The 56,442-nt window shown below is 60.3% G+C and carries 51 protein-coding genes (1 of these 51 only partly in view); 27 read left to right on the top strand and 24 right to left on the bottom strand.

Translation table 11 applies throughout. The features are described from left to right. Positions 1–256 precede the first annotated feature (256 nt). Together ACVWYU_RS28500 and ACVWYU_RS28505 are read left to right on the top strand one after the other, a co-directional pair. Positions 257–499 (top strand): AbrB/MazE/SpoVT family DNA-binding domain-containing protein, encoded by a 243-nt coding sequence (locus ACVWYU_RS28500; protein ID WP_248914456.1) that lies wholly within the window; start codon positions 257–259, stop codon positions 497–499. After that, positions 499–900 (top strand): type II toxin-antitoxin system VapC family toxin, encoded by a 402-nt coding sequence (locus ACVWYU_RS28505; RefSeq protein ID WP_248914457.1) that lies wholly within the window; start codon positions 499–501, stop codon positions 898–900. The genes ACVWYU_RS28500 and ACVWYU_RS28505 overlap by 1 nt, the downstream gene beginning before the upstream one ends. A 213-nt stretch (positions 901–1,113) precedes the next feature. Here the strand turns inward: ACVWYU_RS28505 and ACVWYU_RS28510 are convergent, their stop codons facing one another. From ACVWYU_RS28510 to ACVWYU_RS28545, 8 genes are all read right to left on the bottom strand, one after another. After that, positions 1,114–2,598 (bottom strand): APC family permease, encoded by a 1,485-nt coding sequence (locus ACVWYU_RS28510; protein ID WP_247257951.1) that lies wholly within the window; start codon positions 2,596–2,598, stop codon positions 1,114–1,116. Between the two features lie 230 nt (positions 2,599–2,828). After that, the gene (locus tag ACVWYU_RS28515; protein ID WP_090316780.1) at positions 2,829–4,253 is read right to left on the bottom strand and encodes a gamma-aminobutyraldehyde dehydrogenase; all 1,425 of its coding nucleotides are present in this window, start codon (positions 4,251–4,253) and stop codon (positions 2,829–2,831) included. 87 nt (positions 4,254–4,340) lie between these two features. Beyond that, on the bottom strand, positions 4,341–5,150 hold the full coding sequence (locus ACVWYU_RS28520) for an ABC transporter permease (RefSeq protein ID WP_090316783.1): 810 nt from the start codon (positions 5,148–5,150) through the stop codon (positions 4,341–4,343). Next, positions 5,140–6,087 (bottom strand): ABC transporter permease, encoded by a 948-nt coding sequence (locus ACVWYU_RS28525; RefSeq protein ID WP_247257947.1) that lies wholly within the window; start codon positions 6,085–6,087, stop codon positions 5,140–5,142. The genes ACVWYU_RS28520 and ACVWYU_RS28525 overlap by 11 nt, the downstream gene beginning before the upstream one ends. Position 6,088: 1 nt before the next feature. Beyond that, a complete protein-coding gene (locus tag ACVWYU_RS28530) occupies positions 6,089–7,126 on the bottom strand; it encodes an ABC transporter ATP-binding protein (protein WP_247257946.1) in 1,038 nt (345 codons plus the stop codon). Between the two features lie 232 nt (positions 7,127–7,358). Next, a complete protein-coding gene (ydcS, locus tag ACVWYU_RS28535; protein WP_090316792.1) occupies positions 7,359–8,510 on the bottom strand; it encodes a putative ABC transporter substrate-binding protein YdcS in 1,152 nt (383 codons plus the stop codon). 84 nt (positions 8,511–8,594) lie between these two features. Further along, on the bottom strand, positions 8,595–10,082 hold the full coding sequence (locus ACVWYU_RS28540) for a gamma-aminobutyraldehyde dehydrogenase (RefSeq protein WP_090316795.1): 1,488 nt from the start codon (positions 10,080–10,082) through the stop codon (positions 8,595–8,597). 99 nt (positions 10,083–10,181) lie between these two features. Then, positions 10,182–11,096 carry a LysR family transcriptional regulator gene (locus ACVWYU_RS28545; protein WP_090316798.1) on the bottom strand — a complete coding sequence of 305 codons (915 nt, stop codon included), beginning with the start codon at positions 11,094–11,096 and terminating at the stop codon, positions 10,182–10,184. A gap of 188 nt (positions 11,097–11,284) precedes the next feature. Between ACVWYU_RS28545 and ACVWYU_RS28550 the strand changes: the two genes are divergently transcribed. The 8 genes from ACVWYU_RS28550 (at position 11,285) to ACVWYU_RS28585 (ending at position 20,737) form a co-directional block, all read left to right on the top strand. Then, complete coding sequence (locus tag ACVWYU_RS28550; RefSeq protein WP_457374275.1) at positions 11,285–12,007, top strand: tellurite resistance TerB family protein; 723 nt, start codon at positions 11,285–11,287, stop codon at positions 12,005–12,007. Positions 12,008–12,291: 284 nt separating this feature from the next. Then, positions 12,292–13,914, top strand: a complete 1,623-nt coding sequence (locus ACVWYU_RS28555; RefSeq protein ID WP_457374276.1) for a methyl-accepting chemotaxis protein — start codon at positions 12,292–12,294, stop codon at positions 13,912–13,914. Then, entirely contained in the window at positions 13,914–14,450 is a 537-nt protein-coding gene (locus tag ACVWYU_RS28560; protein WP_457374277.1) for a chemotaxis protein CheW, read from the top strand. Before ACVWYU_RS28555 ends, ACVWYU_RS28560 begins: the two co-directional genes overlap by 1 nt. Continuing rightward, positions 14,447–15,718, top strand: coding sequence for a CheR family methyltransferase (locus tag ACVWYU_RS28565; protein ID WP_457374278.1), 1,272 nt, complete (start codon positions 14,447–14,449; stop codon positions 15,716–15,718). The genes ACVWYU_RS28560 and ACVWYU_RS28565 overlap by 4 nt, the downstream gene beginning before the upstream one ends. Then, entirely contained in the window at positions 15,715–16,398 is a 684-nt protein-coding gene (locus ACVWYU_RS28570; RefSeq protein WP_248914462.1) for a chemotaxis protein CheW, read from the top strand. Before ACVWYU_RS28565 ends, ACVWYU_RS28570 begins: the two co-directional genes overlap by 4 nt. After that, on the top strand, positions 16,395–18,680 hold the full coding sequence (locus ACVWYU_RS28575; RefSeq protein WP_457374279.1) for a response regulator: 2,286 nt from the start codon (positions 16,395–16,397) through the stop codon (positions 18,678–18,680). The genes ACVWYU_RS28570 and ACVWYU_RS28575 overlap by 4 nt, the downstream gene beginning before the upstream one ends. Beyond that, positions 18,677–19,687 (top strand): chemotaxis-specific protein-glutamate methyltransferase CheB, encoded by a 1,011-nt coding sequence (cheB, locus tag ACVWYU_RS28580; RefSeq protein WP_457374280.1) that lies wholly within the window; start codon positions 18,677–18,679, stop codon positions 19,685–19,687. The genes ACVWYU_RS28575 and cheB overlap by 4 nt, the downstream gene beginning before the upstream one ends. Positions 19,688–19,735: 48 nt before the next feature. Beyond that, positions 19,736–20,737, top strand: a complete 1,002-nt coding sequence (locus ACVWYU_RS28585) for a response regulator (RefSeq protein WP_248914464.1) — start codon at positions 19,736–19,738, stop codon at positions 20,735–20,737. Between the two features lie 194 nt (positions 20,738–20,931). Here ACVWYU_RS28585 and ACVWYU_RS28590 read toward each other — a convergent pair whose 3' ends face one another. From ACVWYU_RS28590 to ACVWYU_RS28610, 5 genes are read right to left on the bottom strand one after another with little or no spacing between them, the layout of a single operon-like run. Then, entirely contained in the window at positions 20,932–21,996 is a 1,065-nt protein-coding gene (locus ACVWYU_RS28590; RefSeq protein WP_457374281.1) for a hypothetical protein, read from the bottom strand. 3 nt (positions 21,997–21,999) lie between these two features. After that, positions 22,000–22,497 (bottom strand): hypothetical protein, encoded by a 498-nt coding sequence (locus ACVWYU_RS28595; RefSeq protein ID WP_457374282.1) that lies wholly within the window; start codon positions 22,495–22,497, stop codon positions 22,000–22,002. A 27-nt stretch (positions 22,498–22,524) separates the two neighbouring features. Then, the gene (locus ACVWYU_RS28600; protein ID WP_457374283.1) at positions 22,525–23,589 is read right to left on the bottom strand and encodes a hypothetical protein; all 1,065 of its coding nucleotides are present in this window, start codon (positions 23,587–23,589) and stop codon (positions 22,525–22,527) included. A 3-nt stretch (positions 23,590–23,592) separates the two neighbouring features. After that, entirely contained in the window at positions 23,593–27,321 is a 3,729-nt protein-coding gene (locus ACVWYU_RS28605) for a hypothetical protein (RefSeq protein ID WP_457374284.1), read from the bottom strand. After that, complete coding sequence (locus ACVWYU_RS28610; RefSeq protein WP_457374285.1) at positions 27,318–27,473, bottom strand: hypothetical protein; 156 nt, start codon at positions 27,471–27,473, stop codon at positions 27,318–27,320. The genes ACVWYU_RS28605 and ACVWYU_RS28610 overlap by 4 nt, the downstream gene beginning before the upstream one ends. Positions 27,474–27,725: 252 nt before the next feature. On the opposite strand from ACVWYU_RS28610, the gene prfB reads away from it, so the two are divergent. The 7 genes from prfB (at position 27,726) to ACVWYU_RS28645 (ending at position 34,530) form a co-directional block, all read left to right on the top strand. After that, a protein-coding gene (gene prfB / locus ACVWYU_RS28615; RefSeq protein WP_103403637.1) for a peptide chain release factor 2 occupies positions 27,726–28,821 on the top strand; the annotation gives its coding sequence in 2 pieces (ribosomal slippage) (positions 27,726–27,797 and positions 27,799–28,821; 1,095 coding nt in all). Between the two features lie 78 nt (positions 28,822–28,899). After that, entirely contained in the window at positions 28,900–30,402 is a 1,503-nt protein-coding gene (gene lysS, locus ACVWYU_RS28620; protein WP_247258299.1) for a lysine--tRNA ligase, read from the top strand. 112 nt (positions 30,403–30,514) lie between these two features. Continuing rightward, positions 30,515–31,219, top strand: coding sequence for a TetR/AcrR family transcriptional regulator (locus tag ACVWYU_RS28625; RefSeq protein WP_090318336.1), 705 nt, complete (start codon positions 30,515–30,517; stop codon positions 31,217–31,219). A 53-nt stretch (positions 31,220–31,272) separates the two neighbouring features. Continuing rightward, the gene (locus tag ACVWYU_RS28630) at positions 31,273–31,827 is read left to right on the top strand and encodes a hypothetical protein (RefSeq protein ID WP_457374286.1); all 555 of its coding nucleotides are present in this window, start codon (positions 31,273–31,275) and stop codon (positions 31,825–31,827) included. A 31-nt stretch (positions 31,828–31,858) separates the two neighbouring features. After that, the gene (locus ACVWYU_RS28635) at positions 31,859–33,136 is read left to right on the top strand and encodes a flavohemoglobin expression-modulating QEGLA motif protein (protein WP_090316839.1); all 1,278 of its coding nucleotides are present in this window, start codon (positions 31,859–31,861) and stop codon (positions 33,134–33,136) included. Positions 33,137–33,289: 153 nt separating this feature from the next. Then, a complete protein-coding gene (locus tag ACVWYU_RS28640; RefSeq protein ID WP_247258301.1) occupies positions 33,290–34,204 on the top strand; it encodes an alpha/beta hydrolase in 915 nt (304 codons plus the stop codon). Next, positions 34,201–34,530, top strand: coding sequence for a hypothetical protein (locus ACVWYU_RS28645; protein WP_090316845.1), 330 nt, complete (start codon positions 34,201–34,203; stop codon positions 34,528–34,530). The genes ACVWYU_RS28640 and ACVWYU_RS28645 overlap by 4 nt, the downstream gene beginning before the upstream one ends. Before the next feature lie 109 nt (positions 34,531–34,639). Here ACVWYU_RS28645 and ACVWYU_RS28650 read toward each other — a convergent pair whose 3' ends face one another. The 3 genes from ACVWYU_RS28650 to ACVWYU_RS28660 form a co-directional block, all read right to left on the bottom strand. Further along, positions 34,640–35,437, bottom strand: coding sequence for an OmpA family protein (locus ACVWYU_RS28650; protein ID WP_090318342.1), 798 nt, complete (start codon positions 35,435–35,437; stop codon positions 34,640–34,642). A 60-nt stretch (positions 35,438–35,497) separates the two neighbouring features. Then, positions 35,498–35,911 carry a DUF4398 domain-containing protein gene (locus ACVWYU_RS28655; protein WP_457374287.1) on the bottom strand — a complete coding sequence of 138 codons (414 nt, stop codon included), beginning with the start codon at positions 35,909–35,911 and terminating at the stop codon, positions 35,498–35,500. A gap of 311 nt (positions 35,912–36,222) precedes the next feature. Further along, a complete protein-coding gene (locus ACVWYU_RS28660; protein ID WP_090316851.1) occupies positions 36,223–36,567 on the bottom strand; it encodes a pilin assembly protein in 345 nt (114 codons plus the stop codon). Between the two features lie 202 nt (positions 36,568–36,769). On the opposite strand from ACVWYU_RS28660, the gene ppc reads away from it, so the two are divergent. From ppc to ACVWYU_RS28690, 6 genes are all read left to right on the top strand, one after another. Next, positions 36,770–39,400, top strand: a complete 2,631-nt coding sequence (gene ppc, locus ACVWYU_RS28665; protein WP_457374288.1) for a phosphoenolpyruvate carboxylase — start codon at positions 36,770–36,772, stop codon at positions 39,398–39,400. Positions 39,401–39,689: 289 nt separating this feature from the next. Beyond that, the gene (gene adk / locus ACVWYU_RS28670) at positions 39,690–40,337 is read left to right on the top strand and encodes an adenylate kinase (protein ID WP_090316858.1); all 648 of its coding nucleotides are present in this window, start codon (positions 39,690–39,692) and stop codon (positions 40,335–40,337) included. Positions 40,338–40,431: 94 nt separating this feature from the next. Next, entirely contained in the window at positions 40,432–41,106 is a 675-nt protein-coding gene (gene tsaB / locus ACVWYU_RS28675; protein WP_390959008.1) for a tRNA (adenosine(37)-N6)-threonylcarbamoyltransferase complex dimerization subunit type 1 TsaB, read from the top strand. 291 nt (positions 41,107–41,397) lie between these two features. After that, positions 41,398–41,703, top strand: a complete 306-nt coding sequence (locus ACVWYU_RS28680) for a hypothetical protein (protein ID WP_247254903.1) — start codon at positions 41,398–41,400, stop codon at positions 41,701–41,703. Beyond that, on the top strand, positions 41,703–42,563 hold the full coding sequence (locus tag ACVWYU_RS28685) for a DUF72 domain-containing protein (protein ID WP_457374289.1): 861 nt from the start codon (positions 41,703–41,705) through the stop codon (positions 42,561–42,563). Before ACVWYU_RS28680 ends, ACVWYU_RS28685 begins: the two co-directional genes overlap by 1 nt. 33 nt (positions 42,564–42,596) lie before the next feature. Continuing rightward, positions 42,597–43,418: an isocitrate lyase/PEP mutase family protein gene (locus ACVWYU_RS28690; RefSeq protein ID WP_457374290.1), complete on the top strand. Its 822-nt coding sequence runs from the start codon at positions 42,597–42,599 to the stop codon at positions 43,416–43,418. Between the two features lie 22 nt (positions 43,419–43,440). Here ACVWYU_RS28690 and ACVWYU_RS28695 read toward each other — a convergent pair whose 3' ends face one another. Further along, entirely contained in the window at positions 43,441–44,061 is a 621-nt protein-coding gene (locus ACVWYU_RS28695) for an energy transducer TonB (RefSeq protein ID WP_457374291.1), read from the bottom strand. 93 nt (positions 44,062–44,154) lie between these two features. On the opposite strand from ACVWYU_RS28695, the gene ACVWYU_RS28700 reads away from it, so the two are divergent. After that, complete coding sequence (locus ACVWYU_RS28700; protein WP_281439139.1) at positions 44,155–44,937, top strand: class I SAM-dependent methyltransferase; 783 nt, start codon at positions 44,155–44,157, stop codon at positions 44,935–44,937. 98 nt (positions 44,938–45,035) lie between these two features. Here ACVWYU_RS28700 and ACVWYU_RS28705 read toward each other — a convergent pair whose 3' ends face one another. Continuing rightward, positions 45,036–45,680 carry a TetR/AcrR family transcriptional regulator gene (locus tag ACVWYU_RS28705; protein ID WP_090316879.1) on the bottom strand — a complete coding sequence of 215 codons (645 nt, stop codon included), beginning with the start codon at positions 45,678–45,680 and terminating at the stop codon, positions 45,036–45,038. A gap of 93 nt (positions 45,681–45,773) precedes the next feature. On the opposite strand from ACVWYU_RS28705, the gene ACVWYU_RS28710 reads away from it, so the two are divergent. Continuing rightward, complete coding sequence (locus ACVWYU_RS28710) at positions 45,774–46,874, top strand: efflux RND transporter periplasmic adaptor subunit (protein WP_090316882.1); 1,101 nt, start codon at positions 45,774–45,776, stop codon at positions 46,872–46,874. A gap of 6 nt (positions 46,875–46,880) precedes the next feature. After that, complete coding sequence (locus ACVWYU_RS28715) at positions 46,881–49,946, top strand: efflux RND transporter permease subunit (protein ID WP_457374292.1); 3,066 nt, start codon at positions 46,881–46,883, stop codon at positions 49,944–49,946. 520 nt (positions 49,947–50,466) lie between these two features. Here the strand turns inward: ACVWYU_RS28715 and ACVWYU_RS28720 are convergent. The 4 genes from ACVWYU_RS28720 to plsB form a co-directional block, all read right to left on the bottom strand. Continuing rightward, entirely contained in the window at positions 50,467–51,156 is a 690-nt protein-coding gene (locus tag ACVWYU_RS28720) for a DUF4197 domain-containing protein (RefSeq protein WP_457374293.1), read from the bottom strand. 27 nt (positions 51,157–51,183) lie between these two features. After that, positions 51,184–51,582, bottom strand: a complete 399-nt coding sequence (locus ACVWYU_RS28725; RefSeq protein WP_247254898.1) for a YbaY family lipoprotein — start codon at positions 51,580–51,582, stop codon at positions 51,184–51,186. 130 nt (positions 51,583–51,712) lie between these two features. Further along, complete coding sequence (locus tag ACVWYU_RS28730) at positions 51,713–52,078, bottom strand: YbaY family lipoprotein (RefSeq protein ID WP_457374294.1); 366 nt, start codon at positions 52,076–52,078, stop codon at positions 51,713–51,715. 146 nt (positions 52,079–52,224) lie between these two features. After that, positions 52,225–54,717, bottom strand: a complete 2,493-nt coding sequence (plsB, locus tag ACVWYU_RS28735; RefSeq protein WP_457374295.1) for a glycerol-3-phosphate 1-O-acyltransferase PlsB — start codon at positions 54,715–54,717, stop codon at positions 52,225–52,227. Between the two features lie 233 nt (positions 54,718–54,950). On the opposite strand from plsB, the gene ACVWYU_RS28740 reads away from it, so the two are divergent. Beyond that, positions 54,951–55,160 carry a cold shock domain-containing protein gene (locus tag ACVWYU_RS28740; RefSeq protein ID WP_019647794.1) on the top strand — a complete coding sequence of 70 codons (210 nt, stop codon included), beginning with the start codon at positions 54,951–54,953 and terminating at the stop codon, positions 55,158–55,160. 143 nt (positions 55,161–55,303) lie between these two features. Here the strand turns inward: ACVWYU_RS28740 and ACVWYU_RS28745 are convergent, their stop codons facing one another. Both ACVWYU_RS28745 and ACVWYU_RS28750 read right to left on the bottom strand, forming a co-directional pair. After that, positions 55,304–55,681, bottom strand: a complete 378-nt coding sequence (locus tag ACVWYU_RS28745; RefSeq protein ID WP_020799880.1) for a hypothetical protein — start codon at positions 55,679–55,681, stop codon at positions 55,304–55,306. 80 nt (positions 55,682–55,761) lie between these two features. Then, on the bottom strand, positions 55,762–56,442 hold the 3' portion of the coding sequence (locus ACVWYU_RS28750) for a putative RNA methyltransferase (protein ID WP_457374296.1). The gene runs 129 nt beyond the window's last position; 681 of the gene's 810 nt are visible here — the last part of the coding sequence; the start codon falls outside the window, past its right edge — the gene reads right to left on this strand; the stop codon is at positions 55,762–55,764.

The following is a 56,442-nucleotide window of genomic DNA, read 5'->3' on the forward strand; positions in this document are numbered from 1 at the left end:
CAGGAGCCGTCGGCCTCCCCCAGAAACACATCGTTTTGACGACACCGACGAGCTTAGCTGCTCTCGCCGAGTGTTTGGCCAACATACAAGGAGCCTTCTGTTTTTACGCAGGACGCGGGAACACGGCACCCAAAGGGCAATTTATTCGTTATTTATTGGCGTCTGGGAACAGAGCAACCCTTCGATAAGTGGCGGTTGCAGAGGCTCAGGTCAGGTATTACTTTGTTCTGATTGGTAATACTCAAAGGAGAGTGGTATGTCGACCATGACCAGCAAAGGCCAGGTAACCATTCCTAAGCCCATTCGGGATGCATTGCATCTGACGCCGGGGGCGGCCGTAGAATTCAGTGTCAACGAACAGGGCGAAGTGGTGTTGCACAGTGCCAGGATCAAATCAGGCAAGGCCAATGCGCCTGATCGATTCGATGCTGTGCGAGGCAAGGCGGATATCAAATGGCGAACAGATGAACTGATGGCTTTACTTCGTGGGGACGATTGATGGTCTTGGTCGATACAAATGTACTTATCGATGTTCTGGAAGACGATCCCACGTGGGCTGATTGGTCTATCCAGCAGATGCGCGCTCAATCCCGGGTGCATGAACTGGTGATAAACCCGATTATCTACGCCGAGCTGTCTCAGGCGTTCTCAACATTTGAAGCGCTGGATGATGTGGTGAATCAACTCGGGTTGGTGATGCAGGAAGTTCCCCGACCAGCGTTGTTTCTGGCTGGTAAAGCATTCGTTCGATATCGGAAAGTGGGTGGCAGCAAGCACAATGTGTTGGCAGATTTTTTCATTGGTGCCCATGCAGCCGTGAAAAGGCTGCCGTTGCTGACACGAGATGCCAGGCGATATCGGAGCTATTTCCCATCGGTCAATTTGATTGTTCCCGGCTGAGCTGAATCTAGCGCTCTTTTGTTTTACAGGGTCTGGCAAAGAGAGCAGAACGTTGTCCAGGCAACAGGGTTAAGGCCGCCTTCTGTAACAGCAAAACCGCCTCAAAGGGCGGTTTTTTGTTCATCGAAACGCTCATCCAGCCACAACCGCTTTAGCCACTCGAACCCCACCCGCATCACTGCGGGCAGGGTCTTCGATCAAAGGCAAATACCGTTACCGGCTCACCTTCCAGGCATCCCCGGCAGGCGCGGTACCGTGGTCGTACGGCTTGGCGATCCACATGTACAGCAGGCCCAGGCCAATGACGATGGCGGTGCTCAGGACCATGGCGTAGTTGATGTACCACGCAGCGTCCGGGGTACGTGGCCAGGCCATGTTGACGATGGCGCCGAGGCCATAGGCCAGTGCACCGATGTTCACCAGCCAGCCCCAGGCACCGAGGGTGAATTTGCCGCTCGGTTTCCAGCCTTTGAGTCGGGCAAACAGCGCCGCGAGCACGATCATCTGGAACGCCAGGTAGATGCCGATGGCGGCGAAGCTGACGATGGTGGCCACGGCATCCTGCAGGAAGAAGCCGAGGATGATGATGAGGGCCGGCAGGACACCGGACACGAACAGCGCAGAAACGGGAACTTGAGTCGTAGGAGAAATCTTTTTCAGCAGTCGGCTGCCGATCACCATCTCGTCACGCGCGTAGGAATACAGCAGTCGGCTCGCCGCCGCTTGCAGGCTGATGACGCAGGAGATGAAGGAAATCATGACCACGCCCATCACCACTTTCGAACCCACCGGGCCGAAGGCGTTGTTGAGGATGGTGGTGACCGGGTCCTTGTCGGTGCCGTTGATCACTGCTTGCATGTCTGGCACGGCGAGGATCAGCGCCAGGCAGGCGAACATCGCCGCGATGCCGCCGATGTAGATGGTCATGCGCATGGCCACCGGGATTTTTGCACTCGGGTTCGGCGTTTCTTCGGCGACGTCACCGCAGGCCTCGAAGCCGTAGTACAGGAACATCCCTGCCAGCGAGGCGGTGAGGAAGGCCGGCAGGTACGAGCCGTCGACGCTGATGTCGAAGGTGTTGAGCAGCACGCTGAGCGGCTGATGACGTTCGAAAACCAACAGGTAGACACCGACGATCACCGCGCCGATCAGTTCGCAGAGGAAGCCGAACATGGCAATGCGCGCCAGCACTTTGGTGCCGCTGAGGTTGATCAGCGTGGCGAACAGCGTCAGGAACAGGGCGATGACGATGTTGGTGTTGTTGTTCGGTTCAAAACCCATCATGGCGGCGAGGTAAGGACCTGCACCCACGGCAACGGCGGCGATGGTCACGCACAGGGCGATGGAGTAGATCCAGCCGACCATCCACGCCCAGCGTTTGCCCACCAATCGACGGGCCCATGGGTACACCCCACCGGAAATCGGGAATTGCGACACCACTTCACCGAAGATCAGGCACACAAGCAGTTGGCCGCAACCGACCAGCAGGTAAGCCCAGAACATCGGTGGCCCGCCAGCAGCGAGGCACAGGCCGAAGAGGGTATAAACCCCTACGACCGGGGACAGATAAGTGAAGCCCAGGGCGAAGTTTTCCCACAGGCTCATGCTGCGATTGAAATTGGACGTATAACCCAGTTTACGTAGCTGCTCGGCGTCGCTATCGACCACGCCGGCAGAGAGTTCGGGTGTTGCACTCATAGTGGTTGCTCCGGAAAATCGGCAGATTTCGGATGTCCGAAACCGTGGCAGAGCCTTGGCGGCGCTGCCCGGATCGGTGGTTATTGTTTTGGCTTCTTTGGTTGGAACCTGGTGGTGCGTACTGCCGGTTTCTGCCTTGAAACCGAGGTGACACCATCGCTGGCAAGCCAGCTCCCACAGGGATTGCGGAGATCATGTGGGAGCTGGCTTGCCAGCGATGCTTTTGTTTTTTAATGCTTGAACATCACATGCCGCACGACGGTGTAATCCTCCAGGCCATACATGGACATGTCCTTGCCGTAGCCGGAGAGTTTCTGACCGCCGTGAGGCATTTCACTGACCAGCATGAAGTGGGTGTTCACCCAGGTGCAGCCGTACTGCAAGCGCGCCGACAGGCGATGGGCACGACCGACGTCGGCGGTCCACACCGACGAGGCCAGGCCGTAGTCCGAATCGTTGGCCCAGCCCAATACCTGCGCTTCATCGGTGAATTTGGTCACCGACACCACCGGCCCGAACACTTCGCGACGGACGATTTCGTCGTCCTGCTGGGCATCGGCCAGCACCGTCGGTTCGAAGAAGAAACCGTTGCCTTCCACCGCTTTGCCGCCGGTGATCAACCGGATGTGCGGTTGCGCCACGGCGCGCTCGACGAACCCGGCCACGCGGTCGCGATGTTGCGCGGTGATCAGTGGGCCGAGCTCGGTCGACGGGTCGTCCTGCAAGCCGTACTTGATGCTGCTGACGGCCGCGCCGAGCTTCTCGACGAACTTGTCGTAGATGCCTTCCTGCGCGTAGATGCGGCAGGCAGCAGTGCAGTCCTGCCCGGCGTTGTAGAAGCCGAAGGTACGAATGCCTTCCACGGCGGCGTCGATATCGGCGTCGTCGAAGATGATCACCGGGGCCTTGCCGCCCAGTTCCATGTGCATGCGTTTGACGCTGTCGGCGGTGCTGGAAATGATGTTCGAACCGGTGGCGATCGAACCGGTCAGCGACACCATGCGCACTTTCGGATGGGTGACCAGCGGGCTACCCACGGTAGGGCCACGGCCGAACACCAGATTGAGCACGCCGGCCGGGAAAATTTCCGACGCCAGTTGTGCCAGGCGCAGTGCGGTCAGCGGCGTTTGTTCCGACGGCTTGAGCACCACGGTATTACCGGCGGCGAGGGCCGGGGCGATTTTCCAGGCGACCATCATCAGCGGGTAGTTCCACGGCGCGATGGAGGCGATCACGCCCACCGGGTCGCGGCGGATCATCGAGGTGTGGCCCGGCAGGTATTCACCCCCGGCCGAACCGCTCATGCAGCGGCTGGCACCGGCGAAGAAACGGAACACGTCGGCAATCGCCGGGATCTCGTCGTTCAGCGCAGCGCTGTAGGGTTTGCCGCAGTTGTCCGATTCCAGTTTGGCCAGCTCTTCGCCATGGGCTTCGATGGCGTCGGCCAGTTTGAGCAGCAGCAGCGAGCGTTCTTTCGGCGGGGTGTGTGACCAGCTGTCAAACGCGGCATCGGCGGCGCGCACGGCAGCATCGACCTGGACTTCGCTGGCTTCGTTGATTTCCACCAGCACGCGGCCCAGCGCCGGGTTGAACACGGGTTGGGCAGGGCCTTCGCCATTGACGAGCTGGCCGTTGATCAAGAGTTGGGTTTGCATGTTCTTCTCCTCTTCGAATCCATTGTTTTGTTCTGTGGAACCCGGCTCCCACAGGAGCCGGTTTCCACATCGGGAATTGGGTTTCGGTTATTTGCCGCCACTGCCCGCAACGCTTTCACCGCCACGGGTCAGGTAATAAGCGCCGAGGATCGGCAGCATGGTCACCATCATCACCAGCATCGCGACGACGTTGGTTACCGGCACGTCCCGTGGGCGGCTCAGCTGATTGAGCAGCCACAGCGGCAGGGTGCGTTCATGGCCGGCGGTGAAGGTGGTCACGATGATTTCGTCGAACGACAGCGCGAAAGCGAGCATGCCGCCGGCCAGCAGCGCCGAGCCGAGGTTCGGCAGGACGATGTAGCGGAAGGTCTGCCAGCCGTCGGCGCCGAGGTCCATCGAGGCCTCGATCAAACTGTGCGAGGTGCGGCGCAAGCGGGCGATGACGTTGTTGTAGACGATCACCACACAGAAGGTCGCGTGACCGACGATGATGGTGAACATTCCCGGCTCGATGCCCAGGGTCTTGAAGGTCGCCAGCAGCGCGATACCGGTGATGATCCCTGGCAGGGCGATCGGCAGGATCAGCATCAGCGAAATGCCTTGCTTGCCGAAGAAGTCCCGGCGGTACAGCGCCGCCGATGCCAGCGTGCCAAGGACCAGGGCGATCAGCGTGGCAATCGAGGCAATCTGCAGCGACAGCTTGATCGCTTCCAGCACGTCAGGCCGCGAGAACGCCACGCCTATCCACTTCAGGGTGAAGCCCTTGGGCGGAAAGCTGAACGCCGCGTCTTCGGTGTTGAAGGCGTACATGAAGATGATCAGGATCGGGAAGTGCAAGAACACCAACCCGCCCCAGGCCGCGATTTTCAGACCGATTGAAGCCTTTTCAGAGTGCATCGAAGGCCCCCAGGCGTTTGACGATGGACAGGTAAATGGCGATCAGCACGATCGGCACCAGGGTGAAGGCAGCGGCCATCGGCATGTTGCCGATCGCGCCTTGTTGGGCGTACACCATGCTGCCGACGAAGTAACCCGGCGGACCGATCAGTTGCGGCACGATGAAGTCGCCGAGGGTCAGCGAGAACGTGAAGATCGAACCGGCGGCAATGCCCGGAATCGACAGCGGCAGAATCACTTGCATGAACGTCTGGCGCGGCTTGGCGCCGAGGTCGGCGGACGCTTGCAGCAGCGACGGCGGCAGGCGTTCCAGCGACGCCTGGATCGGCAGGATCATGAACGGCAGCCAGATATAGACAAACACCATGAAGCGCCCCAGGTGCGAGGTCGACAAGGTGCTGCCGCCCACACCGGGAATGCCCAGCACGAACTGTAAAACCGGCTCCAGGCCCAGGTGCTGCACGAACCACTGCGCCACGCCGCCCTTGGCCAGCAGCAAAGTCCAGGCATAGGCCTTGACGATGTAACTGGCCCACATCGGCATCATCACCGCGATGTAGAAAAACGCCTTGGTCTTGCCGGTGGTGTAGCGCGCCATGTAGTAGGCGATCGGAAACGCAACGATGGCGCTGGCGATCGAGACCACGATGGCCATGCTCAGGGTGCGCAGGATGATGTCGAAGTTCGATGGCTGGAACAGCGCGGCGAAGTTCGCCAGGGTCAGTTCCGGCGTGACCGCCATGGTGAAGTCATCGAAGGTGTAGAAACCCTGCCACAACAAGGTCAGCAACGAGCCCAGGTAGATCGCGCCGAACCACAGTAGCGGCGGCACCAGCAATAGCGACAGGTACAGGTTTGGCCGGCGATACAGCAGATTGGAAAACCTGTGCAACGGCGAGCCGCCCGACCGGGTTTGAGAGAGTGCCACGGTGTTCATGTCACACCCCGCCTGCAACGGTGTCGAACAGCGGCACCATGGCTTCGCGAGCCCAGCGTGCGCTGATGCGTTGCCCGGTCTGGTGCTGGGCGCTGACATCCAGCCACTGGTTGTTGGCCTGGCTGATGTTCAGGGTCTGGCCGTTTTCCAGCTTCAGTTCATAGCGGGTGGCACTGCCCTGGTACTGGATGTCGTGCAGCAAGCCGCTGACTTCAATTTCGTGTGCGGCCAGCGGGCCTTCGGCGAAGCGCACGTGTTCCGGGCGAATCGAAAACGGCTGTGGGTTGCCGCTCAGCTGTTTCGCCAGGTCGCCGCGAATCACGTTGGAGGTGCCGACGAATTCGGCGACAAAGGTGGTCGCCGGTTTCATGTAGAGATTGCGCGGGCTGTCGACTTGTTCGATGCGTCCCTTGTTGAACACGGCCACGCGATCGGACATGGACAGCGCTTCGGTCTGGTCGTGGGTGACGAAGATGAAGGTAATGCCGAGCTGGCGTTGCAGCTTCTTCAGCTCGCCCTGCATTTGTTCGCGCAGTTTCAGGTCCAGCGCGCCGAGGGGTTCGTCGAGCAGCAGCACGCGCGGACGATTGACCAGGGCGCGGGCCAGGGCCACGCGTTGGCGCTGGCCGCCGGAGAGTTGCACCGGCTTGCGCTCGCCGTAACCGCCGAGGGCGACCATGTCGAGGGCTTCTTCGGCGCGTTTGAGGCGTTCGGTCTTGCCGACGCCTTTGACTTTCAAACCATAGGCGACGTTGTCGAGAACGTTCATGTGCGGAAACAGCGCGTAATCCTGGAATACGGTGTTCACGTCACGCTGGTACGGCGGGAGCCCGGCGGCTTCCTCGCCATGAATCCGGATAGAGCCCGCGCTCGGTTGTTCGAAACCGGCGATCAGGCGCAAACAGGTGGTTTTGCCCGAGCCGGAAGGCCCCAGCATGGAGAAAAACTCGCCGTCCTGGATGTCGATGGAAACCCGGTCAACGGCTTTCACTTCGCCGAACTGACGGGAAACGTTGGTGAACTGGACTGCAAGCGTCATGGTGCGGTGCTCCAAAAAGGCGAGGGCCGTCGCAGCGGCCCTGCCTGGACTTCTGAAAAAACGAATAACGGTCAACTACAGCCGGCTGCCTTGCTCGGCAGTGGCAACAGAGGTAATCAACTGTGGGAGCTGGCTTGCCAGCGATGGCGTCAGCACAGTCAATAGGGTGTTGCCTGACACTCCGCCATCGCGGGCAAGCCCGCTCCCACAGGGACCTGCTTCACTTCAAGAATTAGCGGCCGCCCATGATCGCGATGTAGTCCTGGGTCCAGCGGCTGTACGGCACGAATTTGCCGCCTTCAGCTTGCGGGGTTTTCCAGAAGGCGATCTTGTCGAACTGGTCGAAACCGTTGGTTTTGCAGCCTTCGGCGCCGAGCAACTCGCTCTCCTTGCACGCCGCCGGCACCGCTGGCAGCGAGCCGAACCATGCCGCCACGTCACCCTGGACTTTCGGTTGCAGCGACCAGTCCATCCACTTGTAAGCGCAGTTCGGGTGCTGGGCATCGACGTGCATCATGGTGGTGTCGGCCCAGCCCGTGGAACCTTCTTTCGGAATGACCGAGGCCACTGGCTGCTTGTCCGCCACCAGGCCGTTGACCATGTAGCCCCAGCTACTGGAGGCCACCACGCCTTCGTTTTTGACGTCGCTCATCTGCACGGTCGCATCATGCCAATAGCGGTGGATCAACGGCTGTTGCTTGCGCAGCAGGGCCAGCGCCGCTTTGTATTGCTCTTCGTTCAGCTCGTAGGGGTTCTTGATGCCCAGTTCCGGCTTGGTCGCCTTGAGGTACAGCGCCGCATCGGCGATGTAGATCGGGCCGTCGTAAGCCTGCACGCGACCTTTGTTGGACTTGCCATCTGGCAGGGTCTGTTCCTCGAACACCACGCCCCAGCTGTCAGGTGCGGTCTTGAACACGTTGGTGTTGTACATCAATACGTTCGGACCCCACTGATACGGGGTGCCGTAGGTCTGTTTATTGACGACGTACCACGGTCCGTCCTTAAGGCGCGGGTCGATGTTTTTCCAGTTTGGAATCAGCGAGGTGTTGATCGGCTGCACACGCTTGCCGACGATCAGGCGCAGGGAGGCGTCGCCGGAGGCTGTCACCAGGTCGTAACCACCCTTGGCCATCAGGCTGACCATCTCGTCGGAGGTCGCGGCGGTTTTTACATTGACCTTGCAGCCGGTTTCCTTCTCGAAACCCGTGACCCAATCGTAGGCCTTGTCGCTTTCGCCCCGTTCGATGTAGCCAGGCCAAGCCACAATATCCAGTTGGCCTTCGCCCGCCCCGACAGCTTTCAGCGGCTCGGCGGCCTGGACACTGGCACTGGCCAGCAGCGCGGTGGTGATTGCACTGAGCAGTGCGGTCTTGTGCACGAACATGGGAATTCCCTCTTCTTCAAATTATGGTCGGGGCAGTTTTTGAACGGGGTGAAGCATGCCGTCAGCGGCTTGTTATTAGCGTAGTCAGAGATGCTGTCCGTGGCGGGCCATGATGTGCCGTACCACGCTGTAGTCCTGGAGCGAATCGCTGGACAGGTCCTTGCCGTAGCCCGAACGCTTCAGGCCACCATGGGGCATCTCGCTGACCAGCATGAAATGGCTGTTGATCCAGGTGCAGCCGTACTGCAATCGCGCGGCGACCTGCATCGCCTTGTCGAGGTTCTGGGTCCAGACCGAGGACGCCAGGCCGTATTCCGAATCGTTGGCCCAGTCCACTGCTTGCTCCAGCTCATCGAAGCGGGTCACGGTGACCACCGGTCCGAACACTTCGCGCTGGACGATTTCGTCGGTCTGTTTGCAGCCGGCCAGCAAGGTTGGCTGGTAGTAGAAACCGGCGCCGGAATGCACGGCGGCGCCCGTCACCCGTTCGATGTGCGGCTGGCCAAGGGCGCGTTCGACGAAACTGGCCACACGGTCACGTTGGCGAGTGCTGATCAGCGGACCGAGTTCGTTGTCGGCATCGCGTTTGCCGGCGAAGCGCAAGCTGCTGACCGCCGCACCGAGTTCGGCCACCAGGCGATCGTGAATCCCGTTCTGCGCATAAATCCGGCAGGCGGCGGTGCAGTCCTGGCCCGCGTTGTAATAGCCATAGGCGCGCACGCCCTCGACCACCGCCTGAATGTCGGCATCGTTGCAGACGATCACCGGGGCCTTGCCGCCGAGTTCGAGGTGGGTGCGCTTGAGGGTTTTTGCTGCCGCCTGGAGGATTTTTTGCCCGGTGACGATATCGCCGGTCAACGACACCATGCGCACTTTCGGGTGGCTGACCAGGTGACTGCCGACGCCTTCACCGCCGCCGCAAACGATGTTGATCACGCCGCGCGGCAGAATCTCGGCCAATGCCGGCGCCAGGGCCAGGATCGACAGTGGCGTGTGCTCGGACGGTTTGAACACCAGCGTGTTGCCGGCGGCCAGGGCCGGGGCGATTTTCCACGCGGCCATCATGATCGGGTAGTTCCACGGCGCAATGGACGCCACGACCCCGATAGGGTCGCGCCGCACCATGCTGGTGTAGCCCGGCAGGTATTCGCCGCTGAGCTGCCCGGTCTGGCAGCGCACGGCACCGGCGAAGAAACGGAACACGTCGACTGTCGCGCTCAAGTCGTCCTGGCGAGCCAGGTGCAGCGGCTTGCCGCAGTTCAGGGATTCGAGGCGGGCGAGCAGGTCGGCGTTTTTTTCGATGGCGTTGGCGATGTCCAGCAACAGGTTCGAACGCTGCTGCGGAGTGGTCCGCGACCAGCTGGCGAAGGCGCGGTGGGCGGCGAGGATGGCGGCTTCGACTTGTTCGGTGCTGGCTTCGGCGATCTGCGTCAGGACTTCGCCGGTCGCCGGGTTGAGAATCGGCTCGACAAATCCCTGGCCCGCGACCAATTCGCCATCGATCAACAAGGCGGTGAACAACGGGGTCTGCGCGCCAGCCATTTTTCGGATTCTCTTTTCTTGTGTGGCCATGCTGCTCCCTGTGACTGGGGCCGGCCGTCTTATAGATGGAGCAAGACTAGTGCGCGGACCCGAGGTCGACAAATACTAAATACTGAAGGTGGCGTTCGATTAAATAGATGGCTTGCGTCCGCCGTGGGGTTGTTCGCGGGCGACGGTCAGGAACGGGTCCACCAGGGCCGGGCGCGCCGTGCCGCGCCGCCATGCCAGGCCGACGTCGAGGGTCTGGCTGAGGTCGGCAATCGGCCGCGCCTCGATGATGTCGCCTTCCAGTGACCATGGGCGGTAGGTCATGTCCGGTTGAATGGACACGCCAAGGCCTGCGGCCACCAGGCTTCGCACGGCTTCGGTCGAGGCGGTGCGCAAGGTAATGCGCGGTTGCAGTGAGGCTGCTGTCCACATGCGTTGGGCATTGCGGTCCATTTCATCGACGTTCAATTGAATCAACGGCTCGCGGGCGACATCGGCCAGGTTGATGCTGTCGTGCTCCAGCAGCGGGTGCTGGGCGGGCAGCCAGAGCCGGTGGGGTGAGTGGGTCAGTACTTCGGTCTGCAGGGCGTGGCGGTCTTCGAGGTTGGAGAGGATCAGCACGCCGACATCAATCTCGCCGCTGACCAGCAAATGTTCGATGTAGGGGCGCTCGTCTTCCATCACGCGGATTTCGACATTGGGGTAGGCGCGCTGGAAGCGGGTGAGCAAGTCTGCCAGGTAATAACCGGCCACCAGGCTGGTCACCCCGATGATCAACTGTCCGGCAACCTGATCGGTGCTCTGTTGCAGGCTGCGTTTGGCGTTGTCCACGGTGGCCAGGATCAAGTGTGCCTGGCGCAGGAATTGATGGCCCTGGTGGGTCAGGGTCATGCCTTTGGCGTGACGGCTGAACAGGCTGACGCCTATTTCCTCCTCCAGTTGCTGGATGGCCAGGGTCAGGGTGGATTGGGAAATAAAGGCGGTTTGCGCGGCGGCGGAGATCGAGCCGGTCTCGGCCACGGCAATGAAATGACGGATTTGACGCAAGGTCATCATGGGAAGCGTACCCGGTGGGCGGTTTTTATCGATTTGTTCGAGTGTATATCTAAAAAACCGAAACAGGCTTCAAGCGGTAAGCGAAAGCGCCAGAGCAACATCTGGAAGCACTCTCCCTGGCGGCGGTCGGGCACTTTCGAACTAGGCTGGGGCCTCAAATCCGGTTACACCTTTTATGGAGGCGGAAAATGAATACCCGCGGATTGCTCGATCAGCTACTCAAATCTGGCCAGGACTTGTTGCAGAACAAGGCGGGCGGCACGCAGAACAAGACGTCCGCTGGCTTGGGCGGAATGCTTGGGGACCGCAGTGGTGGCTCGAGCGGGCTTGGCGGTCTGCTTTCGGGCGCTGGCGGCGGTGCACTGGCGGCGGGCGCCATGGGGTTGCTGTTGGGCAGCAAGAAGGCACGCAAAGTCGGAGGCAAGGTGGCTGTGTACGGTGGCCTCGCGGCGCTGGGCGTATTGGCCTACAAGGCATACGGCAACTGGCAGGCCCAGCAGGGCACGACACCCAGGCATGAGCCGCAAACCCTTGACCGTTTACCGATGGCGCAAGTCGAAGCGCACAGCCAGGCGATTCTCAAGGCCCTGGTGGCGGCGGCCAAGGCCGACGGTCATATCGACGAGCGCGAACGCGAATTGATTGAGGGTGAGTTCACCCGGCTGGACAACGATCAGGCGCTTGCACACTGGTTGCACGCCGAACTCAACAAGCCATTGGACCCGGCCGACGTCGCCCGCGCGGCCAGCACACCGGAGATGGCCGCCGAGATGTACATCGCCAGTGTGATGCTGGTGGATGAGGAAAGCTTTATGGAAAAGTCCTACCTGGATGAACTGGCACGTCAGCTCAAGCTGGAACCGGGTTTGAAAGCGGAGCTGGAGAAGCAGGTTCGCCAGTCTTCGGTGTAGCCCTTCCGGTTGCCTTCGCCGGCAAGCCAGCTTCTACAGAATCGATCTCTAGCTGGCTTGTCAGAGAAGCCTTTTCAGCCACGACAACGTCATTCATGGCCCATTCACGCCCCCTGCTTGCGCAACACCACTGGCCAGTATCCTGAACCATGGCGCAAATTCCCGATCCAGAGCCGGTCCCGCCTATTTCGGCGGGATGAGAAGTGGTGCACAAGCGTCTTATAAATGAAACACCGCCCTCGGCTATACTCCCCAGCATTTGAAATGGCCCCCGAGGACTGACTGTGAAGAACTGGACGTTGCGCCAACGCATTTTGGCGAGCTTTGCGGTAATTATCGCCATCATGCTGTTGATGGTCGTCGCCTCTTATTCACGGTTATTGAAAATCGAGGAAAGCGAAGCCAGCGTGCGTGATGACGCGTTGCCGGGGGTGTATTACAGCTCGATGATTCGCGGCGCCTGGTCCGAAAGTTTCATTCAGACCCAGGAGTTGCTGGGTTTGAAGCAAAGTTCGGGCATCAGTAAAGAAGATGTCGAGGATTACAAAAAATACGAAGCGCGTCTGCAGGAGGAAATCAGTAACTATCGCGGCACGATCACCACCGATGAAGACAAAGTCGAGTTTGCGGCCTTCGAAAAGATTCATGCCGATTACAACAATGCGTTAGCGGCTGTACTCGACTTGCATAAGCGCAATCAGGCAGCAGACGCGATCAAGACGTTTAATGAGCAGCTGATCCCGGCCTGGATGGCAGGCCGCATGAAGCTTGATGACATCATCCACGAAAACAAAGTGGTGGCAGACAAGGACATAGTGGCCATCGATAACGCGGTGGTCACGGCAAAAATCAGCATGGGCATCTCTCTGCTGGTTGCCGTACTGGCTGCCGGCCTCTGCGGCCTGCTGTTGATGCGCGCGATCATGGCGCCGATGAACCGCATCGTCAGCATCCTCGAAGTGATGCGCACCGGCGACCTCAGCAATCGTCTGAACCTGGAGCGCAAGGACGAATTCGGTGCCGTCGAAACCGGCTTCAACGACATGATGACCGAACTGACCTCGCTGGTGTCCCAGGCCCAACGCTCGTCGGTGCAGGTCACCACGTCGGTCACCGAGATCGCCGCCACGTCCAGGCAGCAACAGGCCACCGCCACCGAAACCGCCGCCACCACGACCGAAATCGGCGCGACCTCCCGTGAAATCGCGGCCACTTCCCGTGATCTGGTACGCACCATGACCGAGGTCTCCACCGCTGCCGATCAGGCCTCGGTGGCCGCCGGTTCCGGGCAGCAGGGGTTGGCGCGCATGGAAGAAACCATGCACTCGGTAATGGGGGCGGCCGATCTGGTCAACGCCAAACTGGCGATCCTCAACGAGAAGGCCGGCAACATCAATCAGGTGGTGGTGACCATCGTCAAAGTCGCCGACCAGACCAACCTGCTGTCGCTCAATGCGGCGATCGAAGCCGAGAAGGCCGGGGAGTACGGCCGCGGGTTTGCCGTGGTGGCGACCGAAGTGCGGCGTCTGGCGGACCAGACCGCCGTCGCCACCTATGACATCGAGCAGATGGTGCGCGAGATTCAGTCGGCGGTGTCGGCCGGTGTGATGGGCATGGACAAGTTCTCCGAGGAAGTGCGCCGCGGCATGTCCGAAGTGCAGCAGGTCGGCGAACAGCTGTCGCAAATCATCCATCAGGTTCAGGCGCTGGCGCCGCGCGTATTGATGGTCAATGAGGGCATGCAGGCCCAGGCCACCGGCGCCGAGCAGATCAATCACGCCCTGGTGCAACTGGGCGATGCCAGCAGCCAGACCGTCGAATCCCTGCGTCAGGCCAGTTTCGCCATCGACGAGCTGAGTCAGGTGGCCGTGGGGCTGCGTAGCGGCGTCTCGCGATTCAAAGTCTGATGAGCGAACTCACGGCCAAACGCCCTGCCGTGAAGCAGGCGTTGCATGCGTTGTTTCTGGTGTTCCGCATTGGCAGCGAGCGCTATGCCTTGCAAGCCACCGAGGTCGCGGAAGTGCTGCCGCGCCTGCCGCTGAAGCCGATTGCCCACGCGCCGCACTGGGTCGCCGGGGTATTCGCCTGTCGTGGTGCGGTGGTGCCGGTGATCGACTTGTGCGCCTTGACGTTTGGTATCCCGGCCCAGGCTCGAACCAGCACGCGTCTGGTACTGGTCCATTACCGCGCGGATGAACGCGCCGCGCCGAAATTGCTCGGGCTGATTCTGGAACAGGCCACCGACACCCTGCGTTGCAACCCGGCGGATTTTCAGCCCTACGGCCTCGATAACCGCCAGGCGCCGTACCTCGGCCCTGTGCGCGAAGATGCGCAGGGTTTACTGCAATGGGTGCGGGTCGCCGACTTGCTGGACGATCCGGTCCGCGCGCTGCTGTTCCCGTCGCCACCGCTGGATCTGGCGCTGCTTGAGGAGCGGTCATGAGCGGTGATCAGCGGTTTTTCGATTTCCTCAAGGAACGCATCGGCCTCGACGTCACCTCCGTGGGGCCCGCCATCATCGAGCGTGCAGTGCGCCAGCGCAGCACCGCGTCCAATGCGTTGACCACCGATGAATACTGGCAAACCTTGCAGGGTTCCCGAGACGAACAGCAGGCGCTGATCGAAGCGGTGATCGTCCCCGAAACCTGGTTTTTCCGTTACCCGGAGTCCTTCGCCACCCTGGCGAAACTGGCGATCAAACGCCTGTCCGAAATCAATAACCTGCGAGCTTTGCGGATTCTCAGCCTGCCTTGCTCAACCGGCGAAGAACCCTATTCGATTGCCATGACGTTGCTGGATGCCGGGCTCATGCCGCACCAGTTCAAGGTCGACGGCATGGACGTCAGCCCGCTGTCGGTGGAAAAAGCCCGGCGCGCGCTCTACGGCAAGAATTCGTTCCGTGGGCAGGATATTGCCTTTCGCGACCGGTATTTCGTGGCAGAAAACGACGGGTTTCGCCTCGATGGACGGGTGCTGGATCAAGTGCGTTTTCAGGTCGGCAACGTGCTCGATCCGGCGTTGCTCGCCAACGAGCCGCCCTACGACTTCGTGTTTTGTCGCAACCTGCTGATCTATTTCGATCAGGACACGCAAAAGCAGGTTTTCGAAGTGCTCAAGCGCCTGACCCACGTCGACGGTGTGTTGTTTATCGGCCCGGCAGAAGGCAGCCTGCTGGGACGGTTCGGCATGCGCTCCATTGGCATTGCACAGTCCTTTGCCTTCAGCCGTCATCACGCGGCGGAGCCCGAACCTTTACCGGCCATGGTTCCTGCGCCATTGCCTGTGCCGCGACCGGTGCGCAACGTGGTGCCGGCGCCAGTACACAGACGCCCGTTCGCGTCCGTGGCGCCGACAGCGCATACGGCAAAAACTGACGGCGCGGACGCTGCCACGCTGCTGGCCAACATCGCTTCGCTGGCCAACGAAGGCAAGAGTGCCCAAGCCCGTGCCGCGTGCGAAAGTTACTTGCGTAGCCACGAACCTGTGGCCCAGGTGTTTTACTGGCTCGGGTTGCTCAGCGATGTGGCCGGCAGTGTCCTGGAAGCCCAGGGTTTTTATCGCAAGGCGTTGTACCTCGAGCCGCAACATCCCGACGCGTTGATGCACCTGGCAGCCTTGCTGCAATCCCAGGGCGACACCGTGGGAGCCAGACGATTACAGGACCGCGCCGCCCGCAGCGAGCGCGCCGCTGACAGTGAGCGCAAACGATGATCGCCTCCGCCACCTTTAGCGTCACCCGTGAAGATGCCCAGGCCATCGATGATTGCTGGAACCGTATCGGTATCCATGGCGACAAGTCCTGCCCGCTGCTGAGCGAACACATTCATTGCCGCAATTGCGCCGTGTATTCGGCCGCCGCCACGCGCCTGCTGGATCGTTATGCCTTGCAGCAGGACGACCGCTTGCAGGTGTCCAGCGCCGTGGAGAGCGAGGTGAAAACCCGCTCACTGTTGATGTTCCGCCTCGGCGAAGAATGGTTGGGCCTGGCCACTCGCAGTCTGGTTGAAGTTGCGCCACTGCAAGCGATTCACTCGCTGCCGCATCAGCGCTCCGGCGCCTTGCTCGGCGTGGCGAACGTGCGCGGTGCGCTGGTGGCGTGCCTCTCGTTGGTCGAATTGTTGGGGCTCGACAGCATCAGCAATGTCGCCCCCGGCACTCGGGTCATGCCGCGCATGCTGATCATCGCCGCCCATGGCGGGCCCGTGGTGGTGCCGGTTGACGAAGTGGACGGCATTCATGCCATCGACGAGCAGATCCTTGATGCGGCCTCGCGCTCCGGCACCCAGGCCAGTGCCCGGTACACCCGTGGCGTCTTGCAATTCAGGGGGCGCAGCCTGCGTTGGCTGGATGAAGAGCAGCTGTTGTCCGCCGTGACCCGGAGCCTCACATGACCCCCGAGCAGATGCGCGACGCCTCTTTGCTGGAACTGTTCAGCCTCGAAGCCGAGGCCCAGACCCAAGTGCTCAGTACCGGTCTGCTGGCCCTGGAGCGCAATCCGACCCAGGCCGACCAACTCGAATCGTGCATGCGCGCGGCACACTCGCTCAAAGGCGCGGCGCGGATCGTCGGTGTCGATGCCGGGGTCAGCGTTGCCCACGTGATGGAGGACTGCCTGGTCAGCGCCCAGGAAGGCCGCCTGCTGCTGCGTCCCGAACACATCGATGCATTGCTGCAAGGCACCGATTTGTTGATGCGTATCGCGACGCCGAGCAACGCTCCGGTACCGGCGGATATCGAGGCCTATGTCGCCCTGATGGGACGCCTGCTTGATCCGGCGGCGGCTGCCGTACCGGTCACGGCAACGGCTGCATCCCTGGTGGCAGAGCTTCAACTTGAAGAGCCTGCGTCCCTTGCCGAAGAACCTGCTCCTGCCGTCGAGCCGATTGCGCAAGCGCCGAAAAAGTCCAGGCGCACCACCGAGAATGGCGAGCGCGTGTTGCGAGTCACCGCCGAGCGGCTGAACAGCCTGCTCGACCTGTCGAGCAAATCCCTGGTGGAAACCCTGCGCCTCAAACCGCACCTGGCCACCATGCAGCGTCTCAAGCGCATCCAGAACAACAGCCTGCGAGCACTGGAAAACCTCAACGTCCATCTCAAGGAGCACGCCCTGAGCCTCGAAGCCCGGGAAGCCCTCGAAGATGCGCGTCGACTGTTGGCCGAGTCCCAGCAATTGCTGGTGGAAAAAAACGCCGAGCTGGATGAGTTCGCCTGGCAGGCCAGCCAGCGCGCGCAGGTGTTGTACGACACCGCGCTGGCCTGTCGCATGCGGCCCTTCGCTGATGTCTTGAACGGTCAGGTGCGAATGGTCCGCGACCTCGGGCGCAGCCTCGGTAAACAAGTGCGTCTGGAAATTGAGGGCGAGAAGACCCAGGTTGACCGCGACGTGCTGGAAAAACTCGAAGCGCCGCTGACGCACCTGCTGCGCAATGCGGTCGATCACGGTATCGAAACCCCTGAACAACGGCTGTTGGCGGGCAAACCGGCCGAGGGCGTGATTCGCTTGCGTGCCTCCCATCAGGCGGGCTTGCTGGTGCTGGAACTGAGCGATGACGGCAACGGCGTCGACCTTGAGAACGTCCGCCGCAGCATCATCGAACGCCAATTGTCCCCAGCTCAAACCGCTGCCCAGCTCAGCGAAGAGGAGCTGCTGACTTTCCTGTTCCTGCCGGGTTTCAGCCTGCGCGACACCGTCACTGAAGTCTCCGGACGCGGTGTCGGTCTGGATGCGGTGCAGCACATGGTCCGCCAGTTGCGGGGCGCGGTGGTGCTGGAGCAGACGGCGGGCGAGGGCAGTCGCTTTCATCTGGAAGTGCCGCTGACCCTGTCGGTGGTGCGCAGTCTGGTGGTGGACGTCGGCGGAGAGGCCTATGCCTTTCCGCTGGCCCACATCGAGCGCATGTGCGATCTGGATTCGGCCGACATCGTGCAGGTCGAGGGTCGTCAGCATTTCTGGCATGAAGGCCGGCACGTTGGCCTGGTGGCGGCCAGTCAGCTGTTGCAGCGCCCGGCGAATCAAGGCCAACAACAGACTCTGAAAGTCGTGGTGATCCGCGAGCGCGATACGATCTATGGGGTGGCGGTCGAGCGCTTTATCGGTGAGCGGACCCTGGTCGTGTTGCCGCTGGATGAGCGTCTGGGCAAGATCCAGGACATTTCTGCCGGGGCCTTGCTCGACGACGGTTCGGTGGTGCTGATCGTCGATGTCGAGGACATGCTGCGCTCGGTGGACAAACTGCTCAATACCGGGCGCCTGGAGCGCATTGCCCGACACGGCAACCAGGCCGCCGAGGCGGCCCGCAAGCGGATTCTGGTGGTCGATGACTCCCTGACCGTGCGTGAGTTGCAACGCAAGCTGTTGCTCAATCGGGGCTATGACGTGGCCGTGGCGGTCGACGGCATGGATGGCTGGAATGCGCTGCGCTCGGAGGATTTCGATCTGTTGATTACCGACATTGATATGCCGCGCATGGACGGCATTGAACTGGTGTCGCTGTTGCGTCGGGACAATCGCCTGCAATCGCTGCCGGTGATGGTGGTGTCTTACAAGGATCGTGAAGAGGATCGTCGTCGTGGACTGGACGCTGGAGCCGACTATTATCTAGCCAAAGCCAGTTTTCATGACGACGCCCTGCTCGATGCAGTGGTTGAGCTCATAGGAGGAGCGCGGGCATGAAAATCGCCATCGTCAACGACATGCCCATGGCCGTGGAGGCGCTGCGCCGGGCACTGGCCTTCGAGCCGGCGCACCAGGTGATCTGGGTCGCCGCCAACGGCAGGGAGGCCGTGCAAAAGGCTGCCGAACAGACGCCGGATCTGATTCTGATGGACCTGATCATGCCGGTGATGGACGGGGTGGAGGCCACGCGGCGGATCATGGCCGAAACCCCGTGCGCCATTGTCATCGTCACCGTGGATCGCCAGCAAAACGTGCACCGGGTGTTCGAAGCCATGGGCCATGGTGCTCTGGATGTGGTCGACACCCCGTCCCTCGGTGCGGGTAACGCCCAGGAAGCGGCGGCGCCCCTGCTGCGCAAGATCATGAACATCGGCTGGCTGATCGGCGACAAGGGCCAACGGGAGCGGCCGGCACCGAGTCCGTTGCGCGGTTCGGCCTCGGCCAAGCGCCTGATCGCCATCGGTTCCTCGGCGGGTGGGCCGGCGGCGCTGGAGGTCTTGCTCAAGGGCCTGCCGAAGGATTTCTCCGCCGCCATCGTGCTGGTGCAACACGTTGATCAGGTGTTCGCCGCCGGCATGGCCGAATGGCTCGGCAGCGCCAGCGGTCTCAACGTGCGCCTGGCTCAGGAAGGTGAAACGCCGCAAAGCGGCACGGTTTTGCTGGCCGGCACCAATCACCATATTCGTTTGTTAAAAAACGGCACGCTGGCTTACACCGCCGAGCCGGTCAACGAAATCTATCGGCCTTCCATCGATGTGTTTTTCGAGAGCGTGGCCAATCACTGGAACGGCGATGCAGTGGGCGTTTTGCTCACCGGCATGGGGCGTGATGGTGCACAAGGGCTTAAACTCATGCGCCAGCAAGGCTACCTGACCATCGCGCAGGACCAACAAAGCAGTGCGGTGTATGGCATGCCGAAGGCGGCCGCGGCCATCGACGCCGCCATGGAAATTCGCCCGCTGGAAAAAATAGCGCCACGATTGCTCGAGATTTTCCCCAAATGACGACTTTTCCCGGCAATCCTGGCCCAGGCAGTATTCAGGTGAACGCACATGACTGATTTACAGCTCGACGACTTCAAGACTGACGAAAACGCCGCCATGGTGCTGTTGGTGGACGATCAGGCAATGATCGGCGAGGCGGTGCGCCGCGGGTTGTCGAACGAAGAAAACATCGACTTCCATTTCTGCGCCGACCCGCACCAGGCTGTTGCCCATGCGGTTCGCATCAAGCCGACGGTGATCCTTCAAGACCTGGTCATGCCCGGTCTGGACGGCCTGAGCCTGGTGCGCGAGTACCGCAATCACCCGGCGACCAAGGACATCCCGATCATTGTCCTGTCGACCAAGGAAGACCCACTGATCAAGAGCGCGGCGTTCGCGGCCGGGGCCAACGATTACCTGGTCAAGCTGCCGGACAACATCGAACTGGTTGCGCGCATCCGCTATCACTCGCGCTCCTACATGACCCTGTTGCAGCGGGACGCTGCGTATCGCGCCTTGCGCGTGAGCCAGCAGCAGTTGCTCGACACCAATCTGGTGCTGCAGCGCCTGATGAACTCCGACGGCCTGACCGGGCTGTCGAACCGTCGGCATTTCGATGAATACATGGAGCTTGAGTGGCGCCGATCCCTGCGCGAACAGAGCCAATTGTCGCTGCTGATGATCGATGTGGATTACTTCAAGACCTACAACGACACCTTCGGCCATCTCGAAGGCGACGAGGCCCTGCGCAGGGTCGCCGCGGCGATCCGCGATGCCAGCGCCCGGCCTTCGGACTTGCCGGCCCGTTACGGCGGTGAAGAGTTCGCCCTGGTCCTGCCCAACACCTCTCAGGGTGGCGCACGGCTGGTGGCGGAAAAACTACGCATGACCATCGAAGCCCTGAAGATCCCGCACATTTCCCCGACCGAAGGCTCCAGCCTGACCGTCAGCATCGGCCTGTCGACCATCACCCCGGCAGCAGGCAGCCATTGCCGCGAATTGATCTCGGCGGCGGATAAGGGGCTGTATCTGGCGAAGAAGAATGGGCGTAATCAGGTGGGGATCGGGTGAGTCCGGCGTTTTCCAGTCCGACATACCCCAGTGGGCGAGGGGGCTTTGATGAGGGAGCTTTCCCTGTCAGGACAGCGAAACTGTCCCCCGCATTCTTTCAGGTATCTGGCGCTATCAGAAATTTCCTAGTGCACCTTATATAACGCCTTTGCGCCAAGCGTTCGCCCTCAGAGCCCCGTTCCCGGGCATCGGCATCAATCGACATAGGTCACGTGTCCCGCCATCAGGTTCGGCCGCTCGAACGTATCGATCTCCTCGACGCGCTGGTGCATGTCATTGACGACCTGCTTGAACGTCGCGTCGTCCATGTCGATCCAGTAACGCGGGTTGCGGCCGGTGAGGCGGTCGTATTCGGCGGTGGTGGGGTCGAGGTGGCGGTATTCCTCGTATTGCGGCAGGTCCGGCAGCGGGCGGCTGACGTTCATGTAGTTCTGGATGAAATCCCACAGGGCGCAAGGCGGTTGGACGTCGGGTCCGGGGCACAGCAGCGCGCCGAAGTTGATCATGATGTTGCGGTAGCGATGGGCGAGGTACAGCACATTCAACGGCATGCCCTGACTGTCCGGGGACGTGGCGATGTAGGCGTCAAACTCGTAGAACGGCGCGGTGAGTTCACCGATGGTGCCGTTCTTTTTATATTCGCCGTTGTTTTTGTAGTCGAAGACCGTGACCAGGCCGGTGCGGCGGTTGAGTTCCCAGATGGGGCCTCGGGAGGGTTTTATCCAGAGGTTGGGGAAGTGCTTGATGACGAATGAACCGATGGCCCAGGAGAGAAGTGGTAGGCCGAGAAGCCAGGAAAATACTTGGATAAATATAACTTTGGTTGACTCCCAAATAGGATCATTTCCTGTTGATACACCTAAAAAGTAGGCGGGAATACTGACAATAAAAAGCAGAAAGAACGAAAAGCGTCCTACTCCTTGCATGTATATCCAGAAGTGGGAGCTTGCAGGAAGAAGTGCATATCTAAAGCATTCATGGTTATCCCTCATGTGAAAATCAATATGCTCGAATGGGCTCGGAGCATAAGTGCCTTTGGCTATTTGCTCTTCACGCTCTCTCTTCAGTTGCTCCTGATTTCGAAGGTCTCGTGGCGAGTAATCCTCCACAAAACTCACGGGCGTTACTTCATCAGCACTCCCCCAAGGCAGTCTGACCTTGGCAAAACGCATGATCCATGGCCGCTCAGTGGATTGCTCTTGCACGGGCACTTCGGTCGACCCATAGGCCGTCTTGGCGTAATACGATTCCTGGGTCATTTGTTAGCGCCTCGTGATCTTATTTGTCACTTCATCTGCCCAATAAAGTTCACCCTCACTGCCGAAGTTGGGTTTTATATGGGTGGCATCAAACGGCGTGCCGTCCTTCGGGGGTGGCGCAGGAAAGTGCCAGCGTTGATGGTGCTGCTCCAGTACGCACTGAGCCCGGACTTGCCATTGATGGGCGATACCGGAGGAACCTGTTACCGGGTCGAAGGCGTAGCTCGCTGGCGTTTTGAAAAACAGTTCCAGACCCTGCGGCAGCAGCCGTTGGGCATTGGGTGGGACGAGGCGGCTATCGATCAGCTTAGTGAACGGTACGGTTTCACTTTTGAGGCGGCCACCTTTGAGTTCAAAGGTATTAAGTCGACAGTGGGCATTGATGTTGAGCGTACCCAGGTTACCCATTAAGCCCGGCAAATTACTTTCAATGCGAATGCAGGTATTGGACGAGATCACTGGAAAAGGCGTCCTGGCGCGAAAGTCATGTTTAGCGTTCATTTACCGCATGCCGCACTTTTTCGTCGATCAATCGACATAGGTCACATATCCCGCCATCAGGTTCGGCCGCTCGAACGTATCGATTTCCTCGACGCGCTGGTGCATGTCATTGACGACCTGCTTGAACGTCGCGTCGTCCATGTCGATCCAGTAACGGGGGTTGCGGCCGGTGAGGCGGTCGTATTCGGCGGTGGTGGGGTCGAGGTGGCGGTATGCTTCGTATTGCGGCAGATCCGGCAGCGGGCGGCTGACGTTCATGTAGTTCTGGATGAAATCCCACAGGGCGCAGGGCGGCTGGACGTCGGGGCCGGGGCACAGCAGCGCGCCGAAGTTGATCATGATGTTGCGGTAGCGATGGGCGAGGTACAGCACATTCAACGGCATGCCCTGACTGTCCGGGGACGTGGCGATATAGGCATCAAACTCGTAGAACGGCGCGGTGAGTTCACCGATGGTGCCGTTCTTTTTATATTCGCCGTTGTTTTTGTAGTCGAAGACCGTGACCAGGCCGGTGCGGCGGTTGAGTTCCCAGATGGGGCCTCGGGAGGGTTTTATCCAGAGGTTGGGGAAGTGCTTGATGACGAATGAACCGATGGCCCAGCATAGAAGTGGTAGGCCGAGAAGCCAGGAAAATAGTTGAATAAATAAGGTTTTCGTTGACTCCCAAATAGGCTCATATCCTATAGATATAACTGCGAAGTAAGCGGGGATACTGAAAACAAAAAGAAGAAAGAACGAAAAGCGTCCTACTCCTTGCATGTATATCCAGAAGTGGGAGCTTGCAGGAAGAAGTGCATATCTAAAACTTTCGTGATTATCCCTCATGTGAAAATCAATATGCTCGAATGGGCTCGGAGCATAAGTGCCTTTGGCTATTTGCTCTTCACGCTCTCTCTTCAGTTGCTCCTGATTTCGAAGGTCTCGTGGTGAGTAATCCTCCACAAAACTCACGGGCGTTACTTCATCAGCATTACCCCAAGGCAGTCTGACCTTGGCAAAACGCATGATCCATGGCCGCTCAGTGGATTGCTCTTGCTGGGGCACTTCGGTCGCCCCATAGGCCGTCTTGGCGTAATACGATTCCTGGGTCATTTGTCAGCGCCTCGTGATCTTATTTGTCACTTCATCTGCCCAATAAAGTTCACCCTCACTGCCGAAGTCGGGTTTTATATGGGTGGCATCAAACGGCGTACCGTCCTTCGGGGGTGGTGCAGGAAAGTGCCAGCGTTGATGGTGCTGCTCCAGTACGCACTGAGCCCGGACTTGCCATTGATGGGCAATACCGGAGGAACCTGTTACCGGGTCGAAGGCGTAGCTCGCTGGCGTTTTGAAAAACAGTTCCAGACCCTGCGGCAGCAGCCGTTGGGCATTGGGTGGGACGAGGCGGCTATCGATCAACTTAGTGAACGGTACGGTTTCACTTTTGAGGCGGCCACCTTTGAGTTCAAAGGTATTAAGTCGACAGTGGGCATTGATGTTGAGCGTACCCAGGTTACCCATTAAGCCCGGCAAGTTACTTTCGATGCGAATGCAGGTATTGGACGAGATCACTGGAAAAGGTGTCCTGGCGCGAAAGTCATGTTTAGCGTTGGGGATGAATTGAGGGTTGGGGCCTATGCTGATGCGAATGTCGGCAAACAAACTGATCAGGTAATGGAAACCACGCTGCGGATCCAGCAGGTGCGCATTATCTGAATGAACTTGCGTGCCGAACGGGCCATTGACCAGCCATTCTTCGATGGGCTTGTTGCTCAGCCACCAGGCCAATCCGGCACCGATCACGATCAATATGAGTGCTGCCCAACCACCTGGCCCCAAACCAAGAAAGGTCACGCTACTGACGATCAAGTTACTGAGAGCGCTGATGGAACCGCCCGCAGCCATCATCAGATATCCCCACATTGCATCGTCGCCCCATTTTTGGGCATACCAAGCGTCGTACAAGCTAATGGATGTAAAGACAAATCCCGATATTATTTGTGAGATAAGTCGTCCGGTATATGTTCTGACAAAACGCGTGGCATAAGAACGGAAGATTTTTTTTGCAGTCTCATCGGAAATAGTAAACAGAACCTTTCGACCAGCCGCAAAAACAGACTGGGTAGCGGCGAGTTTTACCGTCAACATCTCTAGTGCTACAGCTAGATCAAGGCCAGCCCCAACAAACGATAGACCTATGCGTACTGAACCTTTTTCTCGAATTGTCCGCCCTCTGCCCTCCCACTCCACCCTCACATTCCAAACCTCCAACATCAAAACCCCCGCCGCAAACGGCAACGAGCCCAGCACGCGATGAACCCGGCTGTTAGCCGACTCGACATGCTCATCCACGCCCCGCTGCAACGGACTTTTCACGTACGCATCGCCCGTCGCCCGCGCCTCCACATCGGCTTTGTAAACCGCGTTTATCCGCTGATTCAGCACGCTGAGGTTGTTCGCCGTCGTATGCTTGAGCGGGATCGCCAGCAGTGTGTGATGGGTTTCGCGAAGGGCGTACGGGGTGTCGAGCACGTCGTCGTACACCTTCAGCGGTCGGCCCTGGGCATCCAGATACTCACCCATCCCCCGGTGTGGCCGCTGATCGCCGGACGGCACATCGGTCAGGCCAAAGACGTAGTAATGCTGCGGATCGGCGTCACGCCGCAGGATGAAGTGCGCGTCGCCGAAGGTCTTGGGCATCAGGCTGCGCAACAGCCCCACGCCCAGGCCGTGCAGATAGGTGCTGGCGGGCATGGCCTGGGCGGTGTGTGGCCCGGACGGTTTGTTCACCGCGCTGCTGGCGGTTTCCAGGGCGCCCGCGAGGTTTTCGTAGATGCCGATCAGGCTACCGGCGGCCGCTTTCGATTGCCCGGTGAGGGTGCTGTTCAGGCTGCCGCTGGCCAACAGGTCCTTGAGCAAGTGGCCGTCGAGGTGGTCGACCTGCGGGTAATAGGGCCCCGGGTGGCTTTCGAATGCGGCGAGGTCATCGGCGCGCAAATGACCATCGCCCTCGTTGAGGGTTGTCTGGCTGGGCGGCACGTAGGGTGCGGCCAGCGCCGCTTCATCGACGGCGGGCCAGAGCATCCGGTGTAGCGGGTGCGCCGGGTCGTGGGCGATGTCGTTGAGCAGGGTCTGCCCGGCGCTGGCCCGAGGACTGTAGAGGCTCACACCGGTCAGCGCGTTGGTGACGTCGCCGTTGCTGGCCAGCGGATCGAGTTGCGCGGGCACCGTGGCCAGGGCCGCGAACGTCTGGCTCACGGCAAACAGCGCGGCGAGGTAATCAAAGCCGTCCTGGCTCAAATGGTCGGCCAGGGTTTGCTGCGTGACCGGCTGCTGCAGGCACTCGGCCAGCAGCGCCTGGGCCATGTTCAGTTGTTGCCAGATCAGGGCGCGCTCGGCGCTGGCGGTGAAACGGTTGATGTCGCGGCGCCCGGCCTCCTTCACTTTGTGGAAACAGGCATGCAGCGGGTTCTTCTGGCCACTGATGTTGGCCGGCACGATCAGTTGCTGGACCATCACCGCGCTGGCGTGGTGGGGATAAAGGCTGGCGCGCTCGGCATACAGCGCCAGCAATTGCTGTTGCTGCCGGATCTGCGCAAGCAGGTGCCGCAAGCGGTAACGCGGGTCCTCCAGCAGCACGCCGCACACGCGCCGTCGGCGGGCGGCCTCCAGCACATCGACGACGGCGGGCTGGGGTTGCCACAGGTCCGCTTCATCGTCTGGCGGGGTCTTGCCGTGCAAGTGCTGCAACAGCGTGGCCAGGCAGTCGGCCCAGGCGCTGCTTTCGAAGGTGGCGGGCACATCAGGCATGGCGCCCTGCTCCCACTGAGCCAGGCAGCGCCTGGCTTCGAATTTGCGCTGAGCGGCGAACTGCCCGGACAGATCGCATACGTAACGCCCCGGATGCTCCAGCATGTATTCGAACCCGCTCTGGCGAGCCCGTTGCGGGGCGATCAGGTGGAGCGGAAAGGCACGCCCGGCCAGGTTGCGCCAGGTGACGCTGGCTTTCGTCGCGCTGTCGGACGCCCGGGCATCCCACGCATTGAAACGACCGAAAGCCTCGAGCATCGCCTGCCCATCGGGCTGCTGGTCGAAAAGTCGTTCGAACGTCTGACTGTCGCACGGCAACGTGGGGCTCTGGCAGCGCCGGGCGCGTAAAACCGGGTCCTCCTCCAGGCGCTTGACGCGGACAGCACTGAGCTGGATCTCGCTGAAACACAGCTGCACCGCTTCGGCCGGTTGCCGGTTCCAGGTGGCGGGCAGCCAGATGTCGCTGAGTGCGACGCCCCTGGCCAGTCGGTAGTCGTCGCACAGATCCTGGCCTTCGCGAAACATCGACACGTCAATGTCGTGATAAGTCGTGCGTTCGCCGTCCTGCCGCACTTCCAGTTCACGCCACAGGCGCCCGCGGTAAAACACATAGACAAAGCCGCTGCGGCACAGGACCGGCGTACCGAGGTCGTGGCGGCTGCGCGTACCGGGCAGCGCGACCAACGGCACGACGGGGACGATCTGATTCCACTGCGCTTCCAGTTGACGCGGGGTAATCCGCAGGTCCTCCAGCAACGGCAGGCGAATGGGCGCTCCATGGGTCGTGGCAATCTCCAGCCATAACTGATGCTCAAACCGGGCGTACCAGTTCCACGCAAACACTTCGCTGTGGACGCTGAATAAACGCTCCGTTTCGCACTCCATCTCATCGGTCAGGGCCTGCAGCGGTTCAAGGCCCGACCGATCGAAGAGCACCAGTCGCTGGTCCCTGGAATGGCCGGTGCCGATCACCTGGACAATCAGCTTGTCGGGCTCGCAGCAAGGGCCGGCGGACAATCTTCCCAGGCGCCTCATGGCCGGGCCTGCGTGCAGTGGGTGCTGCGTTTCAGATCAAGACGCGAAGGTCGGCGGATGGCTTCCTTGTCGGTGGGCTCAAGGACTTGCGGGTCGTGGTTGACCCCCTGTTTGTTCTGGATAAAAGAGGCGGGGGCGGCAGGGCTGAACATCACACATCCCTTGTGCTGATTTAGAAGGGCGGGACTGTGAATGAGAGAATGCGGGATTAATGCAGGGCGGCTCGGTTTCTTGTGTGGGAAGCGTGTTTTTGTTGTGTGGGATTTTTCGTTTTGGTTTTTTCTCCCTTTGAAGCCGCCGAAACTCAATTGGACGGTATTCCGTCCGCCAGGCGGGCTGCGGTGACGGCTTGATTACGTTATACTCGCCGGCTTTCAAAAGTTCGCCAACGAGTGCTGCCCGCCATGGAAATCAACCCGATCCTTAACACCATCAAGGACCTGTCCGAGCGCTCCGAAACCATTCGGGGGTATCTTTGACTACGATCAAAAGCATGAGCGTCTGACCGAGGTCAATCGCGAGCTTGAAGATCCGAATGTCTGGAACAAACCTGAGTACGCCCAGGAACTGGGCCGCGAGCGCTCTGCGCTGGCCCAGATCGTCGAAACCCTGGACGAGCTGAACGCCGGTCTGGCCGATTGCCGCGACCTACTGGACATGGCTGTCGAAGAAAACGACGAAGGCGCGGTGGGCGATGTGGTCGCCGAGCTGGCCCGTCTCGAGGAAAACCTCGCCAAGCTTGAATTCCGCCGCATGTTCAGCCACGAAATGGACCCGAACAATGCCTACCTGGACATCCAGGCCGGCTCCGGCGGCACCGAAGCCCAGGACTGGGCCAACATCCTGTTGCGCATGTACCTGCGCTGGGCCGACAAACGCGGTTTCGACGCCACCATCATGGAGTTGTCCGCCGGCGAAGTCGCCGGGATCAAGGGCGCTACCGTGCACATCAAGGGCGAATACGCCTTTGGCTGGCTGCGTACCGAGATCGGCGTACACCGTCTGGTGCGCAAGAGCCCGTTCGACTCCGGCAACCGTCGCCACACCTCGTTCTCTGCGGTGTTCGTTTCCCCCGAGATCGATGACAAGGTGGAAATCGAGATCAACCCGGCAGACCTGCGGATCGATACCTATCGTTCCTCCGGTGCCGGTGGTCAGCACGTAAACACCACCGACTCGGCCGTACGTATCACCCACGTACCGACCAACACCGTGGTCAGCTGCCAGAACGAACGTTCCCAGCACGCCAACAAGGACACCGCGATGAAAATGCTGCGGGCCAAGTTGTACGAGCAGGAAATGCAGAAACGCAACGCGGCCTCCCAGGCCCTGGAAGACACCAAGTCCGATATCGGCTGGGGTCACCAGATTCGTTCGTACGTGCTGGATGCCTCGCGGATCAAGGATCTGCGCACCAACATCGAACGCAGCGACTGCGACAAGGTGCTCGATGGCGACATCGACGAATACCTGGAAGCCAGCCTGAAATCCGGCCTGTAACCCTTTTTTAGGAGCCGGCGTGCCGGCGCTCCCCGACCGCAGGTCGGGGACAACGAACCTGATGGAAAATTTAAAGACATGAGCGACCTAGAACTCGACCCGCAAGCCCTGCAACAGGAAGAAAACTCCCTGATCGCCCTGCGCAAGGAAAAGCTTGCTGCCGAGCGCGCCAAGGGCAATGCCTTCCCGAACGACTTCCGCCGCGAAAACTACTGCGATGCCTTGCAGAAGCAGTACGCGGACAAGACCAAGGAAGAGCTGGCAGAGGCTGCGATTCCGGTCAAGGTTGCCGGTCGTATCATGCTCAACCGTGGCTCGTTCATGGTGATCCAGGACATGACCGGGCGCATCCAGGTCTACGTCAACCGCAAGACCCTGTCCGAAGAAACCCTGGCCTCGGTGAAAACCTGGGACATGGGCGACATCATTGCCGCCGAAGGTACCCTGGCCCGCTCCGGCAAAGGCGACCTGTACGTCGAAATGACCAGCGTGCGCCTGCTGACCAAATCCCTGCGCCCGCTGCCGGACAAGCACCACGGCCTGACCGACACCGAGCAACGCTACCGTCAGCGTTATGTTGACCTGATCGTCAACGAGGACGTGCGCCAGACTTTCCGCGTGCGTTCGCAAGTCATCGCCCACATCCGCAGCTTCCTGATGAAGCGTGACTTCCTGGAAGTGGAAACGCCGATGCTGCAAACCATTCCGGGCGGCGCGGCAGCCAAACCGTTCGAAACCCACCACAACGCGCTGGACATGGAAATGTTCCTGCGTATCGCGCCTGAGCTGTACCTCAAGCGTCTGGTGGTCGGTGGTTTTGAAAAAGTGTTCGAGATCAACCGCAACTTCCGTAACGAAGGCGTTTCGACTCGTCACAACCCTGAATTCACCATGTTGGAGTTCTACCAGGCCTACGCCGACTACGAAGACAACATGGACCTGACCGAAGAACTGTTCCGTGAACTGGCGCAGCTGGTTCTGGGCAGCACCGACGTGCCGTACGGCGACAAGGTGTTCCACTTCGGCGAGCCGTTCGTGCGTCTGTCGGTGTTCGACTCGATCCTCAAGTACAACCCTGAGCTGACCGCTGACGATCTGAACGACATCGACAAGGCCCGCGACATCGCCAGGAAGGCCGGCGCCAAGGTGCTGGGCTTCGAAGGCCTGGGCAAGCTGCAGGTGATGATTTTCGAAGAGCTGGTCGAGCACAAGCTGGAACAGCCGCACTTCATCACCCAGTACCCGTTCGAAGTGTCGCCGCTGGCTCGTCGTAACGACGAAAACCCGAACGTCACCGACCGTTTCGAGCTGTTCATTGGCGGCCGTGAAATCGCTAACGCCTACTCCGAGTTGAACGACGCGGAAGACCAGGCCGAACGCTTCATGGCGCAGGTGGCCGACAAGGACGCCGGCGACGACGAAGCCATGCACTACGACGCCGACTTCGTTCGCGCGCTGGAGTACGGCATGCCGCCAACAGCGGGTGAAGGTATCGGCATCGACCGTCTGGTGATGCTGCTGACCAACTCACCGTCGATCCGCGACGTGATCCTGTTCCCGCACATGCGGCCGCAAGCGTAAGTGTTTTAATTTAAAAGCCGCCTTTTCAGGCGGTTTTTTATTGCCTGTCTGGTACAAACGTATCAAATGGTTACTTTTGAAGTGAGAGAGGAATCCTGTCGTGAACGGTGCAATGGCTCAAGAAGGTGCAGCGGGTGTCGCCACTGCGGTCGCTGAAAGTGTTCAGTACCAGGGCCGCAAGGCCAGCCGACAGGGCAGCGAACAGCGTCGACAGGAGATACTCGATGCTGCAATGCGCATTGTCGTGCGCGATGGCGTGCGGGCCGTGCGCCACCGCGCAGTGGCTGCCGAGGCCAATGTGCCGTTGTCGGCGACCACCTACTACTTCAAGGACATCGATGACCTGCTCACCGATACCTTCGCTCAATACGTTGAACGCAGCGCAGCCTACATGGCCAAGTTGTGGGTGAATAACGAAGGCCTGCTGCGCGAAATGGTCGACAGTGGCGATGGCAGCCCAGAGGCCCGTTCGAAGCTGGCGGACGATATCGCACGGCTGATGGCGGACTATGTGCACCGGCAACTGCTCACCCGTCGCGAACATCTGATGGCCGAACAGGCATTCCGCCAGGAAGCGCTGTTGAACCCGCGCCTGGCCGAGTTGGTGCGCTCGCACCAGCAGATTCTCCTGCAGGGCTCCTGCCAGCTGTTTCAGGTATTGGGTTCGCGCGAGCCGCAACAGGATGCCAAAGTGTTGACGGCTATCATCGGACGGATGGAATATCAGGGCCTGCTCAACGACGCCGAACCGGTGGCCGAAGAGGAAATGCTCGGCATCCTGACGCGCTACATGCATTTGGTATTGGCGTCGGTGTAATAACTGTAGGAGCGAGCTTGCTGGGTGCGGAGTCCGTTCATAGGGAGTGTTGAATGAAAGCCTGGCATGTCGCAGTGATCGCCCTGTCGTTCCTGCTGCTCAGTGGCTGCCTGGTGACCTTCAAGGAGCCGCTGCCCACGAGCGAACCCGCGCCCAAAGGGTTGCTCGGCAAATGGACCAGCACCAACGCCTGGGGTGAGCCGCTGAATCTGGAGCTGACGCGCATCGGTGATAACCAGTACCAGGCGATCAGCTACTTTCGCGCCAGACCCAAGGAGCGCGAAGCCTATCCTTTCACGGTGTCGCGACATGGCAGTCGCTGGTATCTGTCGGCGAAGGTGCCAGCGCAGTTCGGCGGGCATTTCACCATCGCCGGCTTCGAACTGACCGACAAACATGAACTGGTTGTCTACAACCTCGACCTCGAGCAAATCAATCAGGCATTGCAGCAGAAGGCCCTGAGCGGCGATGGCTTTCAAACGGCTGAAGGCGATGGCGTGTTGATCAACAGCAAGATGGACCAGGTGTCCGCCTACCTCGATGACCCGGCCAATTCCGATGTGTTCGTCGAGGTGGTGCGTTATCAGCGCCAGGCCAAGGCCAAATAAACCCACATAACGCTTTCAACAGGAGTTTCGGGTGGACGAATACCAGCAGTCGATACGCATTTTGTCCGATCGCATTGTGCTGGCGCAGACGCCGATCCGCGTCCTCGATGCGGTCAAGTGGGACGACAACATCCGCAAGGGTTTCCTCAAGGCCAAGGGCAAGGAAATGCCGGCGGTGGACCGCGACTACTACCTGAACCGGCCGCTGTCCTTCGACTCCAGCAAAGTGAAGCTGGAGTTCCAGAACATCGAGCGCGACATCACCCGCCAGCTCGGCCAGTTCAACCCGGTCGGCCAGATCATGCGGCGCATGTGCAAGGAATACCGGATGGTGGTGCGCATGCTTGAAGCGCGCGGCACCGAGGATTTCGGCCTGATTTCCCAGGAGTTGTACGGCGCCGCGTCCGACGCGTTCCACGCCGGTGACCCGACCCTGTCCGACCTGGGGCTGATGCTCTCCGATTACCTGAACAACATCGATGGCCGTGGCGACCTCAAGGATGAACCGAAGACGCTGACGGCCAAGGATGCGGTGGAAATGCTGCAGCATCGCTTGAACAAGGTGTTCGGCGAGGCCGAGGAAACCATTCGGGTGTTCGAGTCCGACGGTATCGTCGCCGATGCGGCGGCCGGTGCCGACTACATCAAGATCCGCGCCGATGCGATGTTCAACCAGCGCGATGTGCGCGCCCTGGAAGTCCACGAAGGACTGGTGCACGTCGGCACCACGCTCAATGGCCTGAACCAGCCGATCTGCACCTTCCTGGCCAAGGGCCCGCCCTCGTCGACGGTGACCCAGGAAGGCCTGGCGATCCTGATGGAAATCATCACCTTCGCCTCCTATCCGAGTCGCCTGCGCAAACTGACCAACCGTACCCGCGCCATTCACATGGTGGAGGAGGGTGCCGACTTCCTGCAGGTGTTCGAGTTTTTCCGCGAGCAGGGTTTCGAAATGGCGGAAAGCTACAGCAACACCAGTCGCGTTTTTCGAGGTTCGGTGCCGACAGGTCTGCCATTTACCAAAGACTTGTCCTACCTCAAGGGCTTCATCATGATTTACAACTACATTCAGTTGGCCGTGCGCAAAGGCAAACTGGAGCAGATACCGCTGCTATTTTGCGGCAAGACTACGCTGGAAGACATGCGCACGCTGCGGCAGTTGGTGGATGAAGGGCTGGTGGTACCGCCGAAGTACCTGCCGGAGCAGTTCCGCGACATGAATGCGTTGTCGGCGTGGATGTGCTTCTCCAACTTCCTCAATCACCTGAGCCTGGACCGGATCGAGGCGGATTACTCCAACATCCTGTAGCGGTAAGCCATGGACCATTGTGGGAGCGAGCCTGCTCGCGATAGCGGTTTTACATTCAACCTCAATGTTGACTGATGCACCGCCATCGCGAGCAGGCTCGCTTCCACAGGGGTCGGTGTTCGGCCTTCTTCTTTTCTTGCGAGGTTTCAACGGATGAGAATCCTCGGCGTCATCTGCCTGCTCCTGGCCCTGAGCGGTTGCAGCTCGCTGCTGTTCTACCCCGAACCCGGCCAGTTGTTCACCCCGGAAAAAGCCAGGCTCGAATACCGCGACGTCACCCTGACCACTGCCGACGGCCTGCGCCTGCATGCCTGGTGGTTGCCGGCGAAAAAGGGGGTAGAGGTCAAGGGCACGGTGCTGCACCTGCACGGCAATGGCGGAAACCTGCCCATGCATCTGGGCGGCAGCTATTGGTTGCCGGAAAAGGGTTACCAAGTGTTGCTGGTGGACTATCGCGGTTATGGCCTGTCCGAAGGCGAGCCGAGCCTGCCGGAGATCTATCTGGACATCGACGCGGCATTCGCCTGGCTGGACCAGGCGCCGGAGGTCAAGGGCAAGCCGGTGATCCTCCTCGGGCAAAGCCTCGGCGGCTCGATGGCCGTGCATTACCTGGCTCTGCACCCGGAGCGGCAGAAACAACTCAAGGCGTTCGTGCTCGACGGCGTGCCCGCCAGTTACCGCAGTGTCGGCCGATATGCCCTGAGCAACTCATGGCTGACCTGGGCGTTTCAGGTGCCGTTGTCGTGGCTGGTGCCGGACGGCGACAGTGCAATCAACTCGATGGGCAAGATCAATGGCGTGCCGAAACTGATCTTCCACAGCATCGACGACCCGCTCGTGCCTCTTTCCAACGGCATCCGTCTGTATCAAGCTGCGCCGCCGCCGCGCGTGCTGCAACTGACCCGCGGGGGGCACGTGCAGACGTTCGCCGATCCGGTCTGGCGCAAGGTCATGCTGCGTTTTCTTGATGACCCGCAGCATTTCAACGGTCTGCGCCGCCTGGGTGAGATCCCCAATTACCCGGCGCCCGAACATTCTGAAGATGAACCACCAGAGAGTCCGCAATGAGTGAAGAACGTAACGCCATCCCGCTGATCATCACCGGTATTTGCAGCATCCTCGGCACTGTGGGTGCCCTGTGGTGGTACGGCTACCTGCACTTCGCCAAGCCTGAGGATGCGTTGCTGCTCAACGAATTCACCATGCTCAAGACCGTGCCGGGCGAGGACTATAAAGTCTCCCTGGAACCGGCCGCCCAAGTGGCGCAGTGCATCGATGGCGTGCTGGTGCTGTTCGACACTGAACAGAAAGGCTTGACCGGGGTGCTGATCGACAGCAAGAAAAAAGCCGTGCGTTGCATGGGGCAGGAAACGCCGCAGCAACTGCAACCCTGAACAAAAACCTGACGTGGGAGCGAGCCTGCTCGCGATGGCGGCGTGACAGTCAACACAGATGTTGAATGTCCAGGCCTCATCGCGAGCAGGCTCGCTGCCACTGTGGTTTTTATTGGGTGTTGGCACTCACCGCCGACCGTGGAATCACCGGTTGGTTATCGTTGGAAATCGTCACTTCCACCCGACGATTCTGTGCCCTTCCCGACACGCTGGTGTTGTCCGCCACCGGGTATTCCTTGCCATAACCCTGGGCGACGATGCGGGTCGGGTCGACGCCCATTTTCACCAGTGCCATGCGCACGGAGTTGGCGCGACGTTCTGACAGCGACTGGTTGTGCGACGCCGTACCGGTGCTGTCGGTGTAGCCTTCGACGATGACCTTGCGGTCGGGGTTTTCCTGGAGGTACTGCGCCAGTTTGTTGATGTTCATCAGACCGTTGGATTTCAGCTCGGCCTTGTCGGTGGCAAACAGCACGTCACCGAAGGTCACCAGCGTGCCGCGATCGGTTTGCCTGGCGTTGAGGCTGTCCTGCAATTGCTTGATCTGCTGGTCACGGGCATCCAGGCGGGCCTGGGCACGTTGCGCAGAAGCGTTTTTAAGGTTGGCTTCCGCCGTACGCAGGGCGATGGTCTGTTTCGCCACTTCGACACGCTGGTTGGTCAGATAGGCCAGTTGATCGACTTTGGCCGGGTCTTCCTTATCCAGATAGGCCTTGTCGGCCTTGTCCAGATAATCACTGGCATCCTTGGTTTCCAGCGCTGCGACTTTGCTCGCCTGCGGGTTGGCCTGCAGGCCGGAATAGTTGGTGCGGGCCTGTTCAAGATTGGCGTTGGGCGGTGTCGAGCACGCTGCCAGGGCAATACTGGCGGCCAGCAGGGCAGGGATCATCAATTGTTTGGAATTCATGCATTTGGAAATCATGGTTTCGTCCTTTTAGTCGAGTAAGAAATACGTCGTGCCGCGCCGTTACTGAACGGTGCGCTGGCTTTCCTGACGCAGTTCCTGAACCCCTTGGCGAGCATCCTTCAGCGCTTGTTCGGCTTTCATCGCCTGGGCTTTGCGTTCGGCCACGCGAGCATCCCATTCGGCTTGCTCGGCCAGGGTTTTCGCTTGCTCGTACTTCTTGTCGTGCATGGCGATTTCGGCTTGTTTGAGCTTGTCTTGCGCAGACTTCATTTCCACCGCCGCGAATTCAGTCCCGCCGGCGCTGACAGCGTTATTGACCGCTGACTCGGTGACGGCGAATTGTTCGGTGGGCGGGTGACCGGCGCAACCGGCCAGTACGAGACTGCCGCCGAGGGCGAGGGCTGCCATTTTCAGGCCATGCAGAGGGGTGGATGAGGATTTGCCAGTACCTGTTTTCATGATCTTCAACTCCATTGGACTAACTCCTGAACAACAAAAAAATCCATCCTGGGCAAAGGAGCCGCGAGCTACGGTTTCGAGGGGATTTGATACGGCCGTCCCAGGCATGGTTACTGGGTTGACCCAAGGGGTTTTTCGAAAGTTCAGAGAAATTAATCAGGCGTGAGGTCTGGCGCTTGCAGGAGCGAGCTTGCTCCGGGCGGCGTTCCGACGATGGATTTCGACGCGCCGCGTTACTCAGGTATCACGCGTTTTCGTCGACGACCATCGTCGGAACGCCGCCCGGAGCTGGCTCGCTCCTACAAGGGGATCATTCGGTGGGAAAATCAGTGTTTTTGCTTGTCGTTGCCTGCTGACAAGTCATGCAAGTGCCGGCGGGACAAGGCGAGAAAGCGAGGGGTCGGGCCGATGTCCTCATACAGTGGATCACCTTCTTCGTCAGTGGCCACCACGGTCGAGCCTTTCACATAGGGAAAGCTTTTTTCCAGTTCTTCCAGCGCGGCGCCGATCAGTTCACCGAGCAGCTCCTCGGGTTGCCGTTTGGGGTACATCTCGGTAATGGCCGCCAGGCGTGCGGCGGCTTCCACGTCCAGATGAATCGTGTAGCCCGTCTTGGTCAGGCGACCCTTGGCATTTTCTTCCCAATGCTGGGCCAGTTCGCGGATTTTCATAATGACCTCATTGCGCTCCTGCTCGTGGCAGGCCGGGTGAGTGTCCGGCATTAACCGGTGACAGCCGTTGTACGGCTCATAGTTCAGACTAGCCTTAACGCCCAAGGTTTAAAGTCCCTTCGTCGTCTTGCTTGTAAGAAGCGCTCTGGAGCGGCACTCTTTAAGTTCATGGCCGCCCGGATTTTTCGCTGGAGAACTGCTGATGACCGATATCGATGCACGCTTGCGCGAGGATGTTCACCTGTTGGGTGAGCTGTTGGGCAACACCATTCGTGACCAGTACGGGGATGGTTTCCTCGACAAGATCGAGCAGATCCGCAAAGGGGCCAAGGCCGATCGCCGCGGTTCCATGGACGCCGAATTGAGCGCCAGCCTCAACCAGTTGACCGAGGATGAGTTGCTGCCGGTGGCGCGGGCGTTCAATCAGTTCCTCAATCTGGCCAACATCGCCGAGCAATATCAGCTGATTCACCGCCGCGAAGAATCCAGGCCGGCGCCTTTCGAAGCGCGTGTGCTGCCGGAACTGCTTGCCCGGCTGCGCGCCGAAGGCCATGGCGCCGAGTCCCTGGCCCGGCAATTGGGGCGGCTGGAAATCGAGCTGGTTCTCACCGCGCACCCGACCGAAGTCGCGCGTCGCACCTTGATCCAGAAGTACGATGCCATCGCCGCGCAACTGGCGGCCTTGGACCATCGCGACCTGACCGGCGCCGAGCGCGAGCAGATCAAGTCGACACTGCAGCGTCTGATCGCCGAAGCGTGGCACACCGAAGAGATCCGCCGCACACGTCCGACACCGGTTGATGAAGCCAAATGGGGCTTCGCGGTGATCGAGCATTCGCTGTGGCAAGCCATTCCCAATTATCTGCGCAAGGCCGATCAGGCCCTGCATGCCGCCACGGGCCTGCGCTTGCCCCTGGAAGCCGCGCCGATTCGCTTTGCTTCGTGGATGGGCGGCGACCGCGACGGCAACCCGAACGTGACGGCCTCCGTTACCCGTGAAGTGTTGTTGCTGGCACGCTGGATGGCGGCGGATTTGTACCTGCGTGACGTCGATCAGCTCGCCGCCGAGCTATCGATGCAGCAGGCCAGCGACGAATTGAAAGCCAGGGCCGGCGACAGTGCCGAGCCCTATCGTGCGGTCCTCAAACAACTGCGCGAGCGCCTGCGTGCGACGCGCAACTGGGCTCACGCTGCGTTGACCACTCCTGCGCCGGCACCGGCCGATGTCTTGCAGAACAATCGGGAACTGCTCGATCCGCTGGAGCTGTGCTATCACTCGCTGCATCAATGCGGCATGGGCGTGATCGCCGACGGCCCGTTGCTCGACTGCTTGCGCCGAGCGGTCACCTTCGGCCTGTTCCTGGTGCGTCTCGATGTGCGCCAGGACGCGTCGCGGCACAGTGCGGCCATGACCGAAATCACCGATTACCTTGGCCTGGGTCGCTACGAAGACTGGAGCGAAGAAGAGCGCATTGCCTTCCTGATGCGTGAACTGAACAACCGTCGGCCCTTGCTGCCGCCGCACTACAAGCCGTCCGCCGACACCGCCGAAGTGCTGGCGACCTGTCGGGAAATCGCCGCGGCACCGGGGGCATCCCTCGGCTCGTATGTGATCTCCATGGCCGGTGCCGCTTCCGATGTGCTCGCCGTGCAACTGCTGCTCAAAGAGTCTGGCGTGTTGCGGCCGATGCGCGTGGTGCCATTGTTCGAAACCCTCGCGGACCTGGATAACGCCGGGCCGGTGATCGAGAAACTTCTGCTGCTGCCGGGATATCGCTCGCGCCTGCAAGGGCCGCAGGAGGTCATGATCGGCTACTCCGACTCCGCCAAGGACGCCGGCACCACGGCGGCGGCCTGGGCGCAATATCGGGCGCAGGAACGATTGGTGGATATCTGCCGCGAGCAGCAGGTGGAGCTGCTGTTGTTCCACGGTCGCGGCGGCACCGTGGGCCGTGGCGGCGGCCCGGCTCATGCGGCCATTCTGTCGCAGCCGCCGGGTTCGGTCGCGGGACGTTTCCGTACCACCGAGCAGGGGGAAATGATCCGGTTCAAATTCGGCCTGCCGGACATCGCCGAGCAAAACCTCAATCTGTATCTGGCGGCGGTGCTTGAAGCGACCCTGTTGCCACCGCCCCCTCCGACCCCGCAGTGGCGCCATCTGATGGACGAACTGGCGGCCGACGGCGTGAGCGCTTATCGCGCCGTAGTGCGGGAAAATCCGCAGTTCGTTGAATACTTCCGCCAGTCCACCCCTGAGCAGGAGCTCGGGCGTCTGCCGTTGGGCAGCCGCCCCGCCAAGCGCCGGGCCGGCGGGATCGAAAGCCTGCGGGCGATCCCGTGGATCTTCGGCTGGACCCAGACGCGCCTGATGCTGCCGGCCTGGCTCGGTTGGGAAGCGGCCTTGAGCAAGGCCCTGGAGCGCGGTGAAGGTGAGCTGCTGGGGCAAATGCGCGAGCAGTGGCCGTTCTTCCGTACGCGCATCGATATGCTGGAAATGGTCCTGGCCAAGGCCGACGCTGACATCGCCCGGTCCTACGATGAGCGTCTGGTGGAACCGCAATTGCTGCCGTTGGGCGCACACTTACGCGACCTATTGTCGCAGGCATGCGCGATCGTCCTGGGTCTGACCGGACAGTCGCAGCTACTGGCACATAGCCCTGACACCCTTGAATTCATCCGCTTGCGTAATACCTACCTCGACCCGCTTCATCTATTGCAGGCCGAGTTGTTGGCGCGCTCGCGACAACAGGACGTGGCACAGGGCAGCCCGGTAGAACAGGCATTGCTGGTGTCTGTGGCGGGGATTGCCGCCGGTTTGCGCAATACCGGCTAAGGTTTTTGCCCTGGGGTGAGGCGTTCGCTGCAGGGGGCGGATGCCGGTCAAAGGCCGGCTGGAAAGTGCGGCAAGGCGACAGTTAATGATGGGGTTGCGACCAGGGGAACCGCGCCAAAAGGTCGCAGGAGGCGGCGGTTTCTCCGACTTTTGGCGGCTTGTGTGGGCGCAGCCTGCTGTGTATCTTGATCAGCCTTTGGCCGTTTGGGCGGTCACGACCCTATTTTTGAGATTGGCCCCATGAGGCGAATCTGACGTTATCTATATAAAAAAATTGAGGAGCACATCGATGCGCGTCATTCTGCTGGGAGCTCCCGGGGCCGGTAAAGGTACTCAGGCTAAGTTCATCACCGAGAAATTCGGTATTCCGCAAATCTCCACCGGCGACATGCTGCGCGCAGCGGTCAAGGCCGGCACCGAGCTGGGCATCAAAGCCAAGAGCATCATGGATGCGGGCGGCCTGGTATCCGATGACCTGATCATCGCACTGGTCAAGGACCGCATTGCCCAGTCCGACTGCGTCAACGGTTTCCTGTTCGACGGTTTCCCGCGCACCATTCCTCAGGCTGAAGCCCTGGTGACGGCCGGCGTCGAGCTGGATGCCGTTGTTGAAATCGCCGTTGAAGACGAAGAAATCGTTCAGCGTATCGCCGGTCGCCGTGTTCACGAGGCCAGCGGTCGCGTTTACCACATCGTCTACAACCCGCCGAAAATCGCGGGCAAAGACGACATCACCGGTGAAGACCTGGTACAGCGCAAGGACGACACCGAAGAAACCGTGCGTCATCGCCTGTCGGTCTACCATTCGCAGACCAAGCCGTTGGTGGACTTCTACCAGAAGCTCTCGGCTGCCAATGGCAAGCCGAAGTACAGTCATATCGAAGGTGTCGGTTCGGTTGAAGCGATCACCGCCAAGGTGCTGGCTGCCCTGAGCTGAAAAGTCTGATTTGCTGCATCATCCACGGCCCGCTTGCGGGCCGTAGTTGTTTATACTGACGCACTTTTTTCTGACCTCTTTTACGGATACATCGATGAGCACCTTGCTGGCCCTGGACACCGCGACTGAAGCTTGCTCCGTTGCCTTGCTGCATGACGGCAAGGTCACGAGCCATTACGAGGTGATCCCGCGCCTGCATGCGCAGAAGCTGTTGCCCATGATCCAGCAGTTGCTGGCCGATGCCGGGACCACGCTGCAAGCGGTCGACGCCATCGCTTTCGGTCGCGGACCGGGTGCGTTTACCGGCGTGCGGATTGCCATCGGCGTTGTGCAGGGCCTGGCATTTGCCCTGGATCGCCCGGTGTTGCCGGTGTCGAACCTGGCCGTACTGGCCCAGCGTGCGTATCGCGAGCATGGCGTCAGCCAGGTCGCGGCGGCCATCGATGCGCGGATGGACGAGGTGTATTGGGGCTGCTACCGCGAAACGGCAGGGGAGATGCGACTGGTCGGGGCTGAAGCGGTATTGGCCCCGGAAGTGGCTGCATTGCCGGCTGATGCCAGTGGCGAATGGTTTGGCGCGGGCACCGGTTGGGGGTATGCCGAGCGCATCGGCGTCCACCTGAGCGGTCAGGACGCGGGCATGCTGCCCCATGCCGAAGACTTGCTGACGCTGGCGCGATTTGCCTGGGAGCGCGGTGAGGCGATTGTGGCGGATGAAGCACAGCCGGTTTATTTGCGGGACAAGGTTGCGACGCCGAAGGCACGTTGATTTACCCGATTCAGTGCTGAGGACACTTTTGTGGCGAGGGCGCTTGCTCCCGTTCGGCGGCGAAGCTGTCGCAATACCTGGTGGCAAAGTGAGGCTGTAGGAATGGGGCCGCTTTGCAGTCCGGCGGGAGCAAGCTCCCTCGCCACAAAGTGTGCCAATCCAAACCAATCGTCAGTTTCTAATTCCCGCTTTTAAACCTTTTGCTTTTTATGTGTTCTAGTTATCACTCGGCGGTTTGCGAAGTGGGTTATGCGCCACTAAACTGCCATCACTGATACCGAGCATACAATTATGCGTATAGACGGCTTTTCTTCTCAGTCTTACCCCATCAAGCGCAAGCCTCGCAAAGGCGCTGTGGTGGAAGACGAATCCGTCGATATCGACGGTGAGCTGGAATTTCCGTCCGAAGAGCAACTGGCCGCCCGAGCCGCCAGAGCCTCCGCACAAAAACTGAGCAATCTCCCTGCCCGTCAGCAAGACATGATTTACCACCGTGCCATGAGCAAAAGTGTGGCGATGGCTTTGGCCAGCTACTTGAGCACCGCCGGTTTTGTCGATTGGGATGCCGAAGTACTGGGTCTCGACCTGTACATCTGATGATGCTGCCGTACTACCTCGGATGCCCGTCCTGGAGCGAAAACGCCTGGCGTGAGTATCTGTATCCGGCGGACGCCAAGCCCGCCGAGTTTCTGAGTCTGTATTCCCAAGTGTTCAACGCTGTGGAAGGCAACACGACCTTCTACGCCAGCCCGGCTGCTACCACCGTGCAGCGCTGGGCCGAAACCCTGCCCGAACACTTTCGCTTCACCGCCAAGTTCCCCGGCGACATCAGTCATGGCGGCGACCTGCGTGAACAACTGACCGCCGCCGAAACCTTCACGCAGTTGATCAGCCCGCTCGGCGCGCGGGTAGCGCCGTTGTGGTTGCAGCTATCGAAGAGCTTTACACCGCAACGCTTGCCCGAGTTGGCGGGTTTTATCGATGCCCTTGAGCGACCACTGGCGGTGGAAGTGCGGCATGACGCCTTTTTCGCCAAGGGTGACAGCGAACGCGAGCTCAACCGCCTGTTGCTGGATCGCGGCGTCGAGCGCATTTGTCTCGATTCGCGCGCGCTGTTCAGTTGCACATCGACCGACCCTTCGGTGCTGCACGCCCAATCGAAGAAACCACGGGTCCCACCCCGTCCGGCGGCGTTCACGCAATGTCCCCAGGTGCGCTTCATCGGCCATCCGCAGTTGGAAGCCAACGATCCGTTTCTGCTGCCGTGGGTGGAGAAAATTGCCCTGTGGATCGAAGAGGGGCGCACGCCTTATATCTTCCTGCACACCGCCGACAATGTGTTGGCGGCGAAACTGGCGCAGCGGTTTCACGCCAGATTGATGCTGCGTTTGCCTGGCCTGCCGCCGCTGCCTGAGCTATACAGAGAACCCGCCGCCGAGCAACTTGGCCTGCTCTGAAGCGGATTCGTTCGCCTTTTCAGGAGCCTGCCAATGGACGCACAAACCCTTCGAGCCCAAGCCTTCAAAGCCCTGCACGAGCGCAAAGGCGCTTTCGTGATTCCCAATCCGTGGGACGCCGGTTCAGCAAAAATGCTCGCCAGCCTGGGCTTCGAGGCGTTGGCGACCACCAGTGCCGGTTATGCGTTTTCCAGGGCGCGTCCCGATGGCGGGTTGACCCTCGACGAAACCCTGTTGAACGTTCAGGCGATTGTTGCGGCCAGTGATTTGCCAGTCGCAGTCGATCTGGAAAACGGCTTTGCCGACAACCCGGCGGAATGCGCAAAGAGTATTCTGCGGGCCGCGCAAGTGGGGGCGGTCGGTGGCTCGATCGAAGACGCCACCGGGCGTGAAGAGGGCCCGATCTACTGCTTCGAGCATGCCGTGGCGCGCATCGAAGCCGCCGTCGCTGCCGCCCGTAGTTTGCCTTTTCCGTTCACGCTGACCGCGCGGGCCGAGAACTTTCTGCACGGCAATCCCGACCTGGCCGATACCATTCGCCGCTTGCAGGCGTTTGCCGAGGCCGGTGCCGACGTCCTGTATGCGCCGGGCCTGCGCAGCGCCGAAGACGTATTGGCGGTGGTCCGCGCCGTGGCGCCGAAACCGGTCAACGTGTTGATGTCCGGCGGCCTGAAGTTATCGGTCGAGCAGTTGAGTGAGATGGGCGTTAAACGGATCAGTGTCGGTTCGGCGCTGGCATTGGCAGCCTATGGCGAGTTCTTCCGGGCCGCCCAGGAGATCCGCGATTCGGGGACGTTCGGCTTCACGTCGCGCTCCATGCCGTTCCAGCAGGCCAATTCATTGTTCAAGGACTGAACAGCGCAGGTGTCGCTGAGGGTCAGGCGGCCAGACGCAGGTTTTGCAGGATGATCGGCCGTGCCCAGCCGTTATCGAAGTCGAGTTGCTTCTGTTGCTCGATCAATTCTTCGGGGGAGAAGGGCGGGAAAGGCTTGTCCAGCAGGTCGAGATCAAACTCGGCGATCGGCAGGTGCAGGGGACGCGGTTGCGGCGCGGGACTGGCAGCTGGCACAGGTTGACCGGCGGTCAACACGATCGGACGAACCCAGCCACTTTCGAAGTCCTGCTGTTTCTGCTGGGCGGCGATTTCTTCCGGCGGGAACGGTGGGAACGGCTTGTCGGCCAGGTCCATTTCAAACTCGGCGATCGGCAGGAACAGCGGCTCGGGCGGGCGTACCACGTTGTCTTTCACGTCGCACTCGCGCTGGGAAACGATGTGCGCCAGCAGGTCGCTGCCAACGGTGGGCTCAACCGGGCTTTCGAGATCGACCGGCGGAAAGTTGAGAGATTGCGGCAGCACATCACCCGACTGATCGGACAGCGCACGGGCAAAGAAATCCTGCCAGAGGTGACTGACACCGCTCAGTGCCTGGGTATTTCGCAGGTTGTAATTGCCGTAGGGCGAGATAAAACCTGTGATTGTGGGTTGAATGTCTGACATTTCTCTCGGTCGACGCTCAGCTCTGGCAAAATGCTCGATAGTTTTGTTATCGGCAGTTTTTGCCGATCATTAATTTTTTGAGCGTGTTTTCCGATGATTGATCAACCCGCGGCCTGCCGCATTCATGTCGAGGCCCTGGACGCGGCGTTCGAGCCGCAAGCCGAGCAGTGGGCCGAGCGCCTGGGCCTGCCATTGCAGGTGGCCGATGGCGAGTTTGCCTTGCAGGTGGGCGAGCAGGGTTTGCAACTGCAACAACTGGGACCGGATGCGCCGGGGCCGGTGCGGGTTGATTTCGTCGAGGGTGGCGCGGCTCACCGTCGGTTATACGGGGGTGGCAGCGGGCAGATGATCGCCAAGGCCGTTGGCATCGCTCAGGGCGTGCGTCCACGTGTACTGGATGCCACGGCAGGGCTGGGCAAGGATGCATTCGTGCTGGCCAGTCTGGGTTGCGAGATGAGCCTGATCGAGCGTCAGCCGCTGATCGGCGCCTTGCTCGAAGATGGTCTGGCCCGCGGCGCGGAAGATTTCGACGTGGCGCCGATCGTGGCGCGCATGCGTTTGCTCAAGGGCAACTCCATCGATGTGATGCGCAACTGGGAAGGCGAGCCACCGCAGGTGATCTACCTCGACCCGATGTTCCCGCACCGTGAGAAAACCGCATTGGTGAAAAAGGAAATGCGCCTGTTCCGGCCGCTGGTGGGCGATGACCCGGACGCGCCGGCACTGCTTGAAGCGGCGTTGGCGCTGGCCAGCCATCGGGTGGTGGTCAAGCGACCGCGCAAGGCGCCGTGCATTGAAGGGCCCAAGCCCAGTCATGCGCTGGATGGCAAATCCAGTCGGTATGACATCTATCCGAAGAAGGCGCTCAAGCCTTAAGCCCGGGTTGCCCCCATCGCGAGCAGGCTCCCACAGGTTCTCCACTGACCCTGTGGGAGCCTGCTCGCGATGGCGTCTACCAGAACACTACAAATCTCTCACACGGGATCAGGGCGATAAGCCCGCATAAACAACCCCACCACTTCCCGCACATGGCTCTCCGCCGCCTCGCCCACCGGCGGTTCACCGCAGCCATATAGCAAACGAAAATTCCCCGCCCCCTTGAGCAGGCAGAAGAAGTGCTCGGCCGCATTATGCGGTTTGTCGATGCTCAACACGCCACTGTCGTCGATCCGGGTCAACAGACGCTCCATGCCCTGCAACATGCGCTGTGGCCCGGCCTCGAAGAAAATCTGCGAGAGCTTTGGGTCCTGACTGCCCAGGGTCATCATCAACCGGTGCAGGTTCACCGACTCGTCGCTGTTGATCAGTTGATGAAACCCGCGCGCGATATTCAGCAGCACCGTTTCCACCGCCACGCCTTGCGGCAGTTCGAAGAACAGCGGCGGCAACTGCTCCTCGCACTTGGCCATCACGGCGGCGGAGAACAGCGTCTCCTTGTCGTTGAAGTGGCTATAGACCGTCAGCTTCGACACACCGGCCTCGGCTGCGACGGCGTCCATGCTGGTGCTGGCGTAACCCTTGCTCAAAAACAGCGTTTTCGCCGCATCGAGGATCGCCTGGCGCTTGGCCAGATCCTTGGGGCGGCCTGGGCCGCTGGGTGCTGAAAGATTGTTCGGCATATTCGCTTTTATTACTGGACTGGTCAGTTTGCTATTAATAACATACTGGCCAGTATAAATATTCCAAGCACTATTAGCGAAAGGTCCTTCACCATGTTCCGCTATGCCTTGCCCCTCGCGTTGCCAGTCAGTCTGGCGTTTTTATTGTCTGCGTGCGGTCACGAAGAGGCGCCCCAAATCAGCATCCGTCCGGCCATGGTGGTTCAGCCAGAGCCTTCGGCGCAGGCGATGGAAAGCTATCCCGGTGAAGTTCGTGCCCGCTATGAGCCCGACCTGGCGTTCCGGATTGGCGGTAAAGTCAGCCGACGACTGGTCGAAGAGGGGCAGCGGGTCAAGGCCGATCAACCGCTGGCAGAGCTCGATCCCCAGGACGTTCGCCTGCAACTGGAGGCCACCCGTGCCCAGGTCGCCGCCGCCGAAGCCAACCTCAACCTGGTACGTTCCGAGCGCGATCGTTACAAGACCCTGATGGACCGTCAGCTGGTCAGTCGTTCGCAGTATGACAACGCCGAAAACCTCTATCGATCCGGTGAGGCACGCCTCAAGCAAATCAAAGCCGAGTTCAACGTCTCGACCAACCAGGCCAGCTATGCCGTGCTGCGTGCGCCGCAGGACGGGGTGGTGGCCAAGCGTGCCGTAGAAGTCGGGCAGGTAGTGGCGGCCGGGCAAACCGTGTTTACCCTGGCCACCGATGGCGAGCGTGAAGTGTTGATCAGCCTGCCGGAACAGAGCTTCGGCCGTTTCAAGGTCGGACAGCCGGTTTCGGTGGAGCTGTGGACGCAACCCGATCAACGCTTCGCCGGGCATATCCGCGAACTGTCGCCGGCCGCCGATCCAAAATCCCGCACCTTTGCCGCTCGCATCGCCTTCACCGGCGGCAAGGTCCCTGCCGAGCTGGGCCAGAGCGCCCGAGTGTTTGTGCAGACCGCTGAGGTGATCCCGCTGTCCGTGCCGCTTTCGGCGTTGACCGCGGAAAATGGCGTGACCTACGTCTGGGTGGTCAGCGCCAACAATACGTTGAAGAAGACCCCTGTGCGGGTCGGTGCCTTCGGTGAGAAGACCGTCCCGGTGCTCGAAGGTCTCAATGCCAGCGACTGGGTCGTGGCCGCTGGCGTCCATGTGCTTCTCGACGGGCAGCATGTGCGCCCGGTGGATCGCTCCAACCGCGTGGTCAATCTGGCGGACAAGGAGTAATCCCCGATGGGCTTCAATCTTTCCGAATGGGCGCTGCGTAACCGCCAGATCGTACTGTTCCTGATGCTGTTACTGGCAATCGTTGGTGCACTGTCCTACACCAAGCTCGGTCAAAGCGAAGACCCGCCGTTTACCTTCAAGGCCATGGTGATCCGCACCAACTGGCCGGGGGCGACGGCGCAGGAAGTCTCGCGTCAGGTGACCGAGCGCATCGAAAAGAAACTGATGGAAACCGGCGAGTACGAGCGCATCGTGTCGTTCTCCCGTCCGGGTGAATCCCAGGTGACGTTCATCGCGCGCGACTCCATGCACTCGGTGGAAATCCCGGACCTCTGGTATCAGGTGCGCAAGAAGGTCAACGACATCCGCCATACCCTGCCACCGGGCATTCAGGGGCCATTTTTCAACGATGAGTTCGGTACCACCTTCGGCAATATCTACGCCTTGACCGGCGAAGGATTCGACTACGCCGTGCTCAAGGACTACGCCGACCGCATTCAAATCCAGCTGCAGCGGGTCAAGGATGTGGGCAAGGTTGACCTGCTCGGGTTGCAGGATGAAAAAATCTGGATCGAGCTTTCCAACGTCAAGCTTGCCACCCTTGGCCTGCCATTGGCGGCCGTGCAGCAGGCGCTTGAAGAACAGAACGCGGTGTCCACCGCCGGCTTCTTTGAAACCAGCAGCGAGCGATTGCAGCTACGGGTATCGGGAAATTTTCAGACAGTCGATGAGATAAAGAACTTTCCGATACGGGTCGGGGATCGCACCTTCCGTATCTCCGATGTGGCTGACGTACGCCGCGGTTTCAACGATCCTCCCGCACCGCGCATGCGCTTCATGGCTGAAGATGCGATTGGTCTGGCCGTGGCCATGAAAGACGGTGGCGACATCCTGGTGCTGGGCAAAGCCCTGGAAGTCGAGTTCGCCCGCATCCAGAAAAACCTTCCGGCCGGCATGCAGTTGCGCAAGGTGTCCGACCAGCCCGCCGCGGTGAAAACCGGCGTCGGTGAGTTCGTTCAGGTGCTGGTGGAAGCCTTGGTGATTGTGCTGCTGGTGAGTTTTTTCTCTCTCGGCGTGCGCACGGGCATGGTGGTCGCCCTGGCGATTCCGCTGGTGTTGGCAATGACCTTCGCCTGCATGTATTACCTGGGCATCGGCCTGCACAAGATTTCCCTCGGCGCGCTGGTGCTGGCGCTGGGGTTGCTGGTGGACGACGCGATCATCGCCGTGGAAATGATGGCGATCAAAATGGAGCAAGGCTTCGATCGCATAAAAGCCGCCAGCTATGCCTGGACCAGCACCGCCTTCCCCATGCTGACCGGGACGCTGATCACCGCCGCCGGCTTCCTGCCGATTGCCACCGCGCAATCGGGTACGGGCGAATACACCCGCTCGATCTTCCAGGTGGTGACGATCGCGCTGCTCGCCTCCTGGGTGGCCGCTGTGGTTTTCGTACCGTATCTGGGGGAAAAACTCCTGCCGGACCTGGCGAAAATACACGCAGCCAAACACGGCACGGGCCAGCCCGACCCTTATGGAACGCCGTTCTATCAGCGCGTCAGACGTCTGGTGGAGTGGTGTGTGCGCTGGCGTAAAACCGTTATCGCCTTGACCGTGGTGTTGTTCATTGCCTCCATCGTGCTGTTCCGCTTTGTGCCGCAGCAGTTCTTTCCGGCCTCCGGGCGACTGGAGTTGATGGTCGACCTGAAACTCGCCGAAGGCGCTTCCCTGAGCAATACCACCGAGGAGGTCAAACGCCTCGAAGCGCTGCTTAAGGACAAAGCCGGAATCGATAACTACGTGGCTTACGTCGGCACCGGCTCGCCGCGTTTTTACCTGCCACTGGACCAGCAACTTCCCGCAGCGAGCTTCGCTCAGTTTGTCGTCCTGGCCAAGACCATCGAGGAGCGTGAAGCGCTGCGCACCTGGCTGATCGACACACTCAACGAACAATTCCCGGCCCTGCGCTCGCGGGTTACACGCCTGGAAAACGGCCCGCCAGTTGGTTATCCGGTGCAGTTCCGCGTGACCGGTGAACACATTGAGGAAGTCCGCGCACTGGCTCGCAAAGTCGCGGCCAAGGTTCGCGAAAATCCGCACGTGGTCAATGTCCACCTGGACTGGGAAGAACCGAGCAAAGTCGTGTATCTGAACGTCGATCAGGACCGCGCTCGTGCATTGGGCGTGAGCACGGCGAACCTGTCGAAGTTCCTGCAAAGTTCACTGACCGGCTCCAGTGTCAGCCAGTACCGCGAAGACAACGAGTTGATCGAGATCCTGCTGCGCGGCACCTTGCATGAGCGTAGCGAACTGTCGTTGCTGCCAAGCCTGGCGGTGCCGACCGATAACGGTCGTAGCGTGGCCCTGTCGCAGATCGCAACACTGGAATACGGCTTTGAGGAAGGCGTGATCTGGCACCGTAACCGTTTGCCCAACGTGACGGTTCGCGCCGACATTTATGGCAAGGAGCAACCAGCGACCCTGGTGCAGCAGATCTTGCCGACCCTCGATCCGATTCGCGCGGAACTGCCTGACGGCTATTTGCTGGATGTCGGTGGTACGGTGGAGGACTCGGCACGCGGGCAGAACTCGGTGAAGGCTGGTGTGCCGCTGTTCATCGTGGTCGTATTGACGTTGCTGATGCTGCAACTGCGCAGTTTCTCACGCACGGCGATGGTGTTTCTGACAGCGCCCTTGGGGCTGATCGGGGTGACCCTGTTCTTGATGGTGTTCCGTCAGCCGTTCGGGTTTGTCGCGATGCTCGGGACGATCGCATTGTCAGGGATGATCATGCGTAACTCGGTGATTCTGGTGGATCAGATCGAGCAGGACATCGCGGCCGGGCTCAAGCCATGGCAGGCGATTATCGAGGCGACGGTGCGGCGGTTCCGACCGATTGTACTGACCGCACTGGCGGCGGTGCTGGCGATGATTCCGCTGTCACGCAGCGTGTTTTTCGGGCCAATGGCGGTGGCGATCATGGGCGGGTTGATCGTGGCGACGGCGCTGACTTTGCTGTTTTTGCCGGCGTTGTATGCGGCTTGGTTCCGGGTCAGGAAAGAGTCGGTCTGATCTTTGGGCGTGGCGGCCTTCGGGCCGACCAGGCTCTTGGTTGATTGAGTACATATCCGTTGCTGCGGTGATGGCGGCTGGCGGTTTCGCCCTTACGGCGAGGCACTTTTTTCAAAACGCCGGAGTGCCGGCCCAGCAAAAAGTACCCAAAAAGGTTCGCCCCGAGCGTCCGGCCCCTCGCTGGGGCTCGGCGTTCCTTCGCTGCGGTATTCATCCGGGGACACTGCCCTCCGGTCTGCTTCGCGACGACCTGCATACAGCGTGTTCGACTGCGTCGAACGGCGCTGCGCGCCACTCCCCGGATGCACACCTCCACTCAGCCTCCCGAAGGGGCGGGTAGATCAAGAGCTGCAGGCGAGCTAACGCTCGGCCTGATGAGTGGTGAGGAGCGGGTGGGTGTACGCCGACTTGCTTTTCTGTGGGAGCTGGCTGGTCGGGGCGCCGCATCGCAGCGATGGCGGCCTGCCAGCCGACCAATATCCCTCGGATGTTCCTGCTCCCACAGGATTTGTGTTTCGGCTTAGAGCGTACCAAACACCTTCTTCGCCAGGCTGGTCGCGGCAGCTGCGGGGTTCTGGCGGATGGTTTCTTCCTGTTTGCCGATCATCTCGAACAGGCCGTTCAGTGCCTGTTCGGTGACGTAGCTCTCGATGTTGGCATTCTTGGTGTCGATCACGCCCATGGTCGCGGCCTGGCCGGCGAACGAGTTGTACTGTTGGGCCAGGCCGACATGGTCGGTGGCTTGCTTGACGATAGGCAGGAACTTGGCGCGGATCTGTTCGCGACTGGTTTTGTTCAGGTACTGGGTGGCCGAGTCGTTGCCGCCACTGAGAATGCCCTTGGCGTCTTCCACGGTCATTTTCTTCACCGCATCCACGAGGATCGGCTGAGCCTGGACCACGGCGGTTTCCGCCGCTTTGTTCATGCTGACTTCCAGTTGATCAACCTGATCGCCCATGCCGAACTGTTTCATTTTGCTGGCAACCTTGCCCAGTTTGCCCGGCAGTTCGATTTTCACCTCCGGATTGTTGCTGAAACCACCCGGCGTACCGAGTTGTTTCACGGCCAGTTGTGCGCCTTGAGTCAGCGCATCCTTGAGGCCACCTGTGGCGTCTTTTTGCGACAGGTCGCTGAGGGACAGTGCCATGGCGTTGGCGCAGATCATCAAGCCAGCACACAGGCCAGCAAAGCGGAGGGTGGGGCGGAGCATGGCAGCTTCCTTGTTCAAAAATGAGAATTAGCGGGCGGCGTCAACGCGGATTTTCAACGGTTGCGGATCGTTGCCATCAAGCTTCACAGCGTGATTTTCGGTGGTGATGAACAGTAACTTGCCATCGACCTCAATGCGCGCACTGACCGAATAGCGATGACCCGGTTTGACCTGCGCAGGATCGTAACTCAGATGAAAGGGAAGCGGCACCTGGCCCTTGATCTGGCCTTTCTGTTGGTCGAGAACCACCGCCGGCGCATCGGCCAGCGACACGTCTTGCAGGCTCACGTTCAAGACGGCGTCAGGGGGCAGGGCGATGCGTTGCAAGTAGAAGACTTCACCGTCCAGGCTGGTCTTGGCGGCAGGTTGTATCGATTGGCAAGCTCCAAGCAGAGCTGTCAGTCCCAGAAGCGAAAGTTTTTTCATCATTGGAATCCATGTCGTTGACGCCGAAGAAGCTCGGCGCCAACGATAATTTAAAGGAAAATACCGGCAATATCGCCCGGCAAGGTGTTGCAGGCGCCTGACGGGGAGTCTGGCGTTAACGCTCAGGGTTTTAAGAATTGTTGCCGTAGGTGTACCTTACCCTGTGGACCAGCACTTCAACAGGCTGCACGCCGTCGACGCCCAGCTCTACCGGGTGATGCTCAGTGGTGGTAAAGACCAGTTTGCCATCGGTTTTGATTTGTGCACTGATGGCGTAGGTGTGACCGGGCAGGACATCTGCAGTGCTGTACTGAAGATTGAAGGTCAAGCCTGCTTCTTCTGCATGTGGGATGACTTGAGCGGCCAGTTGTTTGGCAGGGGCATCAGCCAGTGAAACGTCTTGCAGGCTGACGTAAAGTGTCGAGCTTGGCAAAAGCGCAATCTTTTCCAGATAGTGAACGTTGCCGCTGATGCTCAGGGTGTTTTCGTTGCTCATGTTGATTTCCTTATCATTGACTCGTCGAAAGTGACGAGCCGACAGCATATTCCTTCAGTACTCAATCCAATGTAGGGAAAGTCCTGCGCGCGACAGCGAAAGTGCGGTCATTTAGATGAGAAGCTTCCTTGCTTCTGCGATCCGGGTCAGCGCGGCGTTGCCAGCTCTGCTGCATCTTCACTGCGATGCAAGGCCACCTGACGGATCGACAAACGAATCTCCGCTGGCAACACCCGTTTGGCCGCACCTTCGGCCAGTTCGCCGAGCAATTCGTGATAGCCCAGCTTGCCGGCTGCATCGCGTTTGAGCACGTCGAGGTCGAGCAGGGTCTGGATGAAGTGGCGGAACAGGCTTTTGTCGAAGAATTCCGGAGCGTTCAGGCCATGCAGGATCGACAGGCGCTGGGCCATGACCGTGCACAGGTCTTCCAGTTCTTCGGCGCTGATGCTGTTCTGCCCGCTGTTGAGCAGCAGGGAAACGGTCATGTAGAAGCGCTGCAGGGTCTGGGCGATGCTTTTTGACAGCAGCGTCAGCAGCACGAAATGACGTGAGCTCGGTGCCGGGCGCAGGTATACGCCGTTCTCGAAGCGCAGCAGGCCCTGCTCGACGAAGGCCTCGAGCCATTGATCGATCACTGCATCGAGTTCGTCCAGCGACCAGCGTATGAACAGCTCCGCTTGCAGGTACGGATACAGCGCGCGGGTGTAGCGAAGGATCTGTTCGCGGTTCATGCGCGAGGCGCTCTGGAAGAAACTCGCCAGCAGCGCCGGCAGCGCGAAAATGTGCAGCACGTTGTTGCGGTAATAGGTCATCAGGACAGCGTTCTGCTCGTCCAGATACAGGATCTTGCCCAAGGCATCGCTCTGCTCGGACAGCAAGTCCATGTCCTTGACATGCTCTATCAGCGCGCGGCCGTCGCCTTCCGGCAACGTGGTGTGCGGTGAGTACGGGACTTTACGCAGCAGCGCCAGATACAGGTCGAGCACCCGCGCCATGGCGCGATCGTCCAGCGCCAGGCGGCTGGTGGACAGCAGTGCCAGAGCGACCAGGTTGACCGGGTTGATCGCGGCAGCTTCGTTCAGATGTTGCGCGACTTTCTCGCCGAGACGGTTGGTGGTTTCGTTGAGCCAGGCCGGTTTGAACTGCGGGCCAAGCTCCTGTTTACGCCAGCCCGGCTGTTCGCTATCGAGGAACTCCGCCAGTTTGATCGGCTCGCCAAAGTTCACCGCCACCTGGCCGAAGCGCTGCTTGAGCGCGCCGATGACTTTGAAAATGTCGAAGATCGATTCTTTCTTCTTGCTCGCGCCGCGCAATTCGCCGAGGTAGGTCCGGCCTTCCAGTACGCGTTCGTAGCCGATGTACACCGGTATGAACACGATGGGCATGCGCGACGAACGCAGGAAGCTGCGCAAGGTGATCGCGAGCATCCCGGTTTTCGGTTGCAGCATGCGCCCGGTGCGTGAGCGCCCGCCTTCGACGAAGTACTCCACCGGGAACCCCTTGGTGAACAGGGTGTGCAGGTATTCGTTGAACACCGAGGTGTACAGCGGGTTGCCCTTGAAGGTACGGCGCATGAAAAACGCACCGCCACGCCGCAGCAGGCCGCCGATGATCGGCATGTTGAGGTTGATCCCGGCGGCAATGTGCGGCGGGGTCAGGCCGTTGCGAAACAGCAGATAGGAGAGCAGCAGGTAGTCGATGTGGCTGCGGTGGCACGGCACATAGATCACTTCGTGACCCTGGGCGACTTTCTGCACACCTTCGATGTGATTGACCTTGATGCCGTCGTAGATCTTGTTCCAGAACCAGCTCAGTACCACTTCCAGGAAGCGGATCGCTGTGTAGGTGTAGTCCGAGGCGATCTCGTTGCCATAGCGCAGGGCCTGAGCCTTGGCTTTTTCCAGTGAGATGTTTTCGCGCTCGGCCTCTTCGATGATCGCCTGTTTGACCAGTGGCTGGTTGAGCAAGCCCTTGACCAGATTGCGGCGGTGGGAAATGTCCGGGCCGATCACGGCGGCTTTCAGGTTGCGAAAGTGCACCCGCAGGATGCGCTGGGCCATGCGCACGGTGCGCTCGTGGCCCTTGTTGTGGTCGATCAGTTCGCGCAGGTGGATCGGCGCGGAGAACTGCACGCGGGTCTTGCGCCCCAGCACGATGATGCTGAGCAAGCGACGCAGGCGCCCGGTGACGGCCCAGCTGTCGGCGAACAGGAGTTTCCACGGACTGGATTCGCTGTCCGGCGACTGACCCCAGAACACGCTGACCGGAATGATCTGTGCGTCTTCGGCCGCGTTCTGGCTCAAGGCGCTGACCAGGCGGGTCAAGGTGGGCGGCGCGCCGCGCTTGTCCTGGCGGCCGAGCCAGTCGGGGTCCGGCGTCAGGTAGAAGAACGCGGCCGGTTCCAGCAGATTGCCCACCGAGACCGGCAGCACCGGGCGCGGCAGGCCAGCCTTGGTGCATTCGGTGTCGACCACGGCGAGGTCGGTCAGCGAAGGATTTTGCAGGACGTAGAACACCGGGCGACTGCGGTCGAGGTCAAGGGTGAACGACGACTGGTTGATCGTCTCCGAGCGAACCCAGAGGTACAAAAGTCGGCGCAGGGTGCCAAACACAAGACGGCGGAGGGGGGAACGGGTCATACGGCTTCTGCGTGAGTGAATAAAACCAAGCAAATGCTCGGGCGGTCGATAGTGTGCCGGATTCGCTGAAAATCGGCAAAAAAGCGGCTAAGTAAAGTGAGTTGAGAGTTTTTACGGCTGTCATATACTCGGCGAGCCCGCGCTGGCCAGACAGTGGCACGACCAGTGCAAGCAATGTTCTCGAGGCTTTCCTGCGAAAAGCCCGATCAATAATAAAAAAGGAGTATGAACAGATGGCAACACGTGAAACCGGCAACGTGAAGTGGTTCAACGACGCCAAGGGCTACGGTTTTATCCAGCGCGCGGACGGGGTGGACGTGTTCGTGCACTACCGGGCCATTCGTGGTGAGGGGCATCGCTCGCTGACCGAAGGCCAGCAGGTTGAATATGCGGTGGTGGAAGGGCAGAAGGGTTTGCAGGCTGAGGATGTGGTGGGGTTGTAAGCACATTCATCGGACCAGAAAAAACACTGTGGGAGCGAGCCTGCTCGCGAAGATCTCAAGGAAGCCGCGCTTTCCGGAATTGGCGCGTTATCGTTGACGACCATCGCGAGCAAGCTCGCTCCTACCGGTGCGATGTTCAGGCTTTAAGCGGTCTTCCAGGTGATTTCTTCTTCACCGTCGGCACTGATGCGAATCCAGCGATCGGCCGTCTCCTCACCTTCCTCCTCGACCCAGCTCCCCGGTGCGCAACGCACTTCGACGTTCAGCGCGGCAAAGGCGGCGCGTGCACAGGCGATGTCGTCTTCCCACGGCGTCTGGTCGCTTTCCAGGTACAGGCTGTTCCATTTTCCTACGGCTTTCGGCAACCAGGTCACCGGCACGTTACCGGCCTTGCACTTGTAGGTCTGGCCTTTCTGAACCCAGTCGGTGCACGGGCCCAAGGCGGCGCCGAGCCAGGCGGAGATGGCCTTGTGGTCGACGTCGGCGTCTTTCAGGTAAATCTCGATATCGGGTTGGCGCATGGATGTCCTCACTGCGGTCTGAAAAATCCATTCGCGGATTTAGCCGGCCTTGGGGGATCGCCCAAGGCCAAAATTGAAAGTTATTGAAGAACGAAATAATCGTAGCGCATCGACACGGTGACCTCGAACGGCTCGGCCTGCTCGATCACCGCGGCGCGGCGCTCGGCACTGGCGCGCCAACCATGGGGCGTCATGGCCAGCAGGTTGGCACGATCCTGACCGCAGGTGAGCGTCAGTCGGAATTCCAGGGTTTCACTGTGCGCCAGCACCATGCCTTCCGGCACCAGGTCCAGATGCTTGTCGTCAATGTATTCGCGGACTTCGTCATACAGCCGCTCGCGCAATTCCATCAGGTGGCCGCTGGTCGGTCCGACTTTCATCAGTCCACCGCCAGGGCTGAGCAGGCGTTTGGCTTCCTGCCAGTCCAGCGGGCTGAAGACGCTGGCCAGGAACTGGCAACTGCCAGAGGCCAGGGGGACGCGGGCCATGCTGGCGATCAACCAGGTCAGTTGCGGATTGCGTTTGCAGGCGCGTTTGACCGCTTCCCGGGAAATGTCCAGCGCGTAACCGTCGGCGTCCGGCAAGGCATCGGCGATCTGCGCGGTGTAGTAACCCTCGCCACAACCGATGTCCAGCCAGCGCTGCGGCGCATACCCGGCCGCCAGCTCCGCCAGGCGCCTGGCCACCGGCGCGTAGTGCCCAGCGTTCAGAAAGTCGCGGCGGGCTTCGACCATCGCCTGGTTGTCCCCGGGATCGCGGCT

Source organism: Pseudomonas sp. TE12234 (assembly GCF_054061835.1).

Excerpts from the sequence above, each read along its gene's own strand:
- ACVWYU_RS28500 (WP_248914456.1), top strand. The coding sequence starts at position 257 with ATGTCGACCATGACCAGCAAAGGCCAGGTAACCATTCCTAAGCCCATT.
- ACVWYU_RS28505 (WP_248914457.1), top strand. The coding sequence starts at position 499 with ATGGTCTTGGTCGATACAAATGTACTTATCGATGTTCTGGAAGACGAT.
- ACVWYU_RS28510 (WP_247257951.1), bottom strand. The coding sequence starts at position 2,598 with ATGAGTGCAACACCCGAACTCTCTGCCGGCGTGGTCGATAGCGACGCC.
- ACVWYU_RS28515 (WP_090316780.1), bottom strand. The coding sequence starts at position 4,253 with ATGCAAACCCAACTCTTGATCAACGGCCAGCTCGTCAATGGCGAAGGC.
- ACVWYU_RS28520 (WP_090316783.1), bottom strand. The coding sequence starts at position 5,150 with ATGCACTCTGAAAAGGCTTCAATCGGTCTGAAAATCGCGGCCTGGGGC.
- ACVWYU_RS28525 (WP_247257947.1), bottom strand. The coding sequence starts at position 6,087 with ATGAACACCGTGGCACTCTCTCAAACCCGGTCGGGCGGCTCGCCGTTG.
- ACVWYU_RS28530 (WP_247257946.1), bottom strand. The coding sequence starts at position 7,126 with ATGACGCTTGCAGTCCAGTTCACCAACGTTTCCCGTCAGTTCGGCGAA.
- ydcS (WP_090316792.1), bottom strand. The coding sequence starts at position 8,510 with ATGTTCGTGCACAAGACCGCACTGCTCAGTGCAATCACCACCGCGCTG.
- ACVWYU_RS28540 (WP_090316795.1), bottom strand. The coding sequence starts at position 10,082 with ATGGCCACACAAGAAAAGAGAATCCGAAAAATGGCTGGCGCGCAGACC.
- ACVWYU_RS28545 (WP_090316798.1), bottom strand. The coding sequence starts at position 11,096 with ATGATGACCTTGCGTCAAATCCGTCATTTCATTGCCGTGGCCGAGACC.
- ACVWYU_RS28550 (WP_457374275.1), top strand. The coding sequence starts at position 11,285 with ATGAATACCCGCGGATTGCTCGATCAGCTACTCAAATCTGGCCAGGAC.
- ACVWYU_RS28560 (WP_457374277.1), top strand. The coding sequence starts at position 13,914 with ATGAGCGAACTCACGGCCAAACGCCCTGCCGTGAAGCAGGCGTTGCAT.
- ACVWYU_RS28565 (WP_457374278.1), top strand. The coding sequence starts at position 14,447 with ATGAGCGGTGATCAGCGGTTTTTCGATTTCCTCAAGGAACGCATCGGC.
- ACVWYU_RS28570 (WP_248914462.1), top strand. The coding sequence starts at position 15,715 with ATGATCGCCTCCGCCACCTTTAGCGTCACCCGTGAAGATGCCCAGGCC.
- ACVWYU_RS28575 (WP_457374279.1), top strand. The coding sequence starts at position 16,395 with ATGACCCCCGAGCAGATGCGCGACGCCTCTTTGCTGGAACTGTTCAGC.
- cheB (WP_457374280.1), top strand. The coding sequence starts at position 18,677 with ATGAAAATCGCCATCGTCAACGACATGCCCATGGCCGTGGAGGCGCTG.
- ACVWYU_RS28585 (WP_248914464.1), top strand. The coding sequence starts at position 19,736 with ATGACTGATTTACAGCTCGACGACTTCAAGACTGACGAAAACGCCGCC.
- ACVWYU_RS28590 (WP_457374281.1), bottom strand. The coding sequence starts at position 21,996 with ATGACCCAGGAATCGTATTACGCCAAGACGGCCTATGGGTCGACCGAA.
- ACVWYU_RS28595 (WP_457374282.1), bottom strand. The coding sequence starts at position 22,497 with ATGAACGCTAAACATGACTTTCGCGCCAGGACGCCTTTTCCAGTGATC.
- ACVWYU_RS28600 (WP_457374283.1), bottom strand. The coding sequence starts at position 23,589 with ATGACCCAGGAATCGTATTACGCCAAGACGGCCTATGGGGCGACCGAA.
- ACVWYU_RS28605 (WP_457374284.1), bottom strand. The coding sequence starts at position 27,321 with ATGAGGCGCCTGGGAAGATTGTCCGCCGGCCCTTGCTGCGAGCCCGAC.
- ACVWYU_RS28610 (WP_457374285.1), bottom strand. The coding sequence starts at position 27,473 with ATGTTCAGCCCTGCCGCCCCCGCCTCTTTTATCCAGAACAAACAGGGG.
- lysS (WP_247258299.1), top strand. The coding sequence starts at position 28,900 with ATGAGCGACCTAGAACTCGACCCGCAAGCCCTGCAACAGGAAGAAAAC.
- ACVWYU_RS28625 (WP_090318336.1), top strand. The coding sequence starts at position 30,515 with ATGGCTCAAGAAGGTGCAGCGGGTGTCGCCACTGCGGTCGCTGAAAGT.
- ACVWYU_RS28630 (WP_457374286.1), top strand. The coding sequence starts at position 31,273 with ATGAAAGCCTGGCATGTCGCAGTGATCGCCCTGTCGTTCCTGCTGCTC.
- ACVWYU_RS28640 (WP_247258301.1), top strand. The coding sequence starts at position 33,290 with ATGAGAATCCTCGGCGTCATCTGCCTGCTCCTGGCCCTGAGCGGTTGC.
- ACVWYU_RS28645 (WP_090316845.1), top strand. The coding sequence starts at position 34,201 with ATGAGTGAAGAACGTAACGCCATCCCGCTGATCATCACCGGTATTTGC.
- ACVWYU_RS28650 (WP_090318342.1), bottom strand. The coding sequence starts at position 35,437 with ATGAATTCCAAACAATTGATGATCCCTGCCCTGCTGGCCGCCAGTATT.
- ACVWYU_RS28655 (WP_457374287.1), bottom strand. The coding sequence starts at position 35,911 with ATGGAGTTGAAGATCATGAAAACAGGTACTGGCAAATCCTCATCCACC.
- ACVWYU_RS28660 (WP_090316851.1), bottom strand. The coding sequence starts at position 36,567 with ATGAAAATCCGCGAACTGGCCCAGCATTGGGAAGAAAATGCCAAGGGT.
- ppc (WP_457374288.1), top strand. The coding sequence starts at position 36,770 with ATGACCGATATCGATGCACGCTTGCGCGAGGATGTTCACCTGTTGGGT.
- adk (WP_090316858.1), top strand. The coding sequence starts at position 39,690 with ATGCGCGTCATTCTGCTGGGAGCTCCCGGGGCCGGTAAAGGTACTCAG.
- tsaB (WP_390959008.1), top strand. The coding sequence starts at position 40,432 with ATGAGCACCTTGCTGGCCCTGGACACCGCGACTGAAGCTTGCTCCGTT.
- ACVWYU_RS28680 (WP_247254903.1), top strand. The coding sequence starts at position 41,398 with ATGCGTATAGACGGCTTTTCTTCTCAGTCTTACCCCATCAAGCGCAAG.
- ACVWYU_RS28685 (WP_457374289.1), top strand. The coding sequence starts at position 41,703 with ATGATGCTGCCGTACTACCTCGGATGCCCGTCCTGGAGCGAAAACGCC.
- ACVWYU_RS28690 (WP_457374290.1), top strand. The coding sequence starts at position 42,597 with ATGGACGCACAAACCCTTCGAGCCCAAGCCTTCAAAGCCCTGCACGAG.
- ACVWYU_RS28695 (WP_457374291.1), bottom strand. The coding sequence starts at position 44,061 with ATGTCAGACATTCAACCCACAATCACAGGTTTTATCTCGCCCTACGGC.
- ACVWYU_RS28700 (WP_281439139.1), top strand. The coding sequence starts at position 44,155 with ATGATTGATCAACCCGCGGCCTGCCGCATTCATGTCGAGGCCCTGGAC.
- ACVWYU_RS28705 (WP_090316879.1), bottom strand. The coding sequence starts at position 45,680 with ATGCCGAACAATCTTTCAGCACCCAGCGGCCCAGGCCGCCCCAAGGAT.
- ACVWYU_RS28710 (WP_090316882.1), top strand. The coding sequence starts at position 45,774 with ATGTTCCGCTATGCCTTGCCCCTCGCGTTGCCAGTCAGTCTGGCGTTT.
- ACVWYU_RS28715 (WP_457374292.1), top strand. The coding sequence starts at position 46,881 with ATGGGCTTCAATCTTTCCGAATGGGCGCTGCGTAACCGCCAGATCGTA.
- ACVWYU_RS28720 (WP_457374293.1), bottom strand. The coding sequence starts at position 51,156 with ATGCTCCGCCCCACCCTCCGCTTTGCTGGCCTGTGTGCTGGCTTGATG.
- ACVWYU_RS28725 (WP_247254898.1), bottom strand. The coding sequence starts at position 51,582 with ATGAAAAAACTTTCGCTTCTGGGACTGACAGCTCTGCTTGGAGCTTGC.
- ACVWYU_RS28730 (WP_457374294.1), bottom strand. The coding sequence starts at position 52,078 with ATGAGCAACGAAAACACCCTGAGCATCAGCGGCAACGTTCACTATCTG.
- plsB (WP_457374295.1), bottom strand. The coding sequence starts at position 54,717 with ATGACCCGTTCCCCCCTCCGCCGTCTTGTGTTTGGCACCCTGCGCCGA.
- ACVWYU_RS28740 (WP_019647794.1), top strand. The coding sequence starts at position 54,951 with ATGGCAACACGTGAAACCGGCAACGTGAAGTGGTTCAACGACGCCAAG.
- ACVWYU_RS28745 (WP_020799880.1), bottom strand. The coding sequence starts at position 55,681 with ATGCGCCAACCCGATATCGAGATTTACCTGAAAGACGCCGACGTCGAC.